Source organism: Saccharopolyspora terrae, from assembly GCF_004348435.1.
Lineage (GTDB): Bacteria > Actinomycetota > Actinomycetes > Mycobacteriales > Pseudonocardiaceae > Saccharopolyspora > Saccharopolyspora endophytica.
This window is the reverse complement of the sequence record NZ_SMKS01000044.1, coordinates 1-50,167: the sequence shown is the minus strand read 5'-3', so window position 1 is coordinate 50,167 and position 50,167 is coordinate 1. Positions and strand designations below refer to the sequence as shown.

Below are 50,167 nucleotides of genomic sequence, written 5' to 3'. Positions count from 1 at the left end.
GTATAAGAGACAGCGCTTGATGCTCCCCGGTTGCGGCCCCGGTCCCCAACCCCCAAGGTTGCACGGGTAGCGGGTACCACGGAATGAGTGGGCGACTCGATGGACACACGTGTCCACAGAGTTGTCCACAGCTTGTGTATGAAGGTACGGCAGCCCGTTCCGGTGTTTCCCCCTGGGGCCGTAGTACCCCTGCGATCCAGGTCAGTTCCCCCTGACTGCCGACCGATGCTCCCAACCACCGGTCTGCGACATCGCAGGGAGGCACGCTAACAAGCGGCGGCCTCGGCCACAAGCAGATCCCCCGGGCCTCGCGGAGATCGTGATGTGGCAGGCTCTTCGGTGTCGACGAGCGGTGACCCGATCACCAGCGCGGACATCTCCGCGAGCCTCGCGACCCGTTTCGCCGGACCCGGCCGCCTTCGTTATGGGGCCGATATCGCCGGATGCCGACCCCGGCTGTGAACCTGCTGTTGGCTCTGGCGTACCCTCGTACAGTCCCCCGCTTGTGCAGCGGGCATGTCGGCGCGCCGACATCACGCCCGGCCTTGCGGCTCTTGGTCCGTACCTGCGGACCTGCGGGTTGAAGAACCGGGGACACCAAGACCGAACCGTGGTCCGAAGGCGACCATCGGTGCCTGTAGTAACCGGGAGATCCGACCGTGAGCAAGGGCAAGCGCACTTTCCAGCCGAACAACCGCCGCCGTGCCAGGAAGCACGGGTTCCGGCTGCGCATGCGCACTCGCGCCGGCCGGGCCATCGTGGCCACGCGCCGTCGCCGGGGCCGCGCGCAGCTGTCTGCCTGATCGCGTCCGGCCGTGCTTCCCACGGCAGCCCGGCTGACCAGGAACCAGGACTTTCGCCTGGTGGTCCGTCGTGGTCGTCGGGCCGGACGTCCCCGACTGGTGGTCCACGTCCTGCGCCCGGATCAGACCCGGGCTCGGGACTGTGGTGAGGCCAAGCCGGAGGCTCAAGCTAATACGGCACCCACCCGGGACTCGTCTGCTTCGACCCGGGTGGGTTTTGTCGTCAGCAAGGCCGTGGGTGTCGCGGTGGTGCGCCACCGGGTCGCCCGCCGTCTGCGTCACTTGATGCGTGACCGCCTCCCGGACCTGCCCGCTGGCACACTGGTGGTGGTTCGGGCGCTGCCTCCGGCAGCGGACGCGTCCAGCCGGGAGCTCGGCACGGACATCGACGCGGCGTTGAAAAAGCTTCGCGTCCGTTACCCCGATGGCCCGGACAGCAGGTGATGGCGGGGTTGCAGGAGATGGCATCGGATCGGTGGCATGACGAATCGCATGACGAAAGTCGTGCGGGGCGCAAACCCCACCTGTCCGCCTGGCTCCTGCTCGGCCCGGTGCACGTCTACCGCAAGGTCATCTCCCCGCTGCTGCCGCCGATGTGCCGGTTCTACCCCAGCTGCAGCGCCTACGCTGTCGAGGCGCTGACCGTGCACGGGCTGTTCCGCGGCGGATGGCTCACCGTCCGCAGGCTCCTGCGCTGCGGCCCCTGGCACCCCGGAGGACTGGACCCGGTCCCACCACCCCGTGAGCGGCGAGCCGGTATTCGCCTTTCCGACAAACCCGCCGAGGAGTAGCCCGCGTGCTGGACTTCATCTACTACCCCGTGTCGGCCATCCTCTGGTTCTGGCACAAGGTCTTCGGCTCCGTGCTCGAACCGTCGAGCGGGTTCGCCTGGGCGCTCTCGGTCATCTTCCTGGTCTTCACCCTGCGCGCGCTGCTGTTCAAGCCGTTCGTGCACCAGGTCCGGTCGATGAAGAAGATGCAGGAGTTCGCTCCCCTGGTGCGGGAGCTGCAGGAGAAGCACGGCGACGACAAGCAGAAGCTCGCCGCGGAGATGCAGAAGCTCCAGACCGAGCAGGGCTTCAACCCGCTCTCCGGCTGCCTGCCCATGCTCGTGCAGGTCCCGGTGTTCATCGGCCTCTTCCACGTGCTCAACGGCTTCAAGCCCGGCGCTCCCGGCAACTTCGTGTTCAACGCCGCCGACGTCGCCTCCTTCGTCGAGGCCGACCTGTTCGGCGCGAAGCTGTCGAACACGCTCAGCCAGCCGACCGAGCTGCTCGCCACGTTCGGCACCGACCGGCTGTCGATGATGACCGTCGCCGTGCCGCTGATGATCGCGGCCGCGATCGCCACGCACTTCACCGCCCGGCACTCGCTGCAGCGGCAGAGCCCCGAGGCCGCCGCCAGCCCGCAGGCGGCGATGACCAACAAACTGATGCTGTGGATCTTCCCGATGTTCGCTATCGTCGGTGGTCCGTTCCTCCCGCTGGCCATTCTGATCTACTGGCTGGCCAACAACTTCTGGACGCTGGGACAGCAACGAGTGGTGTACCGCCGGATCGATCGCGAGGAGGCTGCGTCCGCTGACGCGCCCGCGGTCGCGAATTCGGCAGGCGCTGCGTCGGCAGTCGTCGACACCACCACCGCTGAGAAGGCGTCCGATGACCAACCCGGTGAGATCCCCGGGGTGATCGAAGACCGCGCTCGTGACACGGACAAGCCGGGCGAGACCCGCTGACCCCGTCGCGAACCCCTGGAGAGGAGACACCCAGTGTCTGAAACTGTGCAGGAGAGCCCGGCCGTCGCCGAGGCCACCGACTCCCCCGCCAACGACGAGTCCTCCCCCGAGGTGTCCAACACCGAGGCCCTGCTGGTGCAGGAAGGTGACGTCGCGGGCGACTACCTGGAGCGGCTGCTCGACCTGCTCGACTACGACGGCGACATCGACCTCGACGTGGAGGCCGGCCGTGCGGTGGTGAGCATCGACGGAGGTTCCGACCTCGAGAAGCTCGTCGGCGGTCGTGGCCAGGTGCTCGAAGCCCTGCAGGAGCTGACCCGGCTCGCCGTCCAGCAGGACACCGGCGTGCGCAGCCGGCTCATGCTCGACGTCGCCGGCTGGCGGGCCGGGCGCCGCGAGGAGCTCTCCGAGATCGGCCGGTCCACCGCCGAGGAAGTTCTCAAGAGCGGCCAGGAGGCTCGGCTGCGGCCGATGACCCCGTTCGAGCGGAAGATCATCCACGACGCCGTGGCGGCGATCGATGGGGTCTACAGCGAGAGCGAAGGCGAAGAGCCCAACCGCAAGGTCGTCGTCTTCAAGAGCTGACCCGCTCCCCTGCTCAACGCCCCCGTCGGACTCCCAGTCCGGCGGGGGCGTTTTGTCGACTTGAGCACTTACTGGTTTGCCACGTGCCCGGACTGGGCTGTAGTCGGGGTGCAACCGTTCTGAAACTCTGGTCTGGCTGAATGGTCCTTGGCCTCGCCGGTACTCGTTCGGCGTGGTTTCACGTGAAACAGCGGGTTGGTGCGCGGCTTCGGATCGCGATCCGGCAGGCTAGACGCGAAGTCTTTGGTTTCACGTGAAACAGCGGGGTGAATGTCTTGACCGGAGGTGCGCCCGAGGCGGCGCGGGTCGTTTTCGGCGAGCGAGTGGAGTTGGCGGAGAGGTTCGCCGAGTTACTCCACGAGCACGGAATCCGTCGCGGATTGATCGGTCCACGTGAATTGGACCGGCTCTGGGAAAGACATCTGCTGAACTCTGCTGTGATTGCGGAGTTGCTACCCCCTCAAAGCCGGGTTGTGGACGTAGGCTCTGGGGCGGGGTTGCCGGGCATCCCGTTGGCGATCGCTCGCCCGGATCTCACCCTCACCTTGCTGGAGCCGATGGCTCGGCGGGTGACGTGGTTGCAGGAAGTCATCACCGAGCTGGCACTCACCGTTGAGGTGGTGCGTGGTCGTGCCGAGGAGGGTCCGGTGCGCGAACGACTTGCCGATCAGGACGTCGTGACCGCGCGCGCCGTGGCGCCGATGGAACGGCTCGCGAAGTGGTCTCTCCCGCTGCTGCGGCAGGACGGCCTACTGCTCGCCATGAAGGGCGATAGCGCGGCTGAAGAACTCGAACGGGATGCGGCGGCGATCGCCGCGGCCGGTGGCGGTCGTGGCGAAGTCAAATCATGCGGTGTCGGCGTACTCGATGTGCCGACGACCGTTGTCGTGGTGGAGCGGGTCGCGGCGGCCCGAACCTCGTCCGGTCGGCGTCGTGAGACACGTCGAGCGAGAAAGGAACGTGGACGGTGAATCCGGAGGAAAACGGAGCGGGTCGGGTTTCACGTGAAACAAGGGGGCGCGCGATGGGCGCCATGCGATTCCCCTCCGGCCCGGAGACCAACGCCATGAGCTTCGGCCGGGACGACATCGGCTGGACTCCGATCATGGAGGAGGCGCAGCGCGCCACACGCGTGCTGCACCCCGACGAGCTGGACCTCCCCCGCCCCAAGAACCGGCGCATCATCACCGTGGCCAACCAGAAGGGCGGCGTTGGCAAGACGACGAGCACGGTGAACCTCGCGGCAGGTCTGGCGCTGCACGGTCTCAAGGTCCTGGTGATCGACCTCGACCCGCAGGGCAACGCGAGCACCGCGCTCGGTGTGGAGCACCGCGGTGGCGTCCCCTCGGTCTACGAGGTTCTCCTCGGTGAGATCAGCGTCGCGGACGCGGCGGCCAAGAGCACCCAGTCGGACAACCTCTTCTGCGTCCCGGCCACGATCGACCTGGCCGGCTCGGAGATCGAGCTCGTCACCATGGTGGCTCGCGAAGGCCGCCTGAAGGAGGCGCTGAACTCCGAAGCGGTCGAGGCGTTGGACTTCGACTACGTCTTCGTGGACTGCCCGCCGTCGCTCGGCCTGCTCACGGTGAACGCGTTGGTCGCCGCGCACGAGGTGCTGATCCCGATCCAGTGCGAGTACTACGCGCTGGAGGGTCTGGGACAGCTGCTCCGCAACATCGAGCTGGTGCAGTCCCACCTCAACCCGGCGCTGTGGGTCTCGACGATCCTGCTGACGATGTACGACGGGCGGACCAAGCTCGCCGATCAGGTCACCGCCGAGGTGCGCGGTCATTTCGGAGACCTGACCCTGCGGACGGTGATTCCGCGTAGCGTGAAGATTTCTGAGGCTCCGGGCTTCGGTCAGACTGTGCTGACCTACGATCCGGGATCACGAGGCTCGATGAGCTACCTGGACGCGGCGCGAGAGATCGCGGAGCGGGGTGCCGAAAGGAAGACAGCATGACCGAGCGACGAGGTGGTCTGGGCCGCGGTATCGCCGCGCTGATCCCGAGCGCTCCCCCAGCCGGTGCCGATGGCGCCACGCTGGGCGGAGCGACCTCAGGTTTGCGTGGTGGGCCCGCCTACGGCGGCTCCCAGCCCGAGCCCTCCGTTTCACGTGAAACGGAGAGCGAGGCGCAGGGATCCGTCGCGGGTGCCGTCTACAAAGAGATCGCCATCGCATCGATCAACCCCAACCCGAAGCAGCCTCGTCAGGTCTTCGACGAGGAAGCGCTCAACGAGTTGGAACACTCGATCCGCGAGTTCGGGCTCATGCAGCCCATCGTGGTGCGCGAGATCGAGGACGATCAGTACGAGCTGATCATGGGCGAGCGCCGGTGGCGGGCCTCCCAGCTGGCCGGTCTGGAGTACATCCCCGCGATCGTCCGCGAGACCAAGGACGACGCGCTGCTCCGGGACGCGCTGCTGGAGAACATCCACCGCGTTCAGCTCAACCCGCTGGAAGAGGCGGCGGCCTACCAGCAGCTGCTGGACGAGTTCGGCGTGACCCACGATGAACTCGCGGATCGGATCGGCCGGAGCCGTCCGGTCATCACCAACACCATCCGCCTGCTGCGCCTCCCCCTCGAAGTCCAGCGTCGGGTCGCCGTCGGCGTGCTGTCGGCCGGCCACGCCCGCGCGCTGCTGAGCCTCGAGGACGTCGGGCACCAGGAGGACCTGGCGAAGCGGATCGTCGCCGAGGGTCTGTCGGTCCGCGCGACCGAGGAGCAGGTGACGCTCAAGAAGTCCGAGGCTCCTGCGAAGGAGAAGTCCTCGGCGAAGAAGCAGATCCAGGCGCCTGGGTTCGATCGGCTGGCGGACCGGCTCGCGAACCACTTCGACACCAAGGTGAAGGTGGCCCGCGGGAGCCGGAAGGGCAAGATCGTCATCGAATACGGCTCGGTGGACGATCTTGAGCGCATCGCGGAGTTGATCTTGGGCCAAGAGGCCCGTGGAATCAGCGAGGAATGACACCGGGTCCTTACGTCACGGTGATGATTACTGATCGTGATTGAATCGGACGTTCTCGGTGACGTTCGGCGATCGACGAAAAAGCGGCGGACTCCGTGGAGTCCGCCGCTTTTGTTTCACGTGAAACGCGCGAGTCAGCCGCCGCGCTTGATCGCCCGCTCGACGAGTCCGGCGTAGGTCTCCCCCAGCGAGCGCCCGGCCGCTTCGACCGCCATCGGCAGCAGCGAGGTCTCGGTCAGTCCGGGCGACACCTTCGCGTCGAGGAAGTGCGGGACGCCGTCGGTGTCGATGATCGCGTCCGTCCGGGAGATGTCGCGCAGCCCGAGCAGCTTGTGCGCGGCGATCGCCAGCTCACCCGCCGCCGCGGCGGTGTCGGCGGAGATGTCCGCCGGGGACCGGTAGTTCGTCAGTCCGGCGGTGTAGCGAGCGGTGTAGTCGTAGACGCCGTCGGCCGCTTCGATCTCGACGGCCGGCAGCGCCTCCGGACCGTCCGGCCCCTCGACGACGGTGATCGCGACCTCGGTCCCCTCGATGAAGCGCTCGACGAGAACCGCGTCGCCGTAGGACAGCGCGCCCACCATCGCCGACGGCAGGTTCGCCGCGTCGCGCACCACCTGGGCGCCCAGTCCCGAGCCGCCCTGGTCCGGCTTGAGCATCAGCGGCAGACCCAGCTTGCTCACGAGCGCGTCCAGCACCGCTTGCGCTCCCAGCTCGCGGAAGGTCGCGTGCGGCAGTGCCACCCAGTCCGGCGTCGTCAGACCGGCACGGGCCACCTCAGCCTTCGCAGTGGGCTTGTCCCAGGTGCGACGGGAAGCGTGCGGACCGGTTCCGACGTAGGGGATGCCGAGCATGTCCAGCACGGCCTGCACTGAACCGTTCTCCCCTTCCCCGCCGTGCAGGGCGATGACCACCGCGTCCGGCCGCTCCTCGGTGAGTCGGGACAGCAGCCGGGCATCGGCGTCCCACTCCGCGACGGTCATGCCGACCGAGCGCAGCGCGGCGGACAACCGGCGGCCGGAACGCAGCGACACATCGCGCTCGTGCGAAAGCCCACCGGCGAGCACGGCAACCCAGCGATCAGACACTCTCTTCAGCACCTCGGAAAAGTAGCGGTCCACTGCACCAGATCAGGCGCAGTGGACCGGTCGTGTGGATGGGGAAACTCACGCGGTGTCGGGCGACGGCGCCTGCGGTCCCGGCACGCTCCTGGGCGGCACGGTACCGAAGGTGCGAACCAGCTCCATCTCCTCGGACAGCGTGTTGGCGAGCCGGCGCACACCCTCGCGGATCCGCTCCGGCGTCGGGTAGCAGTAGGACAACCTCATCTGGCGGCTGCCGAACCCGTCCCGGTAGAAGCCGGTGCCCGAGACGTAGGCGACCCGCTGCGTCACCGCACGCGGCAGCATCGCCTTCGTGTCCACGCCCTCCGGCACGGTCAGCCAGACGAAGAAGCCGCCCTCCGGCTTCGTCCACGTGCAACCGGCCGGCATGTGCTGCTCCAGCGCGGACATCATCGCGTCGCGGCGTTCCCGGTACTGCTCCTGGAAGATCTTGATCTGGCCCTGCCAGTCGTGCGTCGACAGGTAGCGGGAGACGATCATCTGGTTCAGCGTGGGCGGGCACAGCGTGGCCGACTCGGCCGTGAGGACCAGCTTCTCCCTGATCGCCAGCGGAGCCAGCACCCAGCCCACTCGCAGGCCCGACGCGAACGTCTTCGAGAACGAACCCAGGTACACCACGTTGTCCGGGTCCATGCTGCGCAGCGCCGGGTACGGCTTCCCGTCGAAGCCCAGCAGGCCGTACGGGTTGTCTTCCACCACGAGGATGTCCGCTTCGCGGCAGATCTCCAGGACCTCCGCCCGCCGGTTCACCGCCAGCGTGATGCCGCCCGGGTTGTGGAAGTTCGGGATCGTGTACAGGAACTTGATCCGCTTGCCCTGCTTGCCCAGGTCCGCGATCGCCTGGCGCAGCGCCTCGGGCTGCAGGCCGTCCTCGTCCATCGCGACGTGAACGACCTCGGCCTGGTAGGCGCCGAACGAGCCCAGCGCGCCCACGTAGGACGGGCCCTCGGCCAGGATCACGTCACCCGGGTCGCAGAAGATGCGGGTCACCATGTCCAGGCCCATCTGGGAGCCGGCGGTCACCACCACGTCGTCCGGGTGGGCGCTGATCCCCTCCAGGGCCATGACCTCGCAGATCTGCTCGCGCAGTTCCGGCACGCCGTGTGCGGAGCCGTACTGCAGCGCGACCTGCCCGTCCTCGGACACCAGCCTTGCCACCTCGGTGGCCAGGGAGTCCAGCGGGAGGGCGGCGAGGTTCGGCATGCCGCCCGCCAGCGACACCACCTCGGGGCGGCTGGCGACGGCGAAGAGAGCTCGGATCTCGGAGGCGGTCATCCCGGCGGTCCGCTCGGCGTAACGAGCCCGGTACGCGTCCAGGTTGCGGGCCGCCTTGTCCACGGAGTGGTCAGGCTGGTCCGGTTGGCTTCCTTGATCCGACATATCGCGCTCCCGTTTCGGTTAGGCGCACCAGCGCGTTTGCAGCTCGTACAAACGATCGGGCGATTCTATAGGCCTTATCGTTTCGCGGTATCGCCTGTGTAACAGGTCTCTCGTCGGTGGCCCTGCTCGTGCCTCGTGGCGGCGGGCCGCGCGGGCGTTCTCCGGACGTTGTTTCACGTGGAACAACAGGTTGGCGCTGGTCGCCGGAGTCCGCCCGTTGGATCTTGGTTCGGGTGCGGTTAGGGATGTCACCCCATCGAGACGGTGCGGGTGAGTAGCGGTGCTAGCCGTCCGGCCGGACAGCGGCTTATTCTGACCTCAACCCGCCGTGGTCGCGTGCGGGCAAGTGCGGCTTGCCAGGAGGTCAGGTGTCGCGACGCGTGGTCGGCATCACGCTGGACAACCTCGACCACCTGCCCCCGCGGTGTCGCCGGTGCGTCTACTGGGAACTCGCGCCGCACATCAGGGAGCAGGCGGAGGAGTTCGGCGAGACCGAGCTCGAGAAGGAGGCCTGGGTCTCCAGCGTCCTGCTGGAGTGGGGCTCCTGCGGTCGCATCATCTACGTCGACGGCGTCCCGGCCGGATACGCGATCTACGCGCCGCCGGCCGCAGTCCCGCGTGCGGCGTCCTTCCCCACCGCGCCGGTGAGCGCGGACGCCGTGCTGCTCACGGCGTTGAAGGTGACCACGGAGTTCGAGGAGGGCGGCCTGGGGCGCGTCCTGGTGCAGAACGTCGCCAAGGACCTCACCCGGCGCGGCGTGAAGGCCGTCGAGGCGTTCGGCGACCTGACCGGCGAAGCCGACGGTTGTGTGATCCCGGCCGGGTTCCTCCAGCAGGTCGGCTTCAAGACCGTCCGCCAGCACCCCAAGTGGCCGCGCATGCGCCTGGAGCTGCGCACCGCCATCAGCTGGAAGGAGGACGTCGAGGCGGCCCTGGAGCGCCTGCTGACGTCCGTGACCATCAAGACGGCGGAACCGGCTGTCGGCGGTGCCTGACCGAATGCTCGATCGGGGACCTGAGCGGCTCCCCGGCTTACCTCGCCTGAGAGCCGCTCAGAACGCGCGGCGGTGCCGCTTCACTCAGGTGGTCGCCACCGAGCGGTTGAGAGGCTCTCAGGCGCCCTCGGCGCGTGCCAGCTCGTGCCGCAGCAGGTCGTCGAAGGTGAAGGTTCCCGTCGGCTGGTCGTCCTTGCCGAGCAGGTACAGGCGCTTCACCGCGACCAGCAGGCCCTCGGCCACCACGTCGCGGAACGACGGGTCGAGCAGGCGGTTGCGGTCGTGCTCGTTGGTCAGGTAGCCGATCTCCATGCGGACCGCGGGCATCCGGGTCAGCCGGAGCACGTCCCAGGTCTTCGGGTGGGTGCGGCAATCGCGCATGCCGGTGCGGGCGACGATCTCGCGCTGCAGGAACCCGGCCAGCGCCTCCCCCACCGTCGAGGTGGTGCCGTTGCCGGTGCCGAAGTGGAAGCTCGCCACGCCCTCGGCTCCCGGGGACGGGTTGGCGTCGGCGTGCAGCGACAGGAACATGTCGGCGCCCGCCTCGTTGGCGAACGCGGCGCGGTCCGAGTCGGGAGGGCAGGCGTTCGGGCCGCGCGTGATCAGCGCTTCCATGCCGGTGGCCACCATCCGGCCTTCGAGCCGGCGGGCCAGGTCCCAGGTCAGGTCGGCCTCGGAGACGTCCCCGACGGTCACGCCGCGGTCGCCGCCGCCGTGGCCCGGGTCGATCACGATGCGCTTGCCGCGCAGCCGCGGTCCGGCGCGCCGGACCTTCTCCTGCTCGCGCAGGAACACCGGGCGGCCACCGCGGACCTTGGGGGCGAGCTGCTTGAGCGCGCGCAGGGTGCCGGGGCCGCAGATGCCGTCCGGGGTGAGGCCGTAGTCGCGCTGGAAGCTGCGCAGCGCCTGCTCCGTCTCGGCGCTGAAGATGCCGTCCGGGCGGCCCGCGTCGTAGCCCAGCTCCAGCAGGCGCTCCTGCAGGGCGAACACGTCGTCGCCGCTGACCGGCTTGGAGACCAGGAATGCCAGTGAGCGGTCGCCGAGGCGCCAGCGGGCGTCGGTCAGCGCGCGGTAGGTCGCCGGGCCGACGACTCCGTCGGTGATCAGGCCCCGCTGCTGCTGGAAGCCGCGTACCGCTTGTTCCACCGCTTCGTCGAAGAGTGCGGGCCCGGGCCGGCCGTTTGCCGGCAGCAGTCCCAGCGACGCAAGGGTGTTCTTGATCTCGGCAACGGCCGGACCGACGTCACCGCGGTGGAGCAGCTGCATGCACTCCTCGCTCGATTCAGGCGTCGGTGAGACCGACGCGGAGGATAGTCGGGATTCTCCCGAGTTCTGCGTTTGCGGAGCGGGCCCGCGGGTGGGCGGACCCGTCGGGTCATTGTGCCTTGTGCGCCGTACCCCGGCGCTGCGGCCTACGAGCACCGGGCCGGACGTGCGACAACGGACCGTACACGCATGATCCCTCGCTGCGGCGGAAACGAGTCCCACCGCAGCGGCGGTGCCGTGAAAGCACGAACCCGCCGTCACTGTCCTATCGACAAGACGGCGGGCGCGCGTTATTCGGTTGCCTCAAAACGAGGCTGACTTCACAGCGAAATCACAGGTAGTCGGACAGGTCCGACAGCAGCGCGGCCTTGGGCTTGGCGCCGACGATCTGCTTGACCGGCTGGCCGTTCTGGAACACCAGCAGGGTCGGGACCGACATGACCTGGTAGTCGCGGGAGATGCCGGGGTTCTGGTCGATGTCGAGCTTGGCGACGGTGATCTTGTCGGCGTGCTCGTCGGCGATCTCCTCCAGCACCGGGGCGACCATCTTGCACGGGCCGCACCAGGTCGCCCAGAAGTCGACCAGCACGGGCTTGTCGCTGTCCAGCACGGTGCTCTTGAAGGAATCGGCGTCCACGGTCACGGTGTTGTTGCCGGCCATGTTCATCTCCCTGTTCTCTGCTCGGGTTGAAGTGGTCTGCGTGTCGAGCGGTGCGTCGGGGCTCAGGCCCCGTAGCCGCCGCCGACCAGCTCGGAGGCGATCTCGGCCTGCGGGGTCTCGTTCTCGGCGAGCCAGCGCTCGGCGTCGATCGCGGCTGAGCAACCGGACCCGGCGGCGGTGATGGCCTGCCGGTAGGTGTGGTCCACCAGGTCGCCGCAGGCGAACACGCCGGGCACGCCGGTGTGCGTGCTGGGCTGCTGCACCTGCACGTAGCCCTCGTCGTCGAGATCGACCTGGTCGCGCACCAGCTGGCTGCGCGGGTCGTGACCGATGGCCACGAACATGCCGCTCACGGCCAGCTCGGAGGTCTCACCGGTGACGGTGTCGCGCAGCTTCAGCCCGGCGACCTTGCCCTCGCCCTGGACTTCCTCGACGGCCTTGTTGGTCAGCCACTTGATCTTCTCGTTGGCCCGAGCGCGCTCCAGCATGATCTTGGAAGCGCGGAACTCGTCGCGGCGGTGGATGATCGTCACCGACTTCGCGAAGCGGGTCAGGAAGGTGGCCTCCTCCATCGCCGAGTCACCGCCGCCGATCACGGCGATGTCCTGGTCGCGGAAGAAGAACCCGTCGCAGGTGGCGCACGCGGAAACACCGCGCCCGAGCAGGGTTTCCTCGCCCTGGATGCCGAGGTAGCGCGCGGCGGCACCCATCGCGAGGATGACCGCGCGGGCCTTGTGCTCGACCCCGTTGGCCACGACGGTCTTGACGTCACCGGAGAGGTCGACGCTCTCGACGTCCTCGGTGCGCAGCTCGGCGCCGAAGCGCTCGGCCTGGAGGCGCATCTGCTCCATCAGGTCGGGACCCATGATCCCGTCTTTGAACCCGGGGTAGTTCTCCACGTCGGTGGTGGTCATCAGTGCCCCACCGAACTGGGTTCCTTCGAAGATCACCGGCTCCAGCTCTGCCCGTGCCGCGTACACCGCAGCGGTGTAGCCGGCAGGACCGGAACCAACGATGATCACGTTGCGGACGTCGCTGGTCACCGCGCCCCTTCCCTTCGTAGCGTCTCCGCCGCGCTGAGCGCGACCGTATTGGCATCAACGCGATCCTATTCGGCGATGTTCCCGAACCCCGGGACCCGGTGCGTCACAGCACAACGCGCCTGGTGCCTCCCACGATGCGGGAGCCGGGCGCGTTGCGGGCGGTGCTGCTCAGCCGCCGAAGGTGCTGTCGGAGACGGTCGAGGGGTTGCCCGGGCCGCAGTCCGCGCCCACAGCTAAGAGGCGGAACTTGCCGAGGCCGCCGCCGGGCAGGATCAGCAGCTGGGCGGGTTGGCCGTTGAGGGTGATCTCGCGAGCGCCCATCGGTTTGCCGCCCCGCACGCCGTTGGCCTGCAGGCAGCCGATCAGCTGCTGCGGGTCGGCGAGCGTGGACACGTACTGGTCCGAGGCCATGACCTGCGAGAACTGCTGTCCGTCGAGGGTGACCTGGTCACCGGCCAGGGCCAGCGGAGCGCTGTGGCCCGCACCCGGCTGGGTGGAGGTCGGGACCGGTGGCTGGGCGGTGTTGTCGTTGTCGCCGGTTCCGGGCAGCACCGCGAAGACCACGGCGGCAGCCGCAGCGGCGACGCCGACCAGCCCGGCACCGATGGTCGTCCTGCGGCGTCGGCGGGCCTTGGCCGCGGCGAAGTCGACGACCTGCGCGTCGTTCCCGGCGGGCGCTGACATCGTTGGCATCTGCTGCGCGGGTTGCGCGGGCGCGGACTCGCGGGCCCAGTTCCGGACCTCGTCCTGCAGCGCCGCGTCGATGCGCGCCGAGACGTCGTCGGGAATGGTCAGCGGGGGCAGGTCGGCGAGATCGGTGGTGGTGGCGTCGAGCGCCGCCATGATCTCCCTGGCCTCCGGGTCCGCTTCGACCTGACGACGCAGTTCGTCGGCGGTCGGTCCGTCCAGCACTCCTGCGTGCAGATCGGCCAGCAGGTCCAGGGACCAAGGTGGTCCCTGCGGCGCCCCCGTGCGCCGGCTCTCCCCACTCATCGTCCCTCCCGTCGACGCATGGCCATCGCGTCATCTGGGACGTTCGCATCTGCACTTGGGTTCCGCAGGTGCCCCAGAAGTTTCGCGAGTCTTGCCCGGCCGCGTGCGCACCGGCTCTTGACGGTGCCGTCGGCGACGCCGAGCATCACCGCGCTCTCGGCCACCGAATACCCCTCCACGTCGACCAGCACGATCGCCGCTCGCTGGTCCTCGGGGAGCTGGGACAGCGCTTCCTGCACGACCATGCTGGTGTCCCGGTCGGCGATCGCGTCGCGCGGGACCGCTGGTTCGGGACCGGTCTCGGGCAGCGGAACCGTGGGCCGCGCCTGGCGGCGCCGGATCCGGTCCAGGCACGCGTTCACCACGATCCGGTGCAGCCAGGTCGTGACGGCCGATTCGGCACGGAACGACGCGGCGTTGCGGAAGGCCGAGATCATCGCGTCCTGTAACGCGTCCGCCGCTTCATCGGGGTCGCGCATGGTCCGCAGGGCCACGGCCCACAGCCGGTCCCGATGTCGGCGGAAGAGCTCGGAGAACGCATGTGGATCCCCGTTGGTGTGCGCCGCTATGAGATCGGCGTCTGAGAGGGCAGGGACAGACACGGCTCAAGACAATACTGACCGTGCATCACGGGTAGGTCCACGTTGGGAAATGGAAATCGAATTCTCCTGGTCAGCCAACGAAAAAGCGGATGTGACCGTGACTGCGGTCACATCCGCTTCCGTCGTTGCGGCGGTCAGGCCACCGAGCCGGTGACCGTGACCTCGTTGATCTGGGAGGAGAACTCGCCGCCCTTCTGGGACAGCTGGGTGAGCACCACCATGATCTTGCTGCTCGGCGAGACCGCCTCCAGCTTGATCGGGGTGTCGCCCGCGGCGAGGACCGCGCTGCCGAGCAGCTTGGAGTTCATGCTCGGCGAGCCGTCGACCTGGCGGATCTCGACCTTCGACCCCGCGCTGGGCGAGTTGATGACGATCTGCTGCAGGACCGACGGGCGTTCCAGCGTCAGCACGGCACCGGTGGCGGTGTTGATGCCGCCGGGACCGAGCTGCTGGAAGTAGCCGAAGGTCGACCAGTAGGTGCCCGGGTCACCGTCGAAGAGGTTGTTGATCCGCGCCGGCGCGTCCGGGTCGCCCTGCGCGGTGAACGACGTCCCCTCCGTGACCCGCACCGGCGCCGCCTGCGGCGGCGGTTGCTGGGTGTTGGTACCGGGGTTGTTGCCCTCGATCACCGTGCCGCTGCCGCTGGACTGGTTCGACTCGGTGAAGATGCCGATCACGCCGACCGCGATCCAGCCGATCACCAGGATCGTCGCCACCGCGAGCACGCCGACGCTGATCGCGAGCTTGCGGCGCTTGGCCTGGTCGGGCTTCGGGTCGTCGCGGCGCCACACCTCGTTGGACTCGGCCGGCGGCGCGCCGTTGGACAGCGTGTTCGCCGGCTCGTAGGTCGCGTACTGCTCCAGGACCCGCAGCACGGCGGCGCCGGTCCGGACTCCCCCGGTGGTGCCGGTCGAATCCGGGTTGCCCAGCGCGCGAACCGCGACGGTGGACAGCTCCATCGGCACGGTCGGGCGGAGAGTGCGCGGCGCGACGAGGTTCCCGTCCGGTCCGGTCGGAGCCGACGGCAGTCCCTCGGGCGTGTCGCCGAGCGCCCAGCGCCCGGTCAGCAGCAGGTACAGCGCGGCGCCGAGCCCCCGCACGTCGTCGCTGGAGGAGGCGTGCGAGAGCGGACCCGGGAACGCCATCCGCACTTCGCCTTCGGGCGTGACCCGGATGCGCTGCGGGTGGTCGGCGCCCAGGACCAGACCGGCGTGGTGCGCCGATTCGACCGCGGCGGCCAGCGGTTGCATCAGCCGAGCGGCGGTTCCGGGAGGCAGCGGTCCTTCGGCGACCAGGTCCAAAAGGTCCGTGCCGTGCGTCCATTCGGCGATGACCAGGCCGAGAACGCCGGGCGGATCACCTGCGGACTGCGTGACGACGTCGAGCACCCGCGCGACGCCGACGTGGTTGAAGGTGCTGGCGTGCATCGCGCGTTCCAGGGTGCGTCGCGCGTTCGTGGCGGCCTGCGCGTCGGCGCGATCCCCGATCAGGATCGTCAGCGCGACGTCGCGGCCCAGGACTCCGTCCTTGGCACGCCACAGTTCGGCGTTGCAGCGCTCGTCCGAGCCGACTTTGGAGAGCAGTCGGTACCGGCCGTGGTCCAAGACCCGGCCCGGTGTGAGCTGCTCAGCCGAAGAATCGGCTTCCGGTTCGTCGCTGTCCGCCGCGATCCGCTCGGTGGGTTTGCTGGTCACCTTCCCTCTCCCGCTCCTTCCGGTCCGCCTACGGGTTGCCCTCACGGAAGGAGACTTCCTAGACGAGGGTACGTGACGCGGATGTCAGCGACGACGCAGCAAACCGGTGAGGCGCCCGATCGCGGGTTGAAGTTCGGCCACTCGAAGCATCGACATCAACCCGAAGATGACCGCGAATCCCACCACGCTGCCGATCAGCAGCTGGAGCCATCCGGTTCCGGCGCCGGCCGAACCCGGGACGAGCGCGTCGATGCCGACCGCGACACCCCACGCGGCGAGTCCGCCGATCACCGAGGCGACGAGGGATTTTCCCAGTGTCACCAGGAATCGGCTGCTGCCGAGCGGGCCGAGCCGGTGCCGCAGCCACGCCTCGCCGACCAGCCAGCCGACGATGAAGGTGAAGGAGTTGACGAAAGTCAGGCCGAACACGATCTGGTCCGACGGCAGCATCGCGGCGACCAGGACCGCCAGCAGCACCTTCGCGACGGTCATCACGACCATGATCAGCGTCGGGGTGCGGGCGTCGTTGAGCGCGTTGAACGTCCGCATCTGCATCATCGTCAGCGCGTACGGCAGCACGCCGAAGGCCGAAATCGCCAGCGCCAGACCGAGTGTCGTGGCCGATCCGGTCTCGCCGCGCAGCGCGAACAGCGACAGCGCCAGCGGCACGCCGAGCGCGGTCATCACCGCGCTGACCGGCATCAGCGTCACCGTCGACAGCCGGTTGCCCAGCGACAGGTCGTCGATGACCTTGGCGTAGTCCTCGTCCGCCGCGGCCGCCGACATGCGCGGCAGGATCGCGGTCATGATCGAGAAGCCGATGACGCCGTAGGGCAGCTGCAGCAGCATCCACACGTAGTTGTAGGTCGACCAGCCGCCCGCGTCACCGGTGAAGGCGACCCGGCTCAGCGCGACCAGGCCGACCTGGCTGACCGCGACGTAGGCCAGCATCCACAGCGCCAACCCGCTGAACTCCGACAGCCGCGAGTCCCAACCCCAGCGCCAGCGGAAGGAGAAGCCGGTGGCGCGCAGCGCGGGGATCTGGATGGCGGCCTGGCTGACCACGCCGAGCGTGACGCCGATGCCCAGCACCAGCACGTGCGCGTCGGTCATCGACACCGGGTTCACCGACATCTCGCCCGGCAGCAGCATGTAGACGCCGATCGTGACGATTACGACCAGGTTGTTGACCACCGGCGCCCAGGCCGGCGGGCTGAAGATCTGCTTGGACTGCAGGATCGCGCCGGCCAGCGCGGACAGGCCGTAGAAGAAGATCTGCGGCAGCAGCAGGTAGGCCAGGACGTTGACCAGCTCGGTGTTCGAGGTGTCCGACTCGGTGACGAAGATCCAGGTCAGCAGCGGGGCGCAGACCACGGCGATCAGCGTGCCGATGCCCAGCACCACCACGGCCAGCGTCATCATCTGCTGCACGAACCGCTCGCCGCCGTCGGCGTCGGCCTTCTGCGAGCGCACCAGCACCGGGACCACGACGCTGGTCAGCACGCCGCCGATGAGCAGCTCGAAGATGCTGTTGGGCAGCGTGTTGGAGACGTTGAACGAGTCGTTGACGACGCCGAAGCCGACCGCGAAGGCCAGCAGCAGCTTCCACAGGAAGCCGGTGATCCGGCTGATCAGCGTCGCGATGGCCATCGAACCGCTGGCCTTGAGCAGCGACGGCTTGCCGGGCGAGACCGGCCGGATGACCTGGGTCTGCTCGGCGGACTGCTCGAACGCCTGGTCCGGTCCCGGCTCGGCGGGGATCACGGCGATCGGCTGCGTCTCGGCGACGTGCCAGCCCTGCCTGCCGCCCGCGCCCGGTACGGGGGTGCGGTGGATCGGCATGGTCGGGCCGTCCGGCCCGCTCGTCCGCCGTGGATCTTGTCGGTTCACTGCCTCAATCCTTACCCGCCTGCGCCACCCGGGAGCACCGGGACGTTCGCACCAGGATCTCAGAAGCAGTTCGCGAACTTGCTTCGGTTCTCGGCCACCCGGTCAGCGCTGGTCGCGGTCGTCCTCGGGCTGGGAGGAGGTCACCGCGTGCGCCAGCGGCTGCGTCTCCGCCTCGGCCACGGACTTCTGAGCTGCCGCGGTGCGCTCCCGGCGGGCCTTGGCCTTCTTCACGATCCGGCGCACCGACATCAGCACCAGCACGGCTCCCGCGATGCCGGTGAGCCACGGGATCATGGCGCCGTACTCGGTGGACTCCATCGGCAGCCGCTTGGTGGTGCCCAGCGGGGTGCCCGCGTCGGCGGTCACGCTGATGTCGACCATGAACCGGCCGGCGCGCTGCGCGGAGGCCTCCAGCATGAACTGGCGCCGACCGTTGGCGGGCACGGTGGCCAGGCCGCCGCCGAAGTCGTGCTGCACCTCCACGCCGGGAACCGTGGGGATCTTGAACCGGATGCCGACGGTGAACGGCAGGTCGTTGACCACGGTGACCGGGATCGGGCTGTCCGAGGACAGCCGGTTGGTGGTGCCCGGGTACTCCTCGATGCGGACCTTGCCGAGCATGTCGTTGATCGGCCCGGTGGCCCGGCGGACCCAGTCCTCGGCCGCGCCGGAGTTGCCTCGCCAGGCGCTGGAGACGCCGTGCAGCAGGCCGTTGCGCAGCGGGGTGGTGACCCGGCCGGGCGAGACGGTCTGAGCGCGGTCCGATTCGGAGGACCGGGCCAGGTCACCGACCCTGAAGTTCTGCGCGGCCAGCTTGTCGATCGCCTCGCGCGGGATCTCCGAGCCGCCCGCCTGCACCGGGTAGGTCAGGTCGGCCTCGGCGAGCGTCGCCGGGTTCGGCGAGGGCAGCGCGGTGAGGCGGATCAGCCCGTCGGCGTCCAGCTTCGACATGCCGGTGAGCAGTCCGCGCAGGTCATCGGCCCGCATGTTCCAGCGTCGCGGCGGCACCAGCACCGAGGTCGCGTTCGGCACGTATCCGCCGGTCGCTCGGAATGCCAATGCGCCGAGCGCGTTCTGCGAGGTCAGCGCGCCACTGCTGGGCGGCGAGGGCTCGGTGACCTCCTGCTTGGTGTCGCGGTTGGGGTCCAGCGCGGACGCCAGCAGCGGGTCGATCGGGATGGCGGTCCGGTTCTGGCCGCGCAGCTTGACCGGGGTCAGCGAGCCTGCCGGGACGTTCACCGCGCGGGTGTCCAGCAGCATCGTCGACGGCAGGTCTCCCACGGGGTTGTCGGCCAGGGCGCCCTCGATCGGCCACATCACGTCGCGCGGTTCGACGCCGAGGCCGTCCGGGGCGCTGAGCAGCTGGGCGCCGTCCATCGCACCGTTGACCAGGTCGTCGAGCCCGGCACGTCCCAGCGCGACCACGTCGGCGTCGGCGTAGGGCAGCGGGATCACGCAGCGGCCGGTAGTGGCCTGGCGCAGCTTGGTCAGCCACAGGTCGGCGGCGGAGCGGCCGATGCCCTCGACGAGGGCGCCGTTGGGCTGGCGGACCTGGTAGCCGCCCTGCATGGCCTTGGCGGTGATCAGCAGGTCCGGGTCGATGGCGAAGCACAGCGCGTTGCCCAGCGAGGATCCGGCCGGGGCGCTGTCGCTGATGGCCTGCACGAGGTCGTAGAGCCGGCCGCCGGGGGCCAGCGAGGTGGACAGCTTGTCGTCGACGAGCACCGCACGACCGCCCGGCAGCGCCTCGCGCTCCAACCGCGGCGTGTCGACGATCGGCACGACCAGCGTCGTCGGGGTCGCCTGCGCGGGGCGCATCGGCGGTTGCCCTGGGAGCGAGGTGACCGGCAGCAGGAACTGGGTCTCGGCGATCGAGCTGCGCCCGGCCTGGATGTTGACCACAAGCGGGTAGACGCCGGTCTGGCTCAGCTGCAGCGAGTTCGAGCCGGTCAGCGGGATGCGGACTTGGACGGGCAGCGACTGGCCGGGTTCGAGCCGGTCGGCGACCGGCGAGAAGGCCGGTTCGGTGATGCCGCTGACGCCCTCGCGCATGGCGCGCTGGACGGCGGGTTCGCCGGTCGGCGGGGTGCCGCGCTCGATGCGGGCCTGGACGCCGGTCAAGGCGCGTCCGCTGCGGTTGGTCAGCGTGCCGCTGACGACGACCTCGCCCGGCGAACCCCCACCCACCACCGAGGGCGTGACCTTGGTCACGTCGAAGTCGGCTGAACTGCCGCTCTGCGCGGTTGCCGGAGTGACCGGCAGCATCGCGACCATCAGCAGCGCGCACAGCGCGGCCAGCAGAAACCTCACGCCTGCTCCGTCCCGCTCCCTCTCGTCGGTCGTGCCCCGAGGCGCTCGCTTCCAGCGAGACCCACACCGCCGAGATCGCCGTCGTCGCGCAGGCTCAGGGCCCGGCGCACCAGCCGGCGTTCGTCGGCGTAGGCCAACACCTCGTCCAGCTCACCGAGCGGCACCCATGCCACCTCGGTGACCTCCACGTCCTCATCGGACAGCTCTCCGCCCACCGCATCCATCAGGAAGTGGTGCACGGTCTTGTGGATTCGCCGATTTCCCGCGACGAACCAGTAATCGATGGTGCCGATCGCGGTCACAACACGGCCGATGATGCCGGTCTCCTCAGCGACTTCCCGCACCGCGGTCTGCTTCGGCGTCTCACCAGGCTCGATGTGACCCTTCGGCAACGACCACAGAAGTCGCCCCCGACGATCAAGCCTCCCGATGATCGCAGCCAGCCCGTGGACGCCGTCGATCACCAGCCCACCCGCCGAGGTCTCGTCGACAGTCCGCAGCCGACGCCGCCGGCGCCGGTTTCGACGCCCCGGCTGGGAACCGCCGGAGCGGCCGGGCGACGGGGGCATGCCCCTGATGGTAGTTGCTCGAGGATCGCGTGGTCGTCTTGCTCAGCGGCGCGGGCGGTGGAACCTCGGCGCACATCCGGGCGTGCGTCGTGGGTGCCCTCGCGTGGCCGATACCCTGGTTCATCGTGTCTAACAAGCAGCCCATCGGTTCCGGCCCGACGTCCTTGGAGCGGGACGCCCAGCGCAACGCGGTCGTCGAGCTGATCAAGGTCGCACCGGTCGCCGAGGAGCTCGGCACGCGGTTCGCCGCAGCCGGGCACCGGCTGTACCTGGTCGGCGGCAGCGTGCGGGACGCGCTGCTGGGTCGCCTGGGCACGGACCTGGACTTCACCACCGACGCGCGGCCCGAGCAGGTCCGCGAGCTGCTGACCGGGTGGGCGGAGACGATCTGGGACACCGGGATCCAGTTCGGCACGCTCGGCGCCTTCCGGCACGGCACCACCGTGGAGATCACGACCTTCCGCGCCGACAGCTACGACCGCGTCGGGCGCAATCCCGAGGTGGCCTTCGGCGACACCATCGAGGGCGACCTGGTGCGCCGCGACTTCACCGTCAACGCGATGGCCATCCAGCTGCCCGAGCGCGCCTTCGTCGACCTGCACGGCGGCATGACCGACCTGGTCGACAAGCGGCTCGACACCCCGGCCGCGCCGGAGGACTCCTTCGCCGACGACCCGCTGCGGATGCTGCGCGCCGCCCGCTTCGTCGCCCAGCTCGGCTTCACCCCCAGCGACCGGGTGGTGACGGCGATGACCGAGATGTCCGCCGAGATCGCCCGGATCACCCCCGAGCGGGTGCAGGTGGAGCTCTCGAAGCTGCTGTGCGGCGAGTTCCCGAGGCGCGGTGTGGAGCTGCTGGTGTCGTCCGGCCTGGCCGATCACGTGCTGCCCGAGGTGCCGGCGATGAAGCTGGAGATCGACGAGCACCACCAGCACAAGGACGTCTACAGCCACTCGCTGACCGTGCTCGACCAGGCCATCGACCTGGAGAAGGCCGCCGACCCGGACGCCGAACCCGACCTGGTGCTGCGGCTGGCCGCGCTGCTGCACGACATCGGCAAGCCGGCGACGAGGCGGTTCGAGTCCGGCGGCGGGGTGAGCTTCCACCACCACGAGGTGGTCGGCGCGAAGATGACCCGCAAGCGGATGCGCGCGCTGCGCTACCCCAAGGACGTCATCAACCAGGTCGCCGACCTGGTGTTCCTGCACCTGCGGTTCCACGGCTACAGCGACGGGCAGTGGACCGACTCGGCGGTGCGCCGCTACGTCAACGACGCGGGTCCGCTGCTGCCCCGGTTGCACAAGCTGGTGCGCGCCGACTGCACGACGCGCAACAAGCGCAAGGCCAACGCCCTGCAGCGCGCCTACGACGACCTCGAGGAGCGGATCGATCGGATCGCCGCCGAGGAGGACCTCGCGAAGGTGCGCCCGGACCTCGACGGCAACGAGATCATGGGTCTGCTCGGGGTCGAGCCGGGTCCGATCGTGGGCAAGGCGTGGAAGCACCTCAAGGAGCTCCGGCTGGATCGCGGACCCATGTCCCGCGAGGAGGCGGTCGAGGAACTGCACCGCTGGGCCCGGGACCAAGGCATCGAAACCCCAGGTCAGTGAGCTTCAAGGCTTACCGTATTAATACTGAGCGATGACCAGTGAGCGTTAATGCTCGCTGGTTACCATCCATTAGTCTCGATTTCCCGTTTTCCGCTCATCTTGTTGCGCGAGGAAGGGGTCACCTCCGCCCATCCGGTGAGATCATGCGGAGGTGGGATCGGACGCTGAGGTGGAGCCGGGGACGTTGCTGGTCGCTGCTCCGCAGCTGATGGACAAGAACTTCCGGCGAACCGTCGTCTACGTCATCCACCACCGCGCGGAGGGCACCCTCGGCGTCGTGCTGAACCGGCCGAGCGAGGTCGCGGTGCACGACGTGCTCCCGAAGTGGGGCGACCACGCCACGCTCCCCCAGTCGCTGTTCGTGGGCGGGCCCGTCGAGCAGCGCACGGCCATCTGCCTGGCCACGCTGCGAGCGGGCGAGGACCTCGCGGCGATCGACGGCGTGGTGGGCGTGCGAGGCCCGGTGGGGATGGTCGACCTGGACGGGGACCCGGAGGAGCTCGCGCCCAAGGCCCGCGGGCTGCGCTTCTTCGCCGGCTACGCGGGCTGGGACGCCGGTCAGCTGGCCGGGGAGATCGACAGGGGTGACTGGCTGATCGTTCCCGCGCTGCCGGACGACGTCATCGCCGATCCCGACACCGAGCTGTGGTCGAGGGTGCTGCGCAGGCAGGGGCCTCCCCTGGCGTTCCTCGCCACCCACCCCGGCGACGTGAAGCTGAACTGACCAAGAACTGTTCGTGGTCACCTTGCTCGGCGGTGCAGGTAGCGGAACCTGAGCCGCCGTCCGGACTCCGCGCGCCACTCCTGATGCATGTCCAACACGGCGTCGCGGCGCACTCGCGAGACGACGTCTCAGAACCCGCGGCGGTGCGAGCTGAGTCCCGCACTCGAATCAGCGGCTTTCGCCGCACGTCCACAAGACTCGTTCTCCACAGCCTGTGGACAACTAGGTGTGGATAACTTGGGGACAAGCGCGAATGCGCTGGTCAGCCGCCGCAGCAGCCGCCCGCGCAACCGCCGCAGCCACCAGCCGGAGCGGGGGCGGGAACGGTCTCCGCGGCCCGGTTGCCCACAACCCCGCCGAGGGTCATCAGCACGAACGCGCCGACCAGGCCGAGCACCGCGACCATCGCGACGCTGAACCCGCTCGCCAGCGCCGGCATCGAGATCCCGGCCAGCGCGGCGATCGCACCGGCGGCCAGCATCGCCGGACCGGCGGCGCGGTTGGCGAGCTCGAACGCCTCCTCGCTGCGCATCGCGGCGGGAGTCCGCACGCCGACGTAGGTGTTGAGGGGCAACGAACCCCGAACGCCCCGGAACCCGAGCAGCAGCAGGGCCGCTCCGCCGAGGATCAGAACCGCGCAAAGGATCACCTGAACAGCGAGCACCCCAGCAGCCTAAACCTCCGCTCGCGGTCGATCCGCCGGACATCGGCTTGAGGTGCCCTGCCCCACACGGCCGCCGCACGGCTGACCGATAACCGTTTTGCCTGGTCCGCTACCCTGGCTTCATGCGCGCGAGGCTGCTTCTTGCGAGGCCGCGTTGAGTCGGTGAGACCGGTTCAGCGCGGCGACCCCTCATGCCCGACCAGGGCCTGGGGGGTTTTCCGTTTTCCGGGGGCGGCACACTAGAGCGCACGAACGCGCGCGTTCCGGCGGAGCAGGGAAGGACGCAGAACATGACTGGCCAGCCAGAAGAGGTCAACACAGCGGGGCCGGCCTCTTCTTCAGAGGAGGTGCCGCCGTTCCGCTACACAGCGGGCACAGCGACCGAGATCGAGCAGCGCTGGCAGCGGGAGTGGACCGAGCGCGGCACGTTCCACGCGCCGAACCCGGCGGGGTCGCTCGCCGACGGCGAGGTGCCCGCGGACAAGCTGTTCGTCCAGGACATGTTCCCGTACCCGTCCGGTTCCGGTCTGCACGTCGGCCACCCGCTGGGTTACATCGGCAGCGACGTCTACGCCCGCTTCCACCGGATGCAGGGCCGCAACGTGCTGCACACGATGGGCTTCGACTCCTTCGGCCTGCCCGCCGAGCAGTACGCGGTGCAGACGGGCACGCACCCGCGCACCACGACCGAGGCGAACATCCAGCGCTTCCTGGGTCAGATCCGCCGGTTGGGCCTGGGCCACGACGAGCGCCGCCGCATCGCCACCACCGACATCGAGTTCTACCGGTGGACGCAGTGGATCTTCCTGCAGATCTTCAACGCCTGGTACGACGCGGACGCCGACGGCGGCAAGGGCCGCGCGCGGCGGATCAGCGAGCTGGAGGCCGAGTTCGCCTCCGGTGACCGCGCCACCCCGGACGGCCGCCCGTGGGCGGTGCTGTCCGAGGCCGAGCGCCGCGAGATCGTCGACTCGCACCGGCTGGCCTACCTGTCCGAGGCGCCGGTCAACTGGGCCCCGGGCCTGGGCACCGTGGTGGCCAACGAGGAGGTGACCGCGGACGGGCTGACCGAGCGCGGCAACTTCCCGGTGTTCCGCCGCAACCTGAAGCAGTGGATGATGCGGATCACCGCCTACGCGGACCGCCTGGTCGACGACCTGGACCGGCTGGACTGGCCGGACAAGGTCAAGACGATGCAGCGGAACTGGATCGGCCGTTCGCAGGGCGCCAACGTGGTGTTCCCGGTCGGCGACTCCGGTCGTTCCGTCGAGGTCTTCACGACCCGTCCGGACACCCTGTTCGGCGCCACCTACATGGTGCTGGCGCCGGAGCACCCGCTGGTCGACGAGCTGACCACGGCTTCCTGGCCGGACGCCACCGATGACCGCTGGACCGGTGGCGCGGCCACCCCGGCGGACGCCGTGGCCGCCTACCGGCGTGCCGCGTCGATGAAGTCGGACCTGGACCGGCAGGAGAACAAGGAGAAGACCGGCGTCTTCACCGGTGCCCACGCGACCAACCCGGTCAACGGCGCCCGTATCCCGATCTTCATCGCCGACTACGTGCTGATGGGCTACGGCACCGGCGCGATCATGGCGGTTCCGGGCCAGGACCAGCGCGACTGGGACTTCGCCACGGTGCTGGGCCTGCCGATCATCCGCACCGTGCAGCCGGCCGAGGGATTCGACGGCGACGCCTACACCGGTGACGGACCGGCCATCAACTCCGCGTCGGAGACCACCGGCCTGAGCCTGAACGGCCTGGACATCGCGGACGCGAAGAAGACCGTGATCGCCTGGCTGGAGGAGCACGGCCACGGCCGCGGCACCGTGCAGTACAAGCTGCGCGACTGGCTGTTCGCCCGTCAGCGCTACTGGGGCGAGCCGTTCCCGATCGTCTACGGCTCGGACGGCGTGCCGCGCGCGCTGCCGGAGGACCAGCTGCCGGTCGAGCTGCCCGAGGTCGAGGACTACTCGCCGCGCACCTTCGACCCGGAGGACGCCGACTCCCGCCCGGAGCCGCCGCTGGCCAAGGCCGAGGCGTGGCGCCACGTCGAGCTGGACCTGGGCGACGGGCTCAAGGACTACGAGCGCGACACCAACGTCATGCCGCAGTGGGCGGGTTCCTGCTGGTACCAGCTGCGCTACATCGACCCGGACAACTCCGAGCGGTTCGTCGACCCGGTCAACGAGCAGTACTGGATGGGCAAGAACGCGCAGGCGCACGGCGGCAACGACCCGGGCGGCGTGGACCTGTACGTCGGCGGCGTGGAGCACGCGGTGCTGCACCTGCTGTACTCCCGGTTCTGGCACAAGGTGCTGTTCGACCTGGGCCACGTGTCCTCGGAGGAGCCGTACCGGCGGCTGTACAACCAGGGCTACATCCAGGCGTTCGCCTTCACCGACGCGCGCGGCGTCTACGTCCCGGCCGAGGAGGTCACCGAGTCCGGCGGAAAGTTCTTCCACCAGGGCGAAGAGGTCTCCCGCGAGTACGGGAAGATGGGCAAGAGCCTGAAGAACTCGGTGTCGCCGGACGAGATGGCCGACGCCTACGGCGTGGACACGCTGCGGCTGTACGAGATGTCGATGGGCCCGCTGGAGGCCTCGCGTCCGTGGGTGACCAAGGACGTCGTCGGCTCGCACCGGTTCCTGCAGCGGCTGTGGCGCAACGTCGTCGACGAGAGCACCGGCGAGCTGCGGGTGACCGACGACGAGCCGGACACCGAGATGCTGCGCGCCCTGCACAAGACGATCGCGGGCGTCCGGGAGGACTTCGCCGAGCTGCGGTTCAACACGGCCGTGGCGAAGCTGATCGAGTTCAACAACCGGATCACCAAGACCTACGCGTCGGCCTCGGGCACGCCGCGTTCGGTGGTGGAACCGCTGGTGCTGATGGTGGCGCCGCTGACCCCGCACCTGGCCGAGGAGCTGTGGACCCGCTTGGGCCGCACCGAGAGCCTGGCGCACGGGCCGTTCCCGGTCGCCGACGAGCAGTACCTGGTCGAGGACTCGATCGAGTACCCGATCCAGGTCAACGGCAAGGTGCGCTCCCGCATCCAGGTCCCCGCCTCGGCCGACCAGGACGCGGTCAAGGCCGCGGCCCTGGCCGACGACAAGATCACGGCGGCCCTCGACGGCAAGGAGCCCCGCAAGGTCATCGTCGTCCCCAACCGCCTGGTCAACATCGTCGCCTGACCCAGTCCCCACCTCGAACCCGGATCACCGCCGCAATCGGACCCCCGAACACGGCGGTATTCCGGGTTGGCTGAGGCCGGGGACTGGTGGTGAGCGTGGTGCGGAGGGGCGTCCCCTGTCGGGGGCGCCCCTCCGTCGTGCCTGGGGTGGGAGTGGCGGGTGCGGCACTACGCTGCGTGGTGAGTTACGTCGCATAGCGGGGTTACCCGTCGGTAACTACGGTGGGCGGCACGGGACGAGTGAGTGGAGGCCGCGATGACCAACCCCGCATTCGACGCAGGTGAGCTCCGCAGTCTGCTGGACGGGCGGTGGGCGTCCGTGCGCGAGAAGGTCCGCGACTCGCTCGGCGAGAACGAGCTCGGCAACGCCGACGACCTCGACACCGAGAGCCACCGGGAGCGGACCCTGGAGCAGCTGCGCCTGCTGGCCAAGTCCGGCGTCCCCGAGCTCGGCTTCCCCGTCGCCCAGGGCGGCAGCGGTGACCAGGCCGGTTCGGTGGTCTCGCTGGAGATGCTGTGCGGGAACCTCTCGCTGATGGTCAAGTCCGGCGTGCAGTGGGGCTTGTTCGGCGGTGCCGTCGTGGCGCTGGGAACCGAGCACCACCACGAGCGCTACCTGCGCGACATCATGAGCGCCGAACTGCCGGGCTGCTTCGCGATGACCGAGACCGGCCACGGCTCCGACGTGCAGAGCCTGCGCACCACCGCCACCTACGACCCGGCGACCCGCGAGTTCGTCGTCCACACCCCGCACGAGGCGGCGCGCAAGGAGTACATCGGCAACGCCGCGCGCGACGGTCGCATGGCCGTGGTGTTCGCGCAGCTCATCACCGCGGGCGAGAGCCACGGCGTGCACGCGCTGCTGGTGCCGATCCGCGACGCGAGCGGGAACACCTGCGAGGGCGTGCGGATCGAGGACTGCGGGCGCAAGGCCGGTCTCAACGGCGTCGACAACGGCCGCATCTACTTCGACCAGGTGCGGGTGCCGCGCGAAAACCTGCTCAACCGCTACGGCGACGTCGCCGAGGACGGCACCTACAGCAGCCCGATCGACAGCCAGGGCAAGCGGTTCTTCACCATGCTCGGCACCCTGATCCGCGGCCGGATCTCGGTCGCCGGCACCTCGGGCGCCGCGGCGAAGCTGGCGCTGGAGATCGCGCTGCGCTACGCCGACGCGCGCCGCCAGTTCGACCGGCCGGGCACCGGCGAGGAGGTCGTGGTCCTCGACTACCTGGCGCACCAGCGCAAACTCCTCCCGGCGCTGGCGAAGTCCTACGCCCTGCACTTCGCGCAGGAGGAGCTGGTGCAGGCGCTCGACGAGGTCGGGCGGGGTGACGACGAGCGGGCCCAGCGCGAGCTGGAGTCCCGCGCCGCCGGGCTGAAGGCCGTCACCACCTGGCACGCCACCCACACCATCCAGACCTGCCGCGAGGCGTGCGGCGGCGCCGGCTACCTCACCGAGAACCAGCTGGCGGGGCTCAAAGCCGACACCGACGTGTTCACCACGTTCGAGGGCGACAACACGGTCCTGCTGCAGCTGGTCGCGAAGGGGCTGCTGACCGACTACAAGGATCAGTTCGACGGGATCGGCACGCTGGGCCTGGCGAAGTTCGTCGCGGACCAGTTCGTGGGCGCGGTCATCGAGCGCTCCGCCGCGCACTCGATCGTGCAGCGCATCATCGACGCCTCGAACAAGGACGACATCCTCGACCGGGGCTGGCAGCTCAAGCTCTTCGACGACCGCGAGGCGCACGTCCTCGACGGCCTGGGCCGCCGGTTGCGGAAGGCCAACAAGGACAACGCATTCGAGGTGTTCAACAACGCCCAGGACCACGTGCTGCGCGCGGCCCGGGTGCACATCGACCGGCTGGTGCTGGACGCGTTCGTCGCCGCCGTCGACCGCTGCCAGGACCCGCGCAACGCCGAGATCCTCGACAAGCTCTGCGACCTCTACGCGCTGTCCACCATCGAGGAGGACAAGGCGTGGTTCCTGGAGCACGAGCGGATCAGCCCGCGCAGGGCGAAGTCCGTCACCCAGGCCGTCAACGATCTCTGCGGTGAACTCCGGCCGCACGCCGTCGACCTCGTCGAAGCCTTCGGCACCCCGCGCCAGTGGCTCACCGCTCCCATCGCCACCGGCGCCGAAACCTCCCGCCAGGACGCCCAACGAGCCCACGACGAGGCGAACCCACTCCCCTGAGGTGACCAGCATCTTCAAATTTCGCGCGAAATTCGAGTCCGAAAGATTCGACTCGAATTTCGCGCGAAATTCGAAAATCGTCCCCCGAACGGTGCTCAGCGTCGCCTTCGCGGTGTCGCTCGGTGGTCGTGCGGGGTTGTCGTGCGGGTGGGAACCGAACGGCTCGCCGTGCGTCTCAGTGGTGAACCGTCGAAAGCCACTGAGGGAGAAACGATGAGAGCGCTGGTCCGGAAATCCGTTGTCGCCGCGGTGAGCGGTGCGTTGCTGTTCGGCGTGCCCGCGACCGGCGCTGCCGCCGAGACCGCGGCGATCGCCTGCGATGACGACTCCAGCGGCCAGGACGCTTCCTTCTACAGCGGGCCGTCGGCGGGCTACACCTACGACGAGAAGTTCAGCGCGGGCCCGAAGATCCCGGGACTGCCCGAGCACACCCCGCAGGGCCTGGCCGCGTGGAACGACTGGGACGGCGCGGGCAACGGCCTGCTGCTGATCAGCGCCTACGGCAAGGACGGCTCGAACGCCAAGATCTACGGCGTCGACCCCGCCTCCGGCAAGACCGTCGGTGACGTCGAGATCGCCGAAACCCACGCCAGCGGCATCGCGATCGCCCGCGGCTGGGCGTTCGTGACCGGCAGGAACAACGCCGAGGGCCACTACACCATCCGCAAGTACAAGCTCAGCGAGCTCGCCGACGCCCTGAAGGCCGAGGGCAGCCCCTACGTCAAGCAGATCGGCGAGGCCCGCGAGGTCTACGGCGCGTCGTTCCTGTCCGGCGACGGGAACACGCTCTACGCGGGCAAGTACAGCCGCGACGGCCGCGAGAAGATGTACGCCTACAGCGTCGCCGACGACGGCGCGCTCACCACCGGCAAGTCCTTCGAGATCCCGAAGGGCACGCAGGGCCTGATGGTCACCGGCGACAAGTTCGTCTACAGCACCTCGCTCTCCCGCGACGTGCGCAGCAACCTGTACGTGATCGACAAGGGCGCCACCGACATCGACATCCCGTCGACGCGCTGCTTCCGCTCGCCGAGCATGTCCGAGGGCATCGACGACCTGGGCGGAAACGCCTACGTGCTCTACGAATCCGGTTCCTACCAGTACCCGGACGCCCGCAACGTCATCGAGAACCTGCACAAGGCGCCGGTCGCGGGTCTGTGATCAACCGCCGCGCAGCCACCTGCTGAACACGGCCCACCGCCCGGCGGGCCGGTAGGGCCCGGGTTCGCGCCGGACGACGGGCGCGGGCGAGCCGAGCCAGGGCCGGATCAGCTTGGGCGGCGGCGGGAACCGCACCGGCAGCGAGGCCAGGGACCGGTGGAACGGGCCGGATTTCCACTCCAGCGCCTCCGCGGGCACCGCGGGTTCGAGGTCCGGTAACCGGTCCAGAACGCGTTCGACGGCCGCGGTGCCCGTCATCCGCGCGATGCGCTGCGCGGGTGACGGGCACGCGTGCCTGCCCGCGCCGAACGCGACGTGCGCCCGGTTGCCCACGCGTCCGCCCGCGTCGACGGCGGGATCGGTGTTGGCCCCGGCGAAGCTGATCAGCAGGGGCTGGTCGGCGGGCACCGGGTTGCCGCCGACCTGCACCTCCCGGGACGGGAAGACCGTGCCGTAGTTGGCGATCGGCGGATCGGACCACAGCACCTCGTCGAGCGCGTCGGCCACCGGCAGGCTGCCACCGGAGAGGTCGCCGGCGAACCGCTCGTCGACCAGCAGCAGCCGCAGCGTGTTGGCGATCAGGTTCTGCAGCGGCTCGCTCCCGGCGCTGCACAGCAGCGCGATCTGGTGCACGGCCTCCTCATCGGTCAGCCCGGCCTGGTGCGCCAGCAGCCACGACACGACGTCGGGCCCAGGGCGGCTCCGCTTCGCGGCGACGAGCTCGGCGACGGCGGTGCCGATCCCCCGGCCGCCGTCGACGCCGTCGAACAGCGCCAGCGCGCCGGAGACGATCTTCTCCGAGATCACCGGCGGCGCCCCGCAGATGCGGGTGACCATCAGCAGCGGCAGCACCCGCGCGTACTGCTCCACCAGGTCGGCCTTGCCGTCGGCGGCGAACCGGTCGATGAGCGCGTCGCCGGTCTCCTCCAGGTGGGTGCGCAGTTCCCGGGTGTCGACCCGCGCGAGCGCGTCGGTCACGGCTCCGCGCAGCCGGGCGTGGGTGGCGCCGTCGGTGAACATGCAGTTCGGCCGGAACGACATCAGCGGCAGCACGGGGCAGCCCTGCGCGACGGTGCGCTGCCAGGTGCGCGGGTCCTTCGGGAAGTTCGCAGGATCGCGCAGCACCTGCAGCGCCTCGGTGTAGCCGAGCACCAGCGTGGCGGGCACGTCCGGCGCGATCTCCACCGGAGCCGTCGGACCCGCCTGGCGCAGCCGCCGGTAGACGGCCTGCGGGTCGGCGGCGAATTCCGTTCCGTGCAGCCGGGTTCGATCGTCGGTCACGAAGTCTCCTGCTCTCTACAAGCTGGCCCGAAGCCCGTCCAGGACGTCCTGCAGCAGCCCGATGTCCGGTGCTTCCAGGTCGTGCTGGGCGCTGCGGGTGACGATGTGGCCGCTGTCCAGCAGGTCGCCGAGCAGCACTTTCGTGACGCTGATCGGCAACTTGAGGTGTCCGGCGATTTCGGCGACGGGCGTCGCCCCGTCGCTGCAGAGGCGGAGCACGCGCCGCATCTCGGGACCGGCCGTGCCGGGCGGGGCTTCGCGCACCGCGTAGATCTGGGTGTCCATCTCGAAGGTGTTGCGCGACGGTCGTGCCCGGCCGCGCGTGACGACGTGCGGCCGGACTAAGGCGCGCTCACCGCGCATCACGCGAACTCACCGACGCGTTGACCGGTGCTGAGTTCCTTCCCGAGCCGCTGGACGAGTTCCATCAACCGGTGGGTCATGGTCTCGACGTCCACGCCGTGCCCCGCCGACGCGGCGACGTAGGCGCGCGGACCTGCGGCGACGAGGAACACGTAGCCGTGGTCGTACTCGGTGATGGTCTGCTGCCAGGAGTTCTCGGTCGAGCCGCAGAACGCGGAGTTGGCCCGTGCCAGCGATTGCAGGCCGGACATGGCGGCGGCGTGCCGCTCGGCGTCGTCGGAGGTGATGTCCGCGGAGTGGGCCATCAGCAGGCCGTCGGAGGACAGCAGGATCGCGTGCCTGGCCTCCGGGATCCGCAGAGCCTCGTCGAGCATCCACCCCAGGTCGTGTTGTCGGTTGCTGTTCATGACGCGGAGGTTCCCTTTTCGTCGTCCGGTTCGTCCTCGGACCCGCGACCGGTGAGGCTGCCGCGTTGCCACGCGCCCATCACCGATGGCGTGCCCGTTCCCCAGTTCCCGTGCTCGGCGGACTGCGCCGGCACGGCGTGGCTGCGGCGCTGCCGCTTCGGCAGGCCCGTGCTGGTCCGCTGATCAGCGGACGGTTCGTTCATCGCAGGTGCGGGCGCCGGTGTTTCGGCCTTGGTGAGCAGTTCGTTGGGCAGGAACAGCACCGCGCGCATGCCCCCGTAGGGCGAGGCGGCCTCCACGAAGACCTTGAACCCGTAGCGCGCGGCGAGCACGCCGGCGAGCGCGAACCCGATCTGCGGCGGGTCGCCCAGCTTGTAGATGTCGACGACTTCCCGGCCGGTGAGCAGCGCTTTCGCGCGTTCACGGGCTTCGGGGTTCATGCCGACCCCGGCGTCGTCGACGACGATGGACAGACCGTTGTGGGCGGGCTGGAAGTGCACCTGGACCTGCGTGGCGGGCTGCGAGTAGCGCGCCGCGTTGTCGAGCAGTTCGGCGAGCGCGAGCACGACGGGTTCCACGGCCCGGCTGGACACCGACAGCTCGCTCTCGGAGTGCGCCTCGATCCGCAGGTAGTCGCGGATCCGCGAGGTCGCCCCGCGCACGACGTCGAGCACCGGCGCGGCGGATCGCTGCTGGCCGGGCCAGGTCCCGCACAGCACGGCGGTGGCCTGGGCGCGCCGCACGAGCTGCGAGTTCGCGTGGTCGATCTTCATCAGGCCGGCGAGCACGGCGGGGTCGTCGTGCTCGTGCTGCATCTCGGTGATGGCGAGCTGCTGCTCGTTGGCGAGGCTCTGCACGCCGCGCATGGTGGAGATCAGCGTGGCCTTGGCGGCGCGGTCGGCGCGCTGCCTGGTCTCGTCGGCGAACCCGGCGAACTGGCCGATGGCGGTTTGCATCTCCTGGTGGAAGGGGGTGTCGGCGAGGTTGGGCCGAAGCGGTCCGGGCACGTCGATGGGCAGGCCCCGCTCGGCGTCCATCAGCGCTGGGAGGCGTCGCGTGACCAAGTGGTGCGCTTCTTCGTCGCGCAGGCGGATCTGGAACTTGAGGCGCTGCAGGGAAACCAGGAAGGCCAGCAGAATCACTACGATTGCCGCGAGGGCAACCCACAATGCCACGTCCACTTGGGAGTGCTCCGTCGTTAGCGTGCGTGAATGAATTCGAAAGCGCTGGGATCGTCGAAGTTACCACGGTGGCGGTGCGACAAACGAAAGAGCTTTACCCCGCAAACAAACACTGATCGTGACGATGCAAGCGGTATGACCAGCGAAGATGTGACCTAGGTAGCGTGCCATTGCGACACCCGCGTGATTCGCGGTATCCGTCTGATCATCATTCAGATGCGCTCAGTGACAACGCGGGGGTGACCGCCTGGTACTCCTCCGAACGACGGAAATCCGCGAACCGGCGCAACCGAATTCGTCAACACAATCACAACCTCCGAGCATCGGATTCCCCGATATGATGAACCTCGAGTTATCACCGCGTCCGTTAGTTACAATGCCCGGTTTCCGATCAACTCAATCCGCCGAGAATGATCAGCGCGCGCCCCTTCTCTCTCCCCCAGGCCGCTCCCGCTCGCGGGGCCTCCCGGGATCCGTTGCGGGGCTCCCCGGACGGGTCGCTAGTGTCTCCACATCGGACTGATGAAAGTGGAGTTAACACAACATGTTTCACGGATTCATGCTTCTGGAGTTGTCCCCCGGGTGGCTCGTGGTGGCGGGAACACTCTTCGTGACAGCGGTTTTCCTTCTGACCTTCCCGTTGCGCGGGGGCCACGGGCAGCACGCGGGCTCGGGACCGGGGGCGCTGACGGTGTGGGCGCTGCGCGAGTCGTTGAAGCCGCGATCGCCTCATTTCCACGAGATCGCAGAGCTTTTCCGCCTCATGATGCTCGAACCCAAGCCCGTCGGACCCGCGCGCGTGCGGGCGAAGCTGGAGCCGCCGCCCTACGTCGGAGCGCACCGCAAGCGCGTCGAAACCCCGGTTGAGCTCATTCACCCCAGGGTGGACGTCTACCTGGACCCGGCGGCCCTCCGACCACACTGAGTCAGGATCAGGTCAGGCCGCTCTCGGCCGCCAGCTCGTGCAGGGCAGCGTCGAAGAGCTGATCGGCGTGGAACAGGTCGAACGGGAAGCGGCCGAAGACCTCCAGCGCGATGTGCCCGTAGAGGCGCACCCACCAGCGCATCAGGAAGTAGACGGCCTCGGCGTCCATCGCCTCCGGCGGCATGTCGATGCCCTCGTGGGAGAAGGCGTCGGCCAGCGACTTCTGCTGCACCGACAGGTCCGGCAGGTCGACCGGCGCCTTGACCTTCTCCTCCGCGTTGGGGTTCTCCGACATCATCGGGGCGACGATGCTCAGGAACACGCCCGCGAACCGGTCCGGCTGCCGGGAGAGCCCCTTCGGGGTGGCGAAGACCAGCGCGAACTCCTTCGGGTGCGCCAGCGCCCAGGCGCGGAACCGGCGGCAGACCGCGAAGGTGCGGTCCAGGAAGTCCTCGCTGGACGGGTCGAACGCCGTCGACAGCTCCTCGGAGAGGTCGGCGCAGATGTCGTCGCACAGCTGTCGCAGCAGGTCTTCGCGGGAGGCGTAGTAGCGGTAGAGGGCGGGCGCGGTGATGCCCAGCTCGCGCGCGATCGCGCGCAACGTCACCGCGTCGCTGCCGCGCTCGACGAGCAGCGTCCGAGCGTGCCGCCGGATGTCCTGCTCGGTGGCTGCCCGCGCTCGTTCGCGCGGTGACAGCTCCGTCATGTCCCCAACCTCTCGGTCCGCTCCGATGGCGTCCACCTCGTGGGACGTCGGTCAGACCGTAACGGGCGTCACCACCGGGCTCCACAGTCGGCTGCGCGTGCGAGCCATGAGCTGCGTCTCGTGCGAATGATTTCGGCGCCGCGGTTGTTCAAGCTCGACAGGAAGAGCCGTGCGGGAAACCAGGAGGTCGGATGTCCGCCGAGCAAGTCACCGTCTACAGCAGGCCGGGTTGCCCGTTCTGCATGTCGCTGCGCGCCGGGCTGCAGCGCTCCGGCCTGGAGTTCACCGAGGTCGACATCTGGCAGGACCCGGAGGCGGCGGGCGTCGTGCGCTCCATCGCCGACGGCAACGAGACCGTGCCGACCGTGGTGATCGGGGACTGGAAGGCGGTCAACCCGTCGACCCGCGAGGTCGTCGCCGCGGTGACCGAGCACGCCCCGCACCTGCTGCCCGCCTGAGTTTCGAGCTGAGGGCCGACCGCACGGGGGGCGTTGCGGCCGGCCCACAGCAGGTTGTGATCGTCGATGGCGCGAATACCGACGAGCGACAACCTGTTCAGTTTGACGGCAACTCCCCGGGGAAAGATCCACCTTGACCCCTGAATTCGCTCGAACGGTGGATCAAAGGCGGAATAATCATTTGTGTCCGAGAGCACACGATTTTCGTGATTCACGGTGTTGTCCCTGGTGGGGGCTTCAATCGCGCCTTTTGTTCGATCTTTTGCGGGATTTCCGCAGATCGTGTTCTCCGGGTGCCCCGGTCGAAGCGACCGGGGACTGGGACGCGTCGTGGTGACTGGTGTCGACCGGTTCTCCTGGAACAGGATCCACCCGGCCGGGGATTTCGGCGCGGGGGTCGGTTTCACGATCGTCGTCGGCCGGTTTGGGCTGGGCCGCGAAGAAGCTCGCGAAGGCGGCGAGCTGTTCGGCGAGCCGGTCGACGTCGAGTTTCGATTCGGTGATCGTCGCGGTGAATGTCATGGCTCTAGCCTGCGATTTCAGGGGTGCGGGCCGGATCCGTACGGCTACTCAGTTGTTACCTATGAGTAATGCCACCCGCTGCTGCATTCGGGTGACGTAGGAACCCACGTTGAGTAGCGGGACTGCTCGCTGGCTCACACGATCAAGCCAAACGGGGAACACGTCCTTACGCTGGTCGTCAGCGGTGCGTTCTCGTGTGTGTCGTATCCGCGCCGAGCGCTTCTGCTGTGCAACTCGGAAAGGTATGGTCTAGACCATGTCGCGTTTGACTGGTGTCGGAGTCAGCTCCGGCCGCGCCGCCGGGCCGATCGTCCGGGTCGCCGAACCGCTGCCCGAGCCCGCCGCCACGCCCTCCCCGGCCGACCAGGTCGCCGAGGCCGCGCGGATTCGCCCCGCCGCCGACGCGGTGGCCGAGGGGCTGTTCCAGCGCGCCGCCAGGGTCGGCGGTGACGCCAAGGCGGTGCTGGAGACCACCGCTGCCATGGCCATGGACCCGGCCCTGATCTCGCAGGCCGAGCAGCTCGTCACCACCCGGTCGCTGCCCGCCGTCCGCGCCGTCTACGAAGCCGCCAACGGTTTCGCCGACGCGCTGCGCGCCGCCGGTGGCTACATGGCCGAGCGAGCCCGCGACGTCCACGACGTGCGCGACCGGATCATCGCCGAGATCGACGGCGTCACCCCGCCCGGCGTTCCCGAGCTCTCCGCCCCGAGCGTGCTGGTGGCGCGCGACCTCGCGCCCGCCGACACCGCCGACCTGGATCCGAAGCTGGTGCTCGCGCTGGTCACCGAAGAGGGCGGGCCCACCAGCCACACCGCGATCCTCGCGCGTGCGCTGGGGATCCCGGCGGTCGTCGCGGTGCGCGGGGTGCTGGCCGCCTCCGGCGCCGGAGCGACCGTCGACGGGGACGAGGGCGATGTCGAGCTCTCCGACGCCGAGGTGGCCGTGCGCGTCGCCGAGCGACCCGAGCACGCCGACTGGAACGGCGTCGGCCAGACCTCCGACGGGGTGCCCGTCAAGGTGCTCGCCAACGTCGGGTCGGCCACCGACTCCACCACCGCGGTCGCGGTCGGGGCGCAGGGAGTCGGCCTGTTCCGCACCGAGTTCTGCTACCTCGGCGCCGACGTCGAACCCGACGTCGCCACCCAGCGCTCCGCCTACGCCGAGGTGCTCACGCCGTTCGCCGGCAAGCCCGTGATCGTGCGGACCCTCGACGCCGGTGCCGACAAGCCGCTGTCGTTCCTCGACATGGGCGCCGAGCCGAACCCGGCGCTGGGCGTGCGCGGCCTGCGAGTGGCCTTCGACCGGCCCGACCTGCTGGACTCCCAGCTCGAAGCGATCGCCGGTGCCGCGCAGGACTCCGGTGCCGAGGTGTCGGTGATGGCGCCGATGGTCGCCACGGCGGACGAGGCCGGTTGGTTCGCCGAACGCGCTCGCGCCAACGGGATCGATCGAGTCGGCGTGATGATCGAGGTCCCGGCAGCGGCGCTGTCCGCGGCGGAGATCCTGCAGGCGGTGGACTTCGTCAGCATCGGCACCAACGACCTGGCCCAGTACGTCTTCGCCGCCGACCGCATGGTCGGGGCGCTCGCCGGCCTCAACGACCCGTGGCAGCCCGCGCTGCTGCGGCTCATCGCGATGGTCGGGCAGGCAGGTCGACAAGTCGACAAATCGGTAGGTGTCTGCGGTGAGGCCGCCTCCGACCCGCACCTGGCCGGGGTCCTCGCGGGTCTGGGCGTCACCAGCTTGTCCATGAACGCCTCGGCCGTCCAGGCCGTCGGCGCCGCGCTCGCCCAGCACCCGCACGCCACGTTCCGCAAGGCCGCCGAAGCCGCGCTGGAAGCACCGAGCGCGGCCGCGGCGAGGCAGACGACCAAGACGACCCTGGCCTAGGGGGCCGTTCAGAGGAATCGCTCTGCGTGGCGGAGCGAGCGGCGGAACCCCAGCGGTTCCGCCGCTCACTCCTGATCTCTCGAACGGCTCCTGGGGGCTGAGGTCAGCTCTCCTCTTCGGGCTCGCCGTCCTGGTCGAGGCCGTGCTCGATGGCGTAGCGGGCCAGCTCCACGCGGTTGTGGAGCTGGAGCTTGCGCAGCGTCGACTGGACGTGGTTCTCGACCGTGCGGTGGGAGATCACCAGCTTGTTCGCGATCTGCCGGGCCGTCATGCCCTTGGCGACCAGCCGCAGCACCTCGGTCTCGCGCTCGGTGAGCTGCGGCGCCTGGTGCTCGGAATCGGGCGTGATCGCCATCCGCCGGTACTCGCCGAGCACCAGCCCCGCCAGGCCCGCTGTGAACACCGCGTCGCCCGCGGCGGTGCGGCGGACCGCGTCCACCAGCTCCTCCGCCGAGGCGGACTTGACCAGGTAGCCCGAAGCGCCGGCCTTCACCGCCTCCAGCACGTCGGCGTGCTCACCGCTGGCCGACAGCACCAGCACCCGGGTGCCGGGGATCTCCTGGGTGATCTGCAGCGTCGCCTGAACGCCCGAGGTGTCGCCGAGGTTGAGGTCCATCAGCACCACGTCCGGCGTCACCGTCCGCGCGATGCGCAACGCCGACGCGGCATCGCTCGCGGTGGCGCGGACGTCGAAACCGCGCTCGCTCAAATCGCGCGCGACCCCGTCCCGCCACATCGGGTGGTCGTCGACGACCATCACGGTGACCGGCGGTTCGCTCATCGCTGTCCTCCTCGGCGGCGTTTCAACTCCGGAACGCGCGGGACCCGGACCTCCCACTCGGTGCCCTCGCCCGGCGCGGTGTCGAGACTGATCTTCCCACCCAGCGCGGCGACCCGACCCTGGATGGATTTCGCAATCCCCATCCGCCCTTCGGCGGCAGCCTCGTCCAACCGCCCTTCGGGGATGCCCGGTCCGTCGTCGCGGACGCTGAGCACCACCTCGTCCGGCAGCTCCTCCAGCAGCACCCAGGCCTGGGCCTGAGCGCCCGCGTGCTTGTCGACGTTGGCCAGCGCTTCCCGGACCACCGCCGCGAGGTCGGCGCTGAGCTGCTCGCTCAACCGGACGGGGTTGCCCGGCACCGACACGTGCACCCGCGCGGTGCGGAACACCTGCAGGCGGGCCGCGAGATCGGTCTCACCGTCCTCTGTGGTCTCCGGATTCGTGGCGATCAGGGAGCGCAGCTTGATCTCCTGCTCCCCGGCCAGTTCCGCCAGTTCGGCCGCCTCGCCGCCGAGCTCCGCGCCGCGCCTGCGGACCCGCGCCAGCACTTGCAGCACGCTGTCGTGGATGGACCGGGCGAGCCGTTCCCGTTCCGCCGTGGCGGCTTCGGCTCGCAGCGCCTGCGCGAGCCGTTCGGTGGAGCGGCGCGCGGTGTCGGAGTTCAGGCCGATCACCAGACCCACGCCGACCAGCAGCAGCGTGTCCAGCGCCATGTCCGATCCGGTGCGGCCCCGGACCAGCAGATTGCCGGCGGCGGCGAGGATTCCGGTGGTGACACCGCCCTTCATCCCCCACTGCACCGCCGCCGCGGTGACCCCGGTGGAGTGCCAGACCGTCACCACCGACGGGTTCGAGGAGTGCATGTGCGCTTCGGTGAGGATGAACTCGTTGAGCAGGAACAGCGCGTTGACCACCACGACGTCGGCGGCCACCAGCCGGTTGGTGCGCCCGGCTCGGGTCCGGTAGCGCCACACCGTGAAGGCCGTCCACACCGCCATGCAGCTGAGGCAGATCGCCGCCAGCCACGGCCGCTCGTAGGCGTCGAAGAAGACGAAGAACATGACCGCGGCGTAGAGGAACGTCACGACGCGAAAGACGTTGTGCCCCCGCCACAGCGGCGTTCGGCCGTCGGCCACCTGAGGTGGCGTCGGCGATGCTTGCCAACCGGTCAACTCGAACTCCTCCCCAGCGCCCATCCTGCCCCACGAGGGCGCCGTTGCGGAATCGCGTGGCCGGGAAAGCGAAATGCGTCGCACTGCTCCGAACCGCCGATCCGCGACGCCCGGTTGGGGGCGTTCGCCGCGAAACGCCGTTCCCGTTTTCACGTTGTGCTTCGGTGCGCTCATTCGCTGTGCCAGGCTCCGGGCGGGAGGTGACCGAATGGGCGGTTGGTTGTTGTGGCGCATGCGCCCTGCTGCGATCGGCTACGTCCTGTTGGTCCAAGCGCTGGCGCTGGCGTTGGTCGTGCTCGTGTTCGTGACCGGGCGGCGACCGGACTCCGACGATCTGCTGAACTTCGCGGTGCTCGCCTCGACCGCCGGCGCGACCATCGTGATCACCTCCGTGTCGATCAACCTCCGGCGGCAGATCCGGCGCAACCCGTGGACGCTGCACATCGTCTACCTGGCGGCCGGAATCCTGCTGCTGCCAACCAACCTCCTGGTCCTGCTGCTGCTCGGACCCACGCTGCACGGCGTCCTGCACGACCGGCCGGAAGCGCACCGCTGGCTGTTCACGACCGCGGCCACCACCGTCGCCACGTTCGCCGCGCGGCTGGTCGCCGGGTGGAACGAGCCGGTGTGGACGGCGGTGAACTTCTTCGCCGTCGGCGTGGTGCTGCTGGTGGTGCGCGCCTCGGTGGTCGCGGGCGGGATCCGGTTGCGCACGCCCGGAGCACCGCGCTCCACAGTGCTGGGTGAGCCGATCGACGTGCTGCTGGGCATCGTCGCGGCGAGCCTCGGCGGACTGCTCGCGGTCGCGATGTCGCAGGAGCCGCTGGCCGCGCTGCTCGCCGGTCCCCCGATGGTCCTGCTGGACCTGGCCAGCCAGCTGCCGCAGTGGCGGCGGACCGCCCAGAACGACGGCAAGACCGGCCTGGCCAACTCCTCGCACTGGGAGCGCATCGCGCGCGTGGAGCTGATGCGCGCCCGTCAGCGGCAGCAGCCGGTCGCCCTGCTGCTGCTGGACCTGGACCGCTTCAAGCGGGTCAACGACGAGCTCGGCCACCTGGCCGGCGACACGGTGCTGGCCAAGTTCGCGAAGATGCTGCAGGAGAACGTCCGCAGCGAGGACCTGGTCGGTCGATTCGGCGGCGAGGAGTTCGTGGTGCTGCTGCCCGGAACCCAGGGCGAGACGGCCTACCGGGTCGCCGACCGGATCCGGGTGTCCACGTCCGCGCTGTCGGTGGACACCCGGGACATCCACGGCGACCAGCGGGAGCTCACCGGCCTGACGGTGAGCATCGGCGTGGCGACCACCGGCCGGTTCGACTACGAGCTCACCGACCTCCTGGTGGCCGCCGACGCCGCGATGCTCGCCGCCAAAGCAGCCGGCCGCAACGTCGTCACCGTCGCCTGACGCGGTCTCCGCCGCCGACCCTCAGTCCTTCTTCTCGTCGTCCCCCGGTTCGTCTTCCGCGGGCTTCTCCTCCGCGGGCTCGGCGTCGGCGGGTGCTGAGGGTTCCAGGGGGATGCCGGTGGTGTCCGGTAGCTCCTCCTCGGCTGCGATCAACTCCCGGATCGCGGAGTTGAGCACCGCGACCAGCGGGATCGCCAGCAGCGCGCCGACGATGCCGTTGATGACCACGCCGATGCTGATCGCCAGCACGACGCCCAGCGCGTGGATCTGCACCGCGCGGCCGAGGATCAGCGGCTGGAGCACGTTGCCCTCCAGCTGCTGGACCAGCAGCACCATGCCGACCACGATCAGCGCCACGACCCAGCCCTTGGTCACCAGCGCGACCAGCACCGCGACCGCACCCGAGGCGACCGCACCCACGATCGGCACGAACCCGCCGAGGAACACCAGCGCGGCCAGCGGGATCGCCAGCGGAACGCCCAGGATCACCAGGCCCAGGCCGATGCCGAGCGCGTCCACCACCGCGACCAGCGCGGTCGCGCGCACGAAGCCGACCAGCGACGTGAACCCGGCGATCCCCGCGTTGTCCACCCGGTGCCGGACCTGGCGCGGCGCCAGGCGGACCACGAACAGCCACACGCGGCGGCCGTCGTAGAGGAAGTAGATGAGCGTGAACAGCGCCAGCACGATCCCGGTCAGCAGGTTGCCGAACGTGCTCGCGGTGGACAGCGCGCCGCTGGTCAGGACCGCCTGGTTGGACTGCAACCAGTCACGCGCCTGCTGGATGTAGTTGGCGATCTGGTCGTCGTTGAGGTGCAGCGGCGAGACCGCCAGCCACTGCCGCATCGCTTCGAGGCTGGCCACGACCTGGCGCTGCAGGTCCGGGAAGCCGTTGATGAAGGCGTTGACGACGAAGGTCAGCACACCGCCGACCACCGCGAGACCGCCGACCAGCACCATCGCCGTCGCCAGCGCCCGGGGCACCTTGCGCCCCGCCACCCAGGACACCAGCGGTGCCAGCAGCGCGGCCAGCAGCAGCGCGATCGCCACCGGGATCACGACCACGTAGATCCGCGTGATGATCATGCCCGTCACGTACAAGGCGGCGGCGATCACCAGCATGCGCCAGCTCACCGCCGCGGAAACCCGCAGAACCCGGGGGATCGCCGTCGAGGCGTCGTCGGGATTGCTGATCTTCAGGTCGCTCACACCGCAACCGTATCCCCGATCTCGACCCCGCATCCCCACAACGGGCACCCCCACGAACCTCCACCCCCGACCGGGCCGGGTCGACCCGGATCACGGCCGTGCTCCGGCACCTGATCACGGCGGTGTTCCGGGTTCGAACGGACCACCGCCGTGATCCGGACCCCGAATACCGCCGTGATCGGGTTCGCCCCGGGGAGGCCTGTGGGGGGCGGGATGTCCGGTTCGGGCGGATCGGCAAGTCGAAGTCTGTAACACGATGTAGCGAACTGGCTTCTCTGCGCTTACGGAAGACGACCTTGTTTTGACAGAGTTCCGGTCGCGAGGGAGGACGAAGCTCCGTGGGGGAGCAACAGCAGGCCGAGGAGGTTCTGGCACCGCGATGTCCGTCCGTGACCGTACGACGCAGACCGCCGGACGGCGGTTGCTGGGCCGTGCCCTGGTCCTGGCGGGCACCGCGGTCGCCGGAACCTCCGCGGCCTTGCTGGTCGGTCAGCCCGCGGAAGCCGAATCCGGGACGCCGACGGACGCGCTCGCCGAAGCTCCGGTGCTGTCCGAGGCCGCCGCGCTCACCGGCGACGCCGCGGACCTCCCGGCGACCGCGCTGGAGAACGTGCGACAGGCGGACCCCGCTTCGTTCCCGCTCGACGACCTGGACCCGCTGGCCCTGGTGCCCGACGAACCGGTCGGACAACTCCTCCCCGGCGGCAACGACGACGCGACCACCGAACCCGCCCGGACGCCGCAGGGCATCGAGCCCGCGGCATCGCCGGTCGAGCCCGCCGACGGGCCGGACCGGCAGGCGGACGGCCCGCGGCCACCGGCGGCCGCGAACACCCCCGACCCCGAGCCGTCCACGGCATCCCCGCAGGTGGACGCTTCGGTCCGGGTGGCCGGACAACCCGTTCCGGTCACCCCGAACACCCCCGAGCCGGAACGCCCGGCCGTGAACACCGCACTGCCCGCGTCGACCGGCTGCGCCAAGACGGCGGACGGCCAGCAACCGGGTACCGGCCTCCCCGGCCGGTACCCGGCGGCACCGCTCGCCGACGGAGCGCGTCCGGACGCCTGCGCGCAGGACCGCGCCGAGGTGCTGCGAGGGGTGCCGTCCCCTCGCCCCGGCGCGACCCCTGACTGACCCGCCGACCGGCAGCGATTCGCAGCGTGGCGAACGCGCGTGCCGGCGACTTCGCGATCTGAGTCCACCGCCGACCCGATCACATGATCAATTTCTGATGACGGTGCGGCGTTCGAAGTTGATTTTCCCCCGGAACGCGGGGAGCCTGGTTAAGGAGAAGATCCATGCAGACTTGGGCGAAGCGCGGCGTTCAGACCGCGCTGGTCACTGGTGGCATGCTGGCCGTCGGTACGGGGGTCGCTTCCGCCGGGGATGCCTGTCAACAGCGTCCGATGCCGTTGGGAGAGTCGGTGTTCCCGCCCGCGCTCGACGACACTGCGCCGCTCGGCCGTTGCCTGGCCGGGGACCTGTTCGCAGAGGGTGCGCAGCACAACAGCCCGGTGGTCGAATCCCGCCGCGGCCAGCTCGACGAGTCCGCCAACGAGCTGACGCGCGAGATCCCGGCGCTGCGGTTCCAGGACTCGCCGCTGAAGCTGGCCGGCTGGGCGGCCGACCCGTCCGAGGCCACGCCGCTCGACCTGCGCCGCTCGCCGCAGGGCAGCGCGCCGACCACCCCGGCCGAGGGCTTCCACCGCTCGCTGAGCTGGTCCGCGCCCATCGGTGACGTCGTCCGCGACCGGGTCCCCGACAGCGGACCGCAGACCGCCGAGCTGGTCATCCCGCACGACGACCTCGTCTACTTCGACGGCTTCGCCCCGGCCAACGGGATCATGGAGCTCTACGAAGGCGCCCTGGCCTCGCGCGAGGAGGCCCCTGTGGAGACCGGCGGCCTGCTGGCCACCGACTCGGTCGACCTGACCTCCGCCGACGTGGGCGGACTGCGCAGCGACCTGCGCACCGTGCCGCCGCTGGTGCTGTCCGCGGCCCTGGCCGAACCGCCCGCTCCGCCGGCCGCGCCGGTGGAGTTCGTGCCGCTGCACGTGCCGGGCGAGCGGCAGGCCCCGGCCACCGAGGTGCCGCCGCTGTCCGGCCTGTCGCTGCTGGAGCTGTCCAAGGTGCCCGGCACGGTCGAGCGCAGCGGTCCCGGCCTGTCCGCCCCGATCCCGGGCTTCGGCGAGCTCAACGCGCTGCAGAACGGCCAGACCTCGGCTCCGACGCCCAGCCGGATCACCGCCGCGCTGGAGGAGACCGTCCTCCCGGCGCACACGATGGTCGCGTCCCGGTCCGACCTGCCGCTGCTGTCCGGCATGGCCGGTGCCCCCGACGTCACCCTGCCGATGCCGGCCATCAGCCCCGAGCTGATGCACCGCTTCGACAACGCCGAGACCGTGGTCATGCACCGCGTCTGATCCCGCCGCACGAGAAGGCCCCGCCCGCTGTGACTTGGAAGCGGACGGGGCCTTCTCGCGTCAGGGGGTCACCGCGGGTTCCTCCGACCGCGGGATGTCGACCGGTGTCCGGTCGCGTTCGCGCCACCACAGGTAGCCGTTGTAGGCCAGGTAGGCGACGCCGAAGTAGACGTAGGAGTTGCCCACGAACTGCTCGAAGACGTTCCAGGTCAGCTCGAGGCCCTTGCCCTGGGGCATCTTCCAGTGCGGGCCCATCATGAAGAACCCGCTGATCAGCGTCGTCATCAGCAGCATCGCCCAGTCCCGCCGCACGTACGCCGCGCCTGCCAGCAGCACCAGCCCGGGGATGGCCCAGACCCAGTGGTGCGACCAGGAGATCGGCGAGAGCAGCAGACCGAGCACGCCGTTGAGCACCACGGCGGTGGGCAGGTCCCGCTGCCGGACGGCGTTGATCATCCCCAGCACCGCCAGCCCCAGCACGAGCACCGCGAGCAGGCCCAGCACGAGCGTCAGGTTCGGCGCGCTGAGCTTCGACAGCAGCGACTTCAGCGACTGGTTGCCCGCGTAGGTCGAGGCGTCACCGGTGAACTTCGGCCCGAAGTTGACGTGGCTGTTGGCGAACATCTCGTGCAGCCAGAACCGGCGGGCGTTGTCGAAGGTGATCAGCAGGCCGACGAGGGCCGTGGCGACGAAGGTCAGCAGCGACACCGCGATCGTCCGGAAGTCCCGTCGCAGCAGCGGCAGGAGCAGGAACACCAGCGGCGTGAGCTTGATGCCCGCGGCGATGCCGATCAGCAGGCCGCGCGGGTAGGGCAGCTTCTTGGTGCCCTCCACCCGCCACAGCAGGTCCACCACCACCAGCGCCATCAGCACGATGTTGATCTGCGCGTAGGTGATCGTCTCCATGATCGGTTCGCTGATCGTCGCGATCGGCAGCACGGCCGCGGTCACCATCAGCACCCGGTCCCGGTGGGCCTGCAGGAACGTCGACTCCCGCAGGACCACGTACAGCGTGGTCAGCAGCGCCAGGTGGCTGACCAGCATGATCACCGCGGTGGACGCCGCCTTGGGCACCAGCGCGAGCGGCGCGAACACGATCGCCGCGAACGGCGGGTAGATGAACGGCAGCTTCAGACCGGACTCGGTGGGCGGCAGGTTGTGGTAGAGATCGCGACCTCCCAGCAGCGCTTGGGCGCCCTGCCGGTAGACCTCGCCGTCGATGTGGTCGTGGGTGTTGACCGTCGAGACCACCACGATGGCGATCAGCTCGGCGATCGCGATGACGGCCAGCAACGACCTGTGACCACGCATTCGCTCGGCCAGCGGAACCAGATCCGCGGTTCCGGGCATTGGCATGCACCATCCTCTCGGCTACCACTGCCGCTCAAGGGTAGAGATGGCCTCGGCGCAGTCGGACGCTCGGCGTCGGGCGGAAGCCCGTTCGTGACGCACTCTCTATCGGTAGTGCCCGCGAGGCGTTTCGCACAGGCCTTCTCGATCGTGTTTCACCTGCACGAATGATCAAAATTCGATCATCGAGGTGACTCGTGGGGAAGGTGTGGTCAAGCCCCTGACGCAGCGTTATAAGCGGAGCGTGAAACCACCATTACGGGTGGTCGCTTCGCTCTTGAAATGCGACCCACCACAAGGGGAGGCTCAGACGGACTGCTCCGTTTGGTGGGGAGGGAGGGGGCCGAATGAGTGTCCTTGACGTGGCTGCGGCCCAGCTGGCACCCGTGTGGGACGAGCTCGTCAGCGGGCTGAACGTCGGGGTGCTGCTGACCGATGACCGCGGCCAGGTGCTGGCCACCAACGACGTCGCCGCCGAGCTGATGCAGCTCGACCGGGCCGATCTGCTGACCGGAACCCGTCCCCGCGACTGGGAGGTCCGCGACGACACCGGCGCGTCCATGCCGGACTGGGCCGACCTGGCCGGTCAGGTGCTGCGCGCGGGCTGCCCGCTGTCCATCCCGCTCGTCATCATCAGCGGTCGCACCGAGAGCCGCATCTGGGCGGACTACCACGCCGTCACCGTGCAGGGTCGCAGGCGAGTGCTCGTCCTGCTGCAGTCCGTGCACACCGACGTCTCGCACTCCTCCGGCCTGCTCGACCCGCTGACCGGTCTGCCCGGTCGCGTGCTCCTGCTCGACCGGCTGCAGCAGTCGCTGGTCCGGTCCCGCTCCCGCGGCACGCTGTCGACCCTGGTGCTCATCGACGTGCAGCGGCTCGCCGACTTCAACGCCACGCACGGCTTCGAGCGCGGCGACGAGCTGCTGTCGACGCTGGCCGGGCGGCTGCGCGAAGGCCTCAAGGACGAGCACACCGTGGCCCGCTACGGAGGGGACGAGTTCGCGGTGATCGCCGAGCACCCCAGCGGAACGGGCGAGCGGATCGCCGCCCAGGCGCGCGAGGTGGCCGGCTGGCCGATGCGCATCGGCCGCAAGCGCGTCCGCCCCGTCCTGCGGGTCTCCTGGGTGACCACCGATGGCTTCGCCTCCGTCCACTCGGTCCTGGCCCGCGCGGAACAGCAGCTCACCGCGAAGGTGCAGGCCTAGCGGCCGGGTCCGGGCGGCGTCTGAGGTTCCGGCACCGCCACGCACGACGACAACTCGATCGCCCCGAGAGCCTGGTCGTCAACCGGGAAGGAGGTACCGCGTGGGTCAAGTAACCCCTGCTGAACGAAGCGGGGCACCCACGGTGAGGTGGGTGCCCCGCTTCCGCTTCGCGACGGCTCAGCGCTCGTCCTCGCCCGCGATGAAGTCCTCGACCGCCTGGTAGGCGTCGGAGTCGGAGTACTGCTCCGGCGGCGACTTCATGAAGTACGACGAAGCCGACAGGATCGGGCCGCCGATGCCGCGGTCCTTGGCGATCTTGGCGGCGCGGATCGCGTCGATGATGATCCCCGCCGAGTTCGGCGAGTCCCACACCTCGAGCTTGTACTCCAGGTTCAGCGGCACGTCGCCGAAGGCGCGTCCCTCCAACCGGATGTAGGCCCACTTGCGGTCGTCCAGCCACGGCACGTAGTCCGACGGACCGATGTGCACGTTGCGCTTGCCCAGGTCGCGGTCGACCTGCGAAGTCACCGACTGCGTCTTGGAGGTCTTCTTCGACTCCAGGCGCTCCAGCTCCTTCATGTTCATGAAGTCCATGTTGCCGCCGACGTTGAGCTGCATCGTGCGGTCCAGGTGCACGCCCCGGTCCTCGAACAGCTTGGCCAGCACGCGGTGCGTGATGGTGGCGCCGACCTGCGACTTGATGTCGTCACCGACGATCGGCACGCCGGCCTCGGTGAACTTGGCGGCCCACTCCGGGTCGGAGGCGATGAACACCGGCAGGGCGTTGACGAAGCCCACGCCCGCGTCGATGGCGCACTGCGCGTAGAACTTGTCGGCGTCCTCGGAGCCCACCGGCAGGTAGGACACCAGGACGTCGACCTCGGCGTCGCGCAGCGCCTGGACCACGTCGACCGGCTGCTCGTCGGACTCCTCGATGGTCTCCCGGTAGAACCGGCCGAGTCCGTCGTGGGTGTGCCCGCGCTGCACGGTGACGCCCAGCGGCGGCACGTCGGCGATCTTGATGGTGTTGTTCTCGCTGGCGACGATGGCCTCGGAGAGATCCCGGCCGACCTTCTTGGCGTCCACGTCGAACGCGGCGACGAACTTCACGTCGCTGACGTGGTAGTCGCCGAAGGCGACGTGCATCAACCCGGGCACCCTCGTGTCCGGATCGGCGTCGGAGTAGTAGTGCACACCCTGCACCAGCGATGCAGCGCAGTTCCCAACGCCGACGATCGCCACTCGCACCGAGCGACCGGGACGATCTCCGCCCATGGCAGGGCCCTCCTTCTTGGTCATCTGTCGTGTCCTTGCTTGATGTGAGCCGGTGGCGGATCACCCGCATCTGGGTACCCACCGGCATCGGGCCGCCCGGACGTCGAGGCAGCTGCCTGCTCGCCGCGTTCGGTCTCGATGATCTCGTCCAGCCAGCGAACCTCGCGCTCGCTGTGGTCCAGCCGTAGCCGGTGCAGTTCCCGCGTGTAGCGGTCGAGGCATTCGCCGGAACGGGCCAACGCGCTGCGCAGCCCCTCCTGGCGTTCCTCCACCCGGCGGCGCCGGGCCAGCAGGATGCGCATGCGCGCCTCGGCGGGCGTGCGGGAGAAGAACACCACGTGCACGCCGAAGGCGTTGTCCTCGCAGGAACGGGGGCCGCTGTCGGCGACCAGCTCGTTGAAGCGCTGCTCACCGGCGGCGGTGATGCGGTACACGCGGCGGGCGCGGCGGCCCCACGCCTTGGACTCCTCGGCGTCCGATTCCTCTTCGATCAGCCCTGCCCGGCACAGCCTGCGCAGCGTCGGGTACAGCGATCCGCAGGAGAGCGCGCGGAACACGCCGAGCGTGTCGTTCAGCTGTTTCCGCAGCTCGTACCCGTGCATCGAGGAGCTGTGCAGGAGCCCGAGCACCGCGAGTTCGAGCATCTGCACCTCCTACGAGCGTCTAATAGGCGCCGCGAATAATAAGGACTGCCAGCGCTGGCAGGGGCACCCGGCGGAGTATATCGCGCCGATATATCGCGACTCATCATCGAGCGGGGTCAGAGGTGTTCGGCGTCACCGCACGTGGTGGCGGAGATACCCGCCTGCCCTGAACGGCGCATGGAGCGCGCTGGGGCGGCACGTACCCTGTGGTCGTGCGGACCCAACGGCAAGTGGTCGACTACGCGTTGCAGCGCCGAGCGCTCCTCGCGCAGTTGCACGCTGGCCGCGTCGGGGTGATGGAGGTCTGCGACGCCGACCCGTACTTGATCCAGGCGGCGAAGTTCCACGGTGAACCCAGCGACACCACCTGCCCCGTGTGCAGGAAGGAAGAGCTGACCCAGGTCTCCTGGGTGTTCGGCGACGCTCTCAAGCACGCGTCCGGATCGGCGCGCAAACCCGAAGAGCTGGACCGGATGGCCAACCTGTTCGAGGAGTTCAACGTCTACGTCGTCGAGGTGTGCCGCACATGTAACTGGAACCACCTGGTGCTGTCTTACGTTCTCGGGACCAACGGCTTGAACGACGGCCGATCCGGGCGCAAGACTGCAGCGGAGTGAGATTCGGTCGTGCACCCGGCACGCCCGCACGCGCCGATGCGGCGCACCCCCGACGTGAACGCATCACCGGCGTCGCCCCGACGCCTGTCCTGGAGGCCAACTCGTGAACGACGAGCGTGACGACCATGCCAAGGGCCGCCACTCCCGGCATCCGAACCCCGACGGTCGCCCCACGCCACCCC

At 69.4% G+C, this 50,167-nt stretch carries 46 protein-coding genes; 22 read left to right on the top strand and 24 right to left on the bottom strand.

Going from position 1 to position 50,167, the window contains the following annotated elements:
* The first annotated feature begins 659 nt into the window (after positions 1-659).
* The 8 genes from rpmH (at position 660) to E1181_RS21820 (ending at position 6,093) form a co-directional block, all read left to right on the top strand.
* The gene (gene rpmH / locus E1181_RS21855; RefSeq protein WP_132626978.1) at positions 660-803 is read left to right on the top strand and encodes a 50S ribosomal protein L34; all 144 of its coding nucleotides are present in this window, start codon (positions 660-662) and stop codon (positions 801-803) included.
* A gap of 12 nt (positions 804-815) precedes the next feature.
* Complete coding sequence (rnpA, locus tag E1181_RS21850; protein ID WP_132677514.1) at positions 816-1,247, top strand: ribonuclease P protein component; 432 nt, start codon at positions 816-818, stop codon at positions 1,245-1,247.
* 17 nt (positions 1,248-1,264) lie between these two features.
* Positions 1,265-1,594, top strand: a complete 330-nt coding sequence (yidD, locus tag E1181_RS21845) for a membrane protein insertion efficiency factor YidD (RefSeq protein WP_235876937.1) — start codon at positions 1,265-1,267, stop codon at positions 1,592-1,594.
* A 5-nt stretch (positions 1,595-1,599) separates the two neighbouring features.
* Positions 1,600-2,538 (top strand): membrane protein insertase YidC, encoded by a 939-nt coding sequence (gene yidC / locus E1181_RS21840; protein WP_132677513.1) that lies wholly within the window; start codon positions 1,600-1,602, stop codon positions 2,536-2,538.
* Positions 2,539-2,571: 33 nt separating this feature from the next.
* Entirely contained in the window at positions 2,572-3,123 is a 552-nt protein-coding gene (locus E1181_RS21835; protein WP_132677512.1) for a Jag family protein, read from the top strand.
* A 275-nt stretch (positions 3,124-3,398) separates the two neighbouring features.
* Positions 3,399-4,094 (top strand): 16S rRNA (guanine(527)-N(7))-methyltransferase RsmG, encoded by a 696-nt coding sequence (gene rsmG / locus E1181_RS21830; protein WP_132677511.1) that lies wholly within the window; start codon positions 3,399-3,401, stop codon positions 4,092-4,094.
* A 62-nt stretch (positions 4,095-4,156) separates the two neighbouring features.
* Positions 4,157-5,086, top strand: coding sequence for a ParA family protein (locus tag E1181_RS21825; protein WP_281420613.1), 930 nt, complete (start codon positions 4,157-4,159; stop codon positions 5,084-5,086).
* A complete protein-coding gene (locus tag E1181_RS21820; RefSeq protein ID WP_132677510.1) occupies positions 5,083-6,093 on the top strand; it encodes a ParB/RepB/Spo0J family partition protein in 1,011 nt (336 codons plus the stop codon). Before E1181_RS21825 ends, E1181_RS21820 begins: the two co-directional genes overlap by 4 nt.
* Before the next feature lie 134 nt (positions 6,094-6,227).
* Here the strand turns inward: E1181_RS21820 and E1181_RS21815 are convergent, their stop codons facing one another.
* Positions 6,228-7,178: a D-alanine--D-alanine ligase family protein gene (locus tag E1181_RS21815; RefSeq protein WP_132677509.1), complete on the bottom strand. Its 951-nt coding sequence runs from the start codon at positions 7,176-7,178 to the stop codon at positions 6,228-6,230.
* A 78-nt stretch (positions 7,179-7,256) separates the two neighbouring features.
* Positions 7,257-8,594, bottom strand: coding sequence for an aminotransferase-like domain-containing protein (locus tag E1181_RS21810; protein WP_132677508.1), 1,338 nt, complete (start codon positions 8,592-8,594; stop codon positions 7,257-7,259).
* Positions 8,595-8,962: 368 nt separating this feature from the next.
* Between E1181_RS21810 and E1181_RS21805 the strand changes: the two genes are divergently transcribed.
* The gene (locus E1181_RS21805) at positions 8,963-9,589 is read left to right on the top strand and encodes a GNAT family N-acetyltransferase (protein ID WP_132677507.1); all 627 of its coding nucleotides are present in this window, start codon (positions 8,963-8,965) and stop codon (positions 9,587-9,589) included.
* Between the two features lie 117 nt (positions 9,590-9,706).
* Here E1181_RS21805 and E1181_RS21800 read toward each other — a convergent pair whose 3' ends face one another.
* The 9 genes from E1181_RS21800 to E1181_RS21760 form a co-directional block, all read right to left on the bottom strand.
* Positions 9,707-10,855 (bottom strand): N-acetylmuramoyl-L-alanine amidase, encoded by a 1,149-nt coding sequence (locus E1181_RS21800; protein WP_132677506.1) that lies wholly within the window; start codon positions 10,853-10,855, stop codon positions 9,707-9,709.
* Positions 10,856-11,186: 331 nt separating this feature from the next.
* Positions 11,187-11,678: a thioredoxin gene (gene trxA, locus E1181_RS21795; RefSeq protein ID WP_268952488.1), complete on the bottom strand. Its 492-nt coding sequence runs from the start codon at positions 11,676-11,678 to the stop codon at positions 11,187-11,189.
* Positions 11,579-12,559: a thioredoxin-disulfide reductase gene (gene trxB, locus E1181_RS21790; protein ID WP_132677504.1), complete on the bottom strand. Its 981-nt coding sequence runs from the start codon at positions 12,557-12,559 to the stop codon at positions 11,579-11,581. The genes trxA and trxB overlap by 100 nt, the downstream gene beginning before the upstream one ends.
* 168 nt (positions 12,560-12,727) lie before the next feature.
* A complete protein-coding gene (locus tag E1181_RS21785) occupies positions 12,728-13,552 on the bottom strand; it encodes an anti-sigma factor (RefSeq protein WP_207922247.1) in 825 nt (274 codons plus the stop codon).
* Positions 13,549-14,154 carry an RNA polymerase sigma factor SigM gene (gene sigM, locus E1181_RS21780; RefSeq protein ID WP_132677503.1) on the bottom strand — a complete coding sequence of 202 codons (606 nt, stop codon included), beginning with the start codon at positions 14,152-14,154 and terminating at the stop codon, positions 13,549-13,551. Before sigM ends, E1181_RS21785 begins: the two co-directional genes overlap by 4 nt.
* A 134-nt stretch (positions 14,155-14,288) precedes the next feature.
* A complete protein-coding gene (locus E1181_RS21775; RefSeq protein ID WP_132677502.1) occupies positions 14,289-15,848 on the bottom strand; it encodes a protein kinase family protein in 1,560 nt (519 codons plus the stop codon).
* A gap of 84 nt (positions 15,849-15,932) precedes the next feature.
* Positions 15,933-17,738 carry a murein biosynthesis integral membrane protein MurJ gene (gene murJ / locus E1181_RS21770; protein ID WP_235876936.1) on the bottom strand — a complete coding sequence of 602 codons (1,806 nt, stop codon included), beginning with the start codon at positions 17,736-17,738 and terminating at the stop codon, positions 15,933-15,935.
* A 102-nt stretch (positions 17,739-17,840) separates the two neighbouring features.
* Positions 17,841-20,048, bottom strand: coding sequence for a DUF6049 family protein (locus tag E1181_RS21765; RefSeq protein WP_132677501.1), 2,208 nt, complete (start codon positions 20,046-20,048; stop codon positions 17,841-17,843).
* Positions 20,045-20,617, bottom strand: coding sequence for an NUDIX hydrolase (locus E1181_RS21760; protein ID WP_132677500.1), 573 nt, complete (start codon positions 20,615-20,617; stop codon positions 20,045-20,047). The genes E1181_RS21765 and E1181_RS21760 overlap by 4 nt, the downstream gene beginning before the upstream one ends.
* 125 nt (positions 20,618-20,742) lie before the next feature.
* On the opposite strand from E1181_RS21760, the gene E1181_RS21755 reads away from it, so the two are divergent.
* Both E1181_RS21755 and E1181_RS21750 read left to right on the top strand, forming a co-directional pair.
* On the top strand, positions 20,743-22,227 hold the full coding sequence (locus tag E1181_RS21755; protein WP_328590903.1) for a CCA tRNA nucleotidyltransferase: 1,485 nt from the start codon (positions 20,743-20,745) through the stop codon (positions 22,225-22,227).
* Between the two features lie 151 nt (positions 22,228-22,378).
* Positions 22,379-22,951 (top strand): YqgE/AlgH family protein, encoded by a 573-nt coding sequence (locus E1181_RS21750; RefSeq protein ID WP_132677499.1) that lies wholly within the window; start codon positions 22,379-22,381, stop codon positions 22,949-22,951.
* A 262-nt stretch (positions 22,952-23,213) separates the two neighbouring features.
* Here E1181_RS21750 and E1181_RS21745 read toward each other — a convergent pair whose 3' ends face one another.
* Positions 23,214-23,615, bottom strand: a complete 402-nt coding sequence (locus tag E1181_RS21745; RefSeq protein WP_132677498.1) for an SdpI family protein — start codon at positions 23,613-23,615, stop codon at positions 23,214-23,216.
* A 290-nt stretch (positions 23,616-23,905) separates the two neighbouring features.
* Here E1181_RS21745 and leuS point away from each other — a divergent pair, with 290 nt between their 5' ends.
* The 3 genes from leuS (at position 23,906) to E1181_RS21730 (ending at position 30,169) form a co-directional block, all read left to right on the top strand.
* A complete protein-coding gene (gene leuS, locus E1181_RS21740) occupies positions 23,906-26,809 on the top strand; it encodes a leucine--tRNA ligase (RefSeq protein WP_132677497.1) in 2,904 nt (967 codons plus the stop codon).
* A gap of 255 nt (positions 26,810-27,064) precedes the next feature.
* A complete protein-coding gene (locus E1181_RS21735) occupies positions 27,065-29,008 on the top strand; it encodes an acyl-CoA dehydrogenase family protein (RefSeq protein WP_132677496.1) in 1,944 nt (647 codons plus the stop codon).
* A 213-nt stretch (positions 29,009-29,221) separates the two neighbouring features.
* Positions 29,222-30,169 (top strand): hypothetical protein, encoded by a 948-nt coding sequence (locus E1181_RS21730; RefSeq protein WP_132677495.1) that lies wholly within the window; start codon positions 29,222-29,224, stop codon positions 30,167-30,169.
* Here the strand turns inward: E1181_RS21730 and E1181_RS21725 are convergent, their stop codons facing one another.
* Genes E1181_RS21725 through E1181_RS21710 form a run of 4 tightly spaced genes read right to left on the bottom strand, consistent with a single transcriptional unit; the run spans position 30,170 to position 33,362 of the window.
* Complete coding sequence (locus tag E1181_RS21725; RefSeq protein ID WP_132677494.1) at positions 30,170-31,450, bottom strand: cytochrome P450; 1,281 nt, start codon at positions 31,448-31,450, stop codon at positions 30,170-30,172. It lies immediately after the preceding gene.
* A gap of 15 nt (positions 31,451-31,465) precedes the next feature.
* Positions 31,466-31,813, bottom strand: a complete 348-nt coding sequence (locus tag E1181_RS21720) for a DUF742 domain-containing protein (protein ID WP_132677493.1) — start codon at positions 31,811-31,813, stop codon at positions 31,466-31,468.
* A complete protein-coding gene (locus E1181_RS21715) occupies positions 31,813-32,220 on the bottom strand; it encodes a roadblock/LC7 domain-containing protein (RefSeq protein ID WP_132677492.1) in 408 nt (135 codons plus the stop codon). The genes E1181_RS21720 and E1181_RS21715 overlap by 1 nt, the downstream gene beginning before the upstream one ends.
* Complete coding sequence (locus tag E1181_RS21710) at positions 32,217-33,362, bottom strand: ATP-binding protein (RefSeq protein ID WP_235876935.1); 1,146 nt, start codon at positions 33,360-33,362, stop codon at positions 32,217-32,219. Before E1181_RS21710 ends, E1181_RS21715 begins: the two co-directional genes overlap by 4 nt.
* A gap of 649 nt (positions 33,363-34,011) precedes the next feature.
* Between E1181_RS21710 and E1181_RS21705 the strand changes: the two genes are divergently transcribed.
* A complete protein-coding gene (locus E1181_RS21705; protein WP_132677490.1) occupies positions 34,012-34,326 on the top strand; it encodes a hypothetical protein in 315 nt (104 codons plus the stop codon).
* A 7-nt stretch (positions 34,327-34,333) separates the two neighbouring features.
* Here the strand turns inward: E1181_RS21705 and E1181_RS21700 are convergent, their stop codons facing one another.
* On the bottom strand, positions 34,334-35,032 hold the full coding sequence (locus E1181_RS21700; protein ID WP_132677489.1) for a TetR/AcrR family transcriptional regulator: 699 nt from the start codon (positions 35,030-35,032) through the stop codon (positions 34,334-34,336).
* A 191-nt stretch (positions 35,033-35,223) separates the two neighbouring features.
* Between E1181_RS21700 and E1181_RS21695 the strand changes: the two genes are divergently transcribed.
* Entirely contained in the window at positions 35,224-35,490 is a 267-nt protein-coding gene (locus E1181_RS21695) for a glutaredoxin family protein (protein ID WP_132677488.1), read from the top strand.
* Between the two features lie 237 nt (positions 35,491-35,727).
* On the opposite strand, the gene E1181_RS21690 is transcribed toward E1181_RS21695, so the two are convergent.
* On the bottom strand, positions 35,728-36,012 hold the full coding sequence (locus tag E1181_RS21690) for a hypothetical protein (RefSeq protein ID WP_132677487.1): 285 nt from the start codon (positions 36,010-36,012) through the stop codon (positions 35,728-35,730).
* Positions 36,013-36,268: 256 nt separating this feature from the next.
* Here E1181_RS21690 and ptsP point away from each other — a divergent pair, with 256 nt between their 5' ends.
* The gene (gene ptsP / locus E1181_RS21685) at positions 36,269-37,903 is read left to right on the top strand and encodes a phosphoenolpyruvate--protein phosphotransferase (RefSeq protein ID WP_132677486.1); all 1,635 of its coding nucleotides are present in this window, start codon (positions 36,269-36,271) and stop codon (positions 37,901-37,903) included.
* A gap of 103 nt (positions 37,904-38,006) precedes the next feature.
* Here the strand turns inward: ptsP and E1181_RS21680 are convergent, their stop codons facing one another.
* Together E1181_RS21680 and macS are read right to left on the bottom strand one after the other, a co-directional pair.
* Positions 38,007-38,684, bottom strand: coding sequence for a response regulator (locus E1181_RS21680; RefSeq protein ID WP_132677485.1), 678 nt, complete (start codon positions 38,682-38,684; stop codon positions 38,007-38,009).
* Positions 38,681-39,856: a MacS family sensor histidine kinase gene (gene macS / locus E1181_RS21675; protein ID WP_268952486.1), complete on the bottom strand. Its 1,176-nt coding sequence runs from the start codon at positions 39,854-39,856 to the stop codon at positions 38,681-38,683. Before macS ends, E1181_RS21680 begins: the two co-directional genes overlap by 4 nt.
* A gap of 208 nt (positions 39,857-40,064) precedes the next feature.
* On the opposite strand from macS, the gene E1181_RS21670 reads away from it, so the two are divergent.
* The gene (locus tag E1181_RS21670) at positions 40,065-41,261 is read left to right on the top strand and encodes a GGDEF domain-containing protein (RefSeq protein ID WP_132677483.1); all 1,197 of its coding nucleotides are present in this window, start codon (positions 40,065-40,067) and stop codon (positions 41,259-41,261) included.
* Between the two features lie 21 nt (positions 41,262-41,282).
* Here the strand turns inward: E1181_RS21670 and E1181_RS21665 are convergent, their stop codons facing one another.
* Positions 41,283-42,470 (bottom strand): AI-2E family transporter, encoded by a 1,188-nt coding sequence (locus E1181_RS21665; RefSeq protein ID WP_132677482.1) that lies wholly within the window; start codon positions 42,468-42,470, stop codon positions 41,283-41,285.
* 379 nt (positions 42,471-42,849) lie between these two features.
* Between E1181_RS21665 and E1181_RS21660 the strand changes: the two genes are divergently transcribed.
* The gene (locus E1181_RS21660) at positions 42,850-43,605 is read left to right on the top strand and encodes a hypothetical protein (RefSeq protein ID WP_132677481.1); all 756 of its coding nucleotides are present in this window, start codon (positions 42,850-42,852) and stop codon (positions 43,603-43,605) included.
* A 164-nt stretch (positions 43,606-43,769) separates the two neighbouring features.
* Entirely contained in the window at positions 43,770-44,894 is a 1,125-nt protein-coding gene (locus E1181_RS21655) for a hypothetical protein (protein ID WP_132677480.1), read from the top strand.
* 60 nt (positions 44,895-44,954) lie between these two features.
* Here E1181_RS21655 and E1181_RS21650 read toward each other — a convergent pair whose 3' ends face one another.
* Complete coding sequence (locus tag E1181_RS21650) at positions 44,955-46,250, bottom strand: glycosyltransferase family 87 protein (RefSeq protein WP_132677479.1); 1,296 nt, start codon at positions 46,248-46,250, stop codon at positions 44,955-44,957.
* Between the two features lie 341 nt (positions 46,251-46,591).
* Between E1181_RS21650 and E1181_RS21645 the strand changes: the two genes are divergently transcribed.
* Positions 46,592-47,449, top strand: a complete 858-nt coding sequence (locus tag E1181_RS21645) for a sensor domain-containing diguanylate cyclase (RefSeq protein ID WP_132677478.1) — start codon at positions 46,592-46,594, stop codon at positions 47,447-47,449.
* 177 nt (positions 47,450-47,626) lie between these two features.
* Here E1181_RS21645 and E1181_RS21640 read toward each other — a convergent pair whose 3' ends face one another.
* Entirely contained in the window at positions 47,627-48,748 is a 1,122-nt protein-coding gene (locus E1181_RS21640) for an inositol-3-phosphate synthase (protein WP_408010364.1), read from the bottom strand.
* Entirely contained in the window at positions 48,745-49,368 is a 624-nt protein-coding gene (locus E1181_RS21635; protein ID WP_132677477.1) for a PadR family transcriptional regulator, read from the bottom strand. The genes E1181_RS21640 and E1181_RS21635 overlap by 4 nt, the downstream gene beginning before the upstream one ends.
* Positions 49,369-49,580: 212 nt before the next feature.
* Here E1181_RS21635 and E1181_RS21630 point away from each other — a divergent pair, with 212 nt between their 5' ends.
* The gene (locus E1181_RS21630; RefSeq protein ID WP_207922246.1) at positions 49,581-49,985 is read left to right on the top strand and encodes a DUF5318 domain-containing protein; all 405 of its coding nucleotides are present in this window, start codon (positions 49,581-49,583) and stop codon (positions 49,983-49,985) included.
* Positions 49,986-50,167: the final 182 nt, after the last annotated feature.

Coding starts and splice junctions, on each gene's coding strand:
- E1181_RS21735 (WP_132677496.1), top strand. CDS start 27,065: ATGACCAACCCCGCATTCGACGCAGGTGAGCTCCGCAGTCTGCTGGAC.
- E1181_RS21690 (WP_132677487.1), bottom strand. CDS start 36,012: ATGACATTCACCGCGACGATCACCGAATCGAAACTCGACGTCGACCGG.
- E1181_RS21700 (WP_132677489.1), bottom strand. CDS start 35,032: ATGACGGAGCTGTCACCGCGCGAACGAGCGCGGGCAGCCACCGAGCAG.
- E1181_RS21820 (WP_132677510.1), top strand. CDS start 5,083: ATGACCGAGCGACGAGGTGGTCTGGGCCGCGGTATCGCCGCGCTGATC.
- E1181_RS21785 (WP_207922247.1), bottom strand. CDS start 13,552: ATGAGTGGGGAGAGCCGGCGCACGGGGGCGCCGCAGGGACCACCTTGG.
- E1181_RS21760 (WP_132677500.1), bottom strand. CDS start 20,617: ATGCCCCCGTCGCCCGGCCGCTCCGGCGGTTCCCAGCCGGGGCGTCGA.
- E1181_RS21655 (WP_132677480.1), top strand. CDS start 43,770: ATGCAGACTTGGGCGAAGCGCGGCGTTCAGACCGCGCTGGTCACTGGT.
- ptsP (WP_132677486.1), top strand. CDS start 36,269: ATGTCGCGTTTGACTGGTGTCGGAGTCAGCTCCGGCCGCGCCGCCGGG.
- E1181_RS21730 (WP_132677495.1), top strand. CDS start 29,222: ATGAGAGCGCTGGTCCGGAAATCCGTTGTCGCCGCGGTGAGCGGTGCG.
- E1181_RS21680 (WP_132677485.1), bottom strand. CDS start 38,684: ATGAGCGAACCGCCGGTCACCGTGATGGTCGTCGACGACCACCCGATG.
- E1181_RS21645 (WP_132677478.1), top strand. CDS start 46,592: ATGAGTGTCCTTGACGTGGCTGCGGCCCAGCTGGCACCCGTGTGGGAC.
- E1181_RS21635 (WP_132677477.1), bottom strand. CDS start 49,368: ATGCTCGAACTCGCGGTGCTCGGGCTCCTGCACAGCTCCTCGATGCAC.
- E1181_RS21695 (WP_132677488.1), top strand. CDS start 35,224: ATGTCCGCCGAGCAAGTCACCGTCTACAGCAGGCCGGGTTGCCCGTTC.
- E1181_RS21660 (WP_132677481.1), top strand. CDS start 42,850: ATGTCCGTCCGTGACCGTACGACGCAGACCGCCGGACGGCGGTTGCTG.
- E1181_RS21720 (WP_132677493.1), bottom strand. CDS start 31,813: ATGCGCGGTGAGCGCGCCTTAGTCCGGCCGCACGTCGTCACGCGCGGC.
- E1181_RS21670 (WP_132677483.1), top strand. CDS start 40,065: ATGGGCGGTTGGTTGTTGTGGCGCATGCGCCCTGCTGCGATCGGCTAC.
- E1181_RS21715 (WP_132677492.1), bottom strand. CDS start 32,220: ATGAACAGCAACCGACAACACGACCTGGGGTGGATGCTCGACGAGGCT.
- yidD (WP_235876937.1), top strand. CDS start 1,265: ATGGCATCGGATCGGTGGCATGACGAATCGCATGACGAAAGTCGTGCG.
- E1181_RS21810 (WP_132677508.1), bottom strand. CDS start 8,594: ATGTCGGATCAAGGAAGCCAACCGGACCAGCCTGACCACTCCGTGGAC.
- E1181_RS21825 (WP_281420613.1), top strand. CDS start 4,157: ATGCGATTCCCCTCCGGCCCGGAGACCAACGCCATGAGCTTCGGCCGG.
- E1181_RS21650 (WP_132677479.1), bottom strand. CDS start 46,250: ATGCCAATGCCCGGAACCGCGGATCTGGTTCCGCTGGCCGAGCGAATG.
- E1181_RS21640 (WP_408010364.1), bottom strand. CDS start 48,748: ATGACCAAGAAGGAGGGCCCTGCCATGGGCGGAGATCGTCCCGGTCGC.
- leuS (WP_132677497.1), top strand. CDS start 23,906: ATGACTGGCCAGCCAGAAGAGGTCAACACAGCGGGGCCGGCCTCTTCT.
- E1181_RS21800 (WP_132677506.1), bottom strand. CDS start 10,855: ATGCAGCTGCTCCACCGCGGTGACGTCGGTCCGGCCGTTGCCGAGATC.